The following is a 54,943-nucleotide window of genomic DNA, read 5'->3' as shown; positions in this document are numbered from 1 at the left end:
ATCGCCGCGGTGACGCGTGATGCCGACGGCAATGTCGTCGCCGGCTCGACCAGCGATGCGGTGCAGACGCACGATGTCTGGACCTTCGTCCGCACCGTGCGCGCCTCGGACCCGAACTGGATCCTCGCCGACACCGACGAAGCCTGAGTTTGATTAAAGTAGAGGGGTAGGGGTGCGGAGCAAAGCGACGCTCGGAGTGGCGGGCGCCCTGCTGATGGCCGGCTGCGTCGGACCGGGCGGACGATCGGCGCCACCGGCGCGGTCCTCGCGGCCGGTCGCTGCGACGCCGCAGCCGTCGTCGCTGCCGACGCGACCGGGCGTGGTGCGTCAGCCGGTGGCGTCGGCGCCGCTCCCGGCCTTTGCCGCCGCCGTCGTTCCCGGTGCGACGAGCGCCGCGGTGGCGGGCCTCACCCCGGCGATCGATCTGGCGACCGTGCCGCTCGACCCCGCGCAGGCGCGTGCGGCGCTGGCGGCGTTCCGAATCTCCTGTCCCAGCCTGATCCGCCGCACCGACACCTCGGGGATGACGATCGGCAGCGACTGGCAGGCAGCGTGCACCGAGGCGGCGCGCACCGATCCGGCCGCCGCGACATCCTTCTTCCAGCGCTGGTTCGAGGCGGTGCAGGTCGGTGACGGCCGCGCCTTCGCGACCGGCTATTACATCCCCGAAATCGCCGGCTCACGCCGCCCGCGCGCGGGCTATGTGCCGATCTACGGGCGGCCGACCGATCTGATCGAGGTCGATCTCGGCGCCTTTTCGCCGACCTGGACCGGGAAGAAGATCCGCGGGCGCGTGCAGGGCATGAGCCTGATCCCGTACTTCGATCGCACCGCGATCGAGGAGGGCGTGCTCAACGGCCGCGCGCCGATCCTCGGCTATGCCGCCGATCCCGTCGAGCTGTTCTTCCTGCAGGTGCAGGGCTCGGGCTTCATCCGCCTCGACGAGGGTGGGGTGCTCCGCATCGGCTATGACACGCAGAACGGGCGCGACTACACCGGCATCGGCGCGTTGATGAAGAGCCGCGGGCTGCTCGGCCCCGGCCAGTCGTCGATGCAGGGGATCGTCGCCTGGCTGCACGCGCATCCCGACGAAGGCCGCGCGATCATGCGCGAGAACAAGAGCTACGTCTTTTTCCGCGAGTTGACCGGCGCGCCGCAAGGCGCGCTCGGCCTCCCGGTCAGCGGCGGCGCGACCGTCGCCGCCGATCCGAAGTTCGTGCCGCTCGGCGCGCCGGTGCTGCTGTCGATGGATCGCACCGACGCCAACGGCATCTGGATCGCGCAGGACACCGGCGGCGCGATCAAGGGCAGCAACCGCTTCGACACCTTCTGGGGGGCGGGCGAGGAAGCGCGCGCGATCGCCGGCGGGATGAGCGCACGCGGCACCGCCTTCGTGCTGTTGCCGCGCGGCAGCTATGCGCGCTGGCGGGCAGGGCAGGCGGCGAGTGGCGGCACGACGCCTCGGCCCTGACGAGGAGGCGCTGTGGGCGCGGGTGCGCGCGACCGTGCGCGCGATGCCCGGGCGCAAGGCCGCCGCGCCGTCGCCCGAACGGCTGCCGCTGCCTGCGCCCGCCACGGGCATGACCGTTGCCGGCGTTCCGACCCCGCCGCCATCGCACGCGCGTCGTGAGCCCGGCCATACGCTCGACGGCGGCTGGGACCGGCGGCTGGCGAGCGGCGTGGTCGCGCCCGATCGCACGATCGACCTGCACGGCCATACGCTGGCGAGCGCGCATGCCGCGCTTGAAATGGGGCTGGGTCAGGCGTTGATGCACGGTGATCGCGTCATCCTGCTCATCACCGGAAAGCCGCCGCGCCCCGAGAGCCAGCGTCCGCACGCCCGCGGTGCGATCCGCGCCGCGATCCCCGACTGGCTGCGGCTCTCTGCGTTCTCGGGCGCGATCGCCGCGGTGCGCAACGCCCATCCCCGCCATGGCGGGGCGGGAGCCCTGTACGTGGTGCTACGCCGCCGGCGTTGAAAACGCGCGCTGGATGATCCGCGCGTAGATATCGCGCAGTTGTTCGAGATCGGCGATCGCCACCGCCTCGTCGGCCTTGTGCATCGTCGCATTGAGCAGCCCGAACTCGACGACCGGACACAGCGCCCGCAGAAAGCGCGCGTCCGAGGTGCCGCCGGTGGTCGACAGCTCCGGCGTCCGCCCGGTCACCTCCAGCACCGCTGCCGACACCAGCGCCGACAACGGCCCCGGCGCGGTCAGGAACGCCTCGCCGGAGATGCGCGGCGTGACGATCGCCTCCGGCGCATGGCGGTGCACGATCGCCGCGATCCGCTCGGCCAGATCTTGCCCGCGCTGGAGATCGTTGAAGCGGATGCTGATCCGCGCCGTCGCGCGCGCCGGGATGACGTTGGTGGCCGGATTGCCGACCGTCACGTCGGTAATTTCAAGGTTCGACGGCTGGAACCAGTCGCTCCCCTGATCGAGCACCAGCGCGTCCAGCTCGGCGAGGATCGCGACCAGCCGCGGGATCGGATTGTCGGCGAGTTGCGGATAAGCGACATGCCCCTGCCGCCCGGGTACGTCGATCCAGATGTTGACCGAACCGCGCCGCCCGATCTTCACCATGTCGCCCAGCGCAGCGACCGACGTCGGCTCGCCGACCACGCACAGCTCGGGCAGGACGCCACGCTCGCGCATGCGCTCGATCAGCGAAACGGTGCCGAACGTTGCCGGCCCTTCCTCGTCGCCGGTGATGATGAGCGTCAACCGCCCCGCATCGGCGGGCACGCGCGCCGCAGCAGCGATGAACGCCGCGACCGCGCCCTTCATGTCGACCGCACCGCGCCCGACCAGCAAGCCGTCACGCTGCTGGGGCGCGAACGCATCGGCGCTCCACCCGTCGCCGGGCGGCACGACATCGACATGCCCGGCGAACGCGAGATGCGGTCCGCTCGTCCCGCGCGTGGCGAGCAGATTCTCCACCGGACCATCCGGCGCCTCGCCATGAACCAGCCGCTCGACCGCGAAGCCGATCGGCACCAGCGCCGCCTCCAGCACGTCGAACACCGGTCCACGCGCCGGGGTGACGCTCTCGGCAGCGATCAATAGACTGGCGAGTTGAACGACATCGATCAACAGAAGGGCTCCCTATGCCGAAACTGGACATTGCCGCCGTGCCGCCGGTTCAGGGCAGCGACTATCCGCCGCCGTTCGCCGCCGCGGCCTCGGGCCGGCTGGTGCGCGATCTGGCCGCGGCGGGGGGACTGGAGGATTTCGTCGCGACGCACGTCACGATCCCACCCGGCGGCTGGTCGTCGCAGCGGCATTGGCATGAGGGCGAGGACGAGATCGTCGTCGTGCTCTCCGGCACCGCGACGCTGGTCGACGACGGTGGGGCGCACCCGATGCGCGCCGGCGAGATCGCGATATTCCCGAAGGGCGACGCCAACGCCCACCATCTTCGCAACGACGGCGATGTGCCCTGCGTGCTGTTCGCGGTCAGCCTGCCGGAGCGCTCGACGGTCCATTATCCCGATATCGCAATGCGCTGGTCGCCCGACACCGGCTACGAACGCGACTGACATCAGGTGACGGGCTGTTCGAACTTCTCGATCACCCATTCCTCTTCCTGCGCGCCCGCGATCCAGTCCTGCATGAACGGGTGCTGGAGCACCGCCAGCACATAAGCGGCGGCGAAGCGTGGGGTCGGCAGCGAATAGGTCGCGATGCGCGTGCAGACCGGTGCGAACATGATGTCGGCCGCGCCGAACTCGCCGAACAGAAAATCGCCGCCGCTGCCGAACCGCGCACGCGCCTGCGCCCAGAGTTCGAAGATTCGCGTCAGGTCCGCGCGCACGTCGTCATCGGGAGCGACGGGCGGATAGACCTGCCGGACGTTCATCGTGTGCTTGCGGCGCAGCGCGGCGAAACTGGAATGCATCTCGGCCGCCATCGAGCGCGCCATTGCCCGCGCCGCCTCGTCCGCCGGCCAGAACGGCTCGCGCCCGACCTTGTCGGCGAGATAGTCGACGATCGCGAGGCTGTCCCAGACGACCGCGTCGCCATCCCACAGGATCGGCACCTTGCCCGACGACGGTGCGAATTCGTCGCCCTCGCGGCGGCGGTCCCATGCGTCGTCGTACAGCGGGACGACCACTTCCTCGAACGGGAGACCCGATTGCCGGCACGCGAGCCAGCCGCGCAGCGACCAGGAGGAATAGGCCTTGTTGCCGATGATGAGCTTCATGGCTCCGGAGTAGGGAGCATTGGCGCACAGGGCAACGTCGCACGCGCAATTGGCGAGCGATCCGTTAACCGCAGCCGTACATCGACTGGCAGGCAAGCGCCGTTACGCAGGGGAAACGAGAAGGATCGCGACGAAGGAGCATTGTCATGGCGAGTTTCCCCCCGAACAAGGCAGCGCTGGGCGCGACGACCCCGGCGTTCGTTCAGGCGCCCACGTTCATCTTTTCGCCCGGTGCGCCCGCACCGAGCCGGTCCGAACTGCTGCGTCAGCAGATCGCCGCCGCCCGCAGCGCGCGTCGCGCCACGATCTGGTAAGCGTTTCAGCATCGCCCCGGACCTGATCCGGGGCCGTCCCGTCGCTCCCGCCGGTGAAGCGGCGAGCGTCACGTCAGCGTCGCGAGCCCGCGGCGTTCAGCCGATCGCCTCGACCACCGCCGCCCGTAATTCGGCGATTCCCATCCCGCCCTCGCTGGAGGTGACGATGATCTCGGGATGCGCCGCCGCCCGCTTGCGCGCCTCGGCCTCGGTCGCGGCGACGGTGACCGCGAGATCGCTGGCCTTCACCTTGTCGGCCTTGGTCATCACCAGCCGGTAGCTCACCGCGGCGCGGTCGAGCATCTCGAGGATCTCGCGGTCGACGTCCTTGATCCCGTGACGGCTGTCGATCAGCACCAGCGCGCGCTTGAGCGCCTGTCGCCCGCGCAGATAGTCGTTCACCAGGAACCGCCATTTCTTGACGATGTCCTTGGGTGCCTTGGCGAATCCGTACCCGGGCATGTCGACCAGCCGGAAGGCGAGCGGATCGCCGACGTCGAAGAAGTTCAGCTCCTGCGTCCGCCCCGGCGTTACCGAGGTGCGCGCCAGCGCCTTGCGCCCGGTCAGCGCGTTGAGCAGCGACGACTTGCCGACGTTCGAGCGCCCCGCGAACGCCACCTCCGGCACGTCGTCCGGTGGCAGAAAGTTCAGCGCGGGTGCCGACTTCAGGAACTCGATCGGCCCGGCGAAGCGCTTGCGTGCCGCCTCGATCGCGTCCGCGTCAAAGCTGGGATTGATGTCGCTCACTTGGCCGGCGCGTTCTTCAACTGCGGATGGCGGCTGTAGAGCCACTTCTGCTGCAGGATCGAGATGCAGTTGGTGGTGATCCAGTAGATCTGCAGCCCGACCGCGAACGGCGCCATCACGAACATCAGCACCCATGGCAGGATCGCGAACACCTGCTGCTGCGCCGGGTCCATCTGCGTCGGGTTGAGGCGGAACTGGAAGAACATCGAAATGCCAAGCAGCACCGGCACCACGCCGATCGCGAGGAAGTGCGGCAGCGTGATCGGGATATAGCCGAACAGGTTAAGGATCGTCGCGGGATCGGGCGCGGACAGGTCCTTGATCCACAAGGCGAACGGCTGGTGACGCATTTCGATCGTCAGCATCAGCGCCTTGTACAGCGCGTAGAAGATCGGGATCTGGATCAGCGACGGGACGCAGCCGGCGAGCGGATTGACCTTCTCCGACTTGTAGAGCGCCATGATCTCCTGCTGCTGGCGCTGCTTGTCGTCCTTGAAGCGCTCCTGGATCGCCTTCATCTTCGGCTGGAGCGCGCGCATCGCCGCCATGCTCGCGAACTGGCGCTGCGCGATCGGGAAGACCAGCAGGCGGATCGTCAGCGTCAGGATGATGATCGCGACGCCGAAATTGCCGACGATGCGGAACAGCCAGTCGAGATAATAGAAGATCGGCTTCTCGACCAACCGGAACCAGCCCCAGTCGATCGCGTAATCCAGCTTCGTCACCGCACCGGTATCGGTGTAGCGGTCGAGCAGCTTCACCTCCTTGGCGCCCGCGAACAGCTTGGCGGTCTGCGTCAGCTGACGACCCGGCGGCAGCATCTGCGGCGCGGTGGTAAAGTCGGCCTGATAGGCGCTGTTCGCCCCGGCACGGAACTGCCCGTCGAACGCGCGCCCCTGATCGGGGACAAGCGCCGCCAGCCAGTATTTGTCGGTGAAGCCCAGCCAGCCGCCGGTCGTCGTGAAGCGGGTCGGCTCCTTGTCGACGTCCTTGAAATTGGGATTGTAGTGCGCCGCGCCGTTGTTGACCGACATCGGCCCGGTGTGGATCGTCCAGCTGTCCGGGTCCTTCGACACGCCGACCCGGCTGACGAGACCATAAGCGGCGACCGGCACTGCCGCACCACCGCCATTGGCGACGGTCTGCTTGACGGTGAACAGATAGTCGTTGTCGATCGCGATCTCGATCGCGAACCGCTGTCCCTGCGGGTTGCTGGCGGTGAGAGTCACCGGCTTGTTCGGGGTCAGCACCGGAGCGGAGGCGGTCCAGACGGCGTCCGCCGCGGGCGGGGTCAGCCCGTCCGCGCGCCAGCCGAAGCCCGCGAAATAGGCGTCGGTGGTCCCGGCCGGCGAGAACAGCCGGATCGGCGGCGAGTCCTTCGCGATCGATTCCTTGTAGCGGGTCAGCACCAGATCATCGATCCGCGCGCCCTTCAGGTTGATCGAGCCCTTCAGCGCGGGCGTGTCGATCCGCACGCGCGGGCTTTCGGCCAGTACGACGGCGCGGTCGCGGATCGCCGCTGGCGAGTCGGCGGTCGGGTCCGCGGCGGAATTGGGCAGCGGCTTGTTCTTGCCGTCGACCATCCTGGTCGCGGGCGGGTTCGCCGTCGGGAAGACGCGGCTCTGGATCAGCGGCCATCCGAACAGGATCAGCGCCGCGATCACCGCGAACAGCACGAAGTTCTTGCTCTCGTCCTTCACCAGCGTCCCACGCTTTCCTTATGGCACCGGATCATGCCCGTGCCCGCCCCAGGGATGGCACCGCGCAATCCGGCGTATTGCCAGCCAACTACCTTTGCCCGCGCCATAGCGGCGAAGCGCCTCGATTGCATAGGCGGAACATGACGGCTGAAACCGGCACGAGGGCGGCAGCAGGACCGACGGCCCCAGCTGCCACCCGCGGGCGAGCAGGATCAGCACGCGCGCGATCACCGTCTCGGCCGTGACCGGTTGCCCCCCGGCGCGACGCTGCGGCTCTTCGCCAGCGCCTTGGCCAGATGCGCGCGCAGGTCCGCATAATCGGAGGTGAGCGCCGCCTCGCGCCCGATCAGCACGTGATCGGCGCCGGGCCAGCCATGTTCGGGCAAAATCTCGCGCGCCAGCGCTCGGAAGCGCCGCTTGATGCGGTTGCGCACCACCGCATTGCCGACCTTCTTGGTGACGGTGATGCCGATCCGCATCGTCGTGTCACTATCGTCACGCGGTTGCACCAGAAGCACGAAGCCGGGCATCGGCACCCGACGCCCGGCGTTCGCGGCCAGATAGTCCGGCCGTCTGGTCATCCGCCCGACCGCGGCCGAAGCCACGGGCGGGCGGGGATCGGTCGTGCTTACGCCGACAGCTTCTTGCGACCGCGTGCGCGACGCGCCCGGATCACCGCCCGGCCGCCGACCGTGGCCATCCGCGCGCGGAAGCCGTGACGGCGGGCGCGCACCAGATTGCTCGGCTGAAAGGTCCGCTTCATCGTTCATGTCCCGAAATCGAATGTCGAAGGGCCGCCCAAGCGGACGGCCCGAAAGAAGGACGCCGTTAGGGGAGGCCGCCGCCAAAGTCAACGCGCCGCCGCACGATCGCGCGCGCGCCGCCGCAGTGCGCTGCGTCGCCGCAGCGCGACGTCGACGATGTCGCCGAGTCGCGGCCAGCGCCGCTTGCCGCGTGCGAACCAGCTGCGCGCGCGCGCCGAATTGCGCAGGATCAGCACCAGCCCCGCCGCCATTGGGAACACCCCGCCAGGACCCGGGAGGGGCGCGATCACCGCAGCGAGTAACAGCAACAGGCCGCCGAGCAGCAATTGCGCATATCGCAGGGCCGGATGGCGGCGGGTCATGTCGGCCATGTGGCGGTAGTGTATTGCAGTTGCAAGTCACCATTGGTCCGTTTCCCGCCTCCACAAGGCCGCACCGGGCGGCCCGGACGGGGGAATATGGTAGCGATCGTAACGACGGTAGCCTATCTCGGGCTGGAGGCGCGCAGCGTCGAGGTACAGGTGCAGCTGATCCCCGGCGTCCCGGCGTTCAACGTCGTCGGGCTGGCGGACAAGGCGGTCGGCGAAAGCCGCGAGCGCGTCCGCGGTGCGGTCGCGGCGATGGGGCTGTCGCTTCCGCCCAAGCGGATCGCGGTGAACCTGTCGCCGGCCGATCTGCCCAAGGAGGGCTCGCACTTCGATCTGCCGATCGCACTCGGGCTGCTCGCGGCGATGGGGGTGGTGGATGCCGAGGCGCTGGCCGACTATGTGATCGTCGGCGAGCTGGGGCTCGACGGGCGGCTGGCGCCGTCGCCGGGCGTGCTGCTCGCCGCGCTCCACGCCGCGGAGACGGGGCGGGGGCTGATCTGCCCCGCCGCGCAGGGCAGCGAGGCGGCGTGGAGCGGCAGCATCGAGGTGATCGCCGCGCCCGACCTGCTCGCGCTGCTCAACCATCTGAAAGGCCATGGCCTTCTCGCGCTACCCCGCCCCGGCGAGGTGGTCGAGGTGCGTACCGGTCCCGATCTGCGGCAGGTCAAGGGGCAGGAGGTTGCCAAGCGCGCGCTCGAGGTCGCCGCGGCGGGCGCGCACAATCTGCTGTTCGTCGGGCCGCCGGGCGCGGGCAAGTCGCTGATGGCGGCGTGCCTGCCCGGCATCCTGCCGCCGCTCGACCCGGCCGAGGCGCTGGAGGTGTCGATGGTCCAGTCGGTGGCGGGCACCTTGCCCGGCGGCACGCTGACCCGCACGCGCCCGTTCCGCGCCCCGCACCACTCGGCGAGCATGGCGGCGCTGACCGGCGGCGGGCTGAGGGTGAAGCCCGGCGAGGTCAGCCTCGCGCACCACGGCGTGCTGTTCCTCGACGAGCTGCCCGAATTCCAGCGCGCGGTGCTCGATTCGCTCCGCCAGCCGCTGGAAAGCGGTACCGTCAGTGTCGCACGCGCCAATGCGCACGTCACCTATCCGGCGCGGGTCCAGTTGATCGCCGCGATGAACCCGTGCCGCTGCGGGCACCTCGGCGATGCGTCGCTGGCGTGCGCGCGGGCGCCGAAATGCGCGGCGGACTATCAGGCGAAGGTTTCCGGTCCGCTGCTCGACCGCATCGACCTGCACGTCGAGGTCGCGGCGGTCAGCGCGGTCGACCTGACCTTGCCGCCCCCGGCGGAGGGCTCGGCAGAGGTGGCGGCGCGGGTGGCTGCCGCGCGAGGAGTGCAGGCGGCGCGACTGGCGGATAGCGGATTGCGGACGAATGCCGAACTCGACGGCGACACGCTCGAACGCTTCGCCTCACCCGATGCCGCGGGGCGCGAGTTGCTGGCGCAGGCGGCGGTGGCGATGAAGCTGTCGGCGCGCGGCTATACCCGCATTCTCCGTGTTTCACGCACCATCGCCGACCTCGCCGGGGCTGACACGGTGGGTCGCATTCATATCGCCGAGGCGCTGAGCTACCGGCGGCAACCACCACGGAATTGACGTGCAGATTGCCGCAAACCAATGCCGTCATTCCCGCGAAGGCGGGAATCCAGAGTGGCCGCGGGCGGGCAGCCAAACCCTCAAACCTCCCGGAAACTCTCCACCTCGCGCGCCGGCCCGTCGCCTGACGGCGCCGCTGCGCCGGCGATCACCGGCGACTCGCGCGGGTCTAGTCCGCCCTCCCATTTCGCGATCACCGCGCTCGCCACCGCATTGCCGATCACGTTGGTCGCGGTGCGCCCCATGTCGAGGAAATGGTCGATCGCCAGCACCAGCAGCAATCCCGCCTCGGGCAGGTTGAACATCGGCAGCGTCGCCGCGATCACGACGAGGCTCGCGCGCGGCACGCCCGCGATACCCTTCGACGTGACCATCAGCACCAGCAGCATCGTCACCATCTGCCCCAGCGACATGTCGATGCCATAGGCCTGCGCGATGAAGATCGAGGCGAAGGTCATGTAGATCATCGACCCGTCGAGGTTGAACGAATAGCCGAGCGGCAGCACGAAGCTCGCGATCCGCGGCGGCACCCCGAAGCGGTCGAGCGCCTCCAGCATCCGCGGATAGGCCGCCTCCGACGAGGCAGTCGAGAAGGCCACCAGCAACGGTTCGCGGACGTAGCGGATCAGGTCGCGGATTCGGGAACCGATGAACAGGAACCCGATCCCGAGCAGCACCGCCCACAGCGTCAACAGCGTCAGGTAGAAGCTGCCCATGAAATAGGCGAGCTGCCCGATCACCGCCGGCCCGCGCTCGGTCAGCGTTCCCGCCACTGCCGCGAACACCGCGACGGGCGCGACGCGCATGACGTAATCGGTGACCTGCAACATCACATGGACCAGCGCGTCGATCGCCTTGACCAGCGGCGCGGCCTTTTCGCCGACCGCGGTGATCGCGACGCCGACGAACACCGACATGACGACGATCTGCAGGATCTCGTTCTTCGCCATCGCATCGACCATCGAGGCGGGGACGATATGCGTGAAGAAGTCCTTGAGGTTGAACGCTGCGGTTTCCAGTCCGCTCGATTGACCCGCCGGCGGCAGCGCCAGCCCGATCCCGACCCCCGGCTGGAGCAGATTGACCATCACCAGCCCCAGCGTCAGCGACAACAGGCTGGCGGAGATGAACCACGCGAGGCTCCGCGCGCCGATCCGGCCGAGCGCAGCGGTGTCGCCCATCTGCGCGATCCCTGACACCAGGGTCGCGAAGACCAGCGGCGCGATGATCATCTTGATAAGCCGCAGGAAGATCGAGGTCAGGATCGAGAAATAGCCGGCGATCTCCGTCAGACGCAGCTGCGCCGCCGGGCTGCCGTCGTCGAGCCAGGTGTTGAGCACCAGTCCGACGATCAACCCGAGCACCAGCCCGCCAAGAATATAAAGGGTCAGCCGCTTGGCCATTCATCGCTCCCGTATGCGCGTATAGGGAAGGGGATTGCGGTCGCGCGGTCAAGCACCGTATCGTCCGCAACCATGTTCCCCACCGCCTTCCGCCCGTCCCGGCGCGCGCTGCTCGGCGGCGGCGCCGCCCTGCTCACCGCCGCGATCGTCCGCGCCGCCGAGCCCGATCTCGCCGGCCTGTCCGACATGACCGCCGGCGCGATCCCGATCGGGGTGGCAGAGCGACAGGCGCGGCTGGCGCGCGCGCAGGCGCTGATGCGCGCCAGCGGGATCGGCGCGGTACTGATCGAACCGGGATCGAGCCTAATCTATTTCACCGGCGTCCGCTGGGGGCGCAGCGAGCGGCTGACCGCGGCGGTGCTCCCGGTCGACGGCGATCCGTGCATCGTCACGCCGTTCTTTGAGGAGCCCTCGGTCCGACAGACGCTGGCGGTGCCCGCCGAGGTCCGCGTCTGGCAGGAGGATGAAGACCCGCTCAAGATCGTCGCCGGCTTCCTGCGCGACCGCAAGCTGGCGGCGCACACGATCGGCATCGAGGAAAGCGCGCGCTTCTTCGCGTTCGACGGACTCGCACGGGCGGTGCCCGGTGCGACGCTGGTCAGCGCCAATCCGGTCGTGCGCGGCTGCCGGATGATCAAGACGCCGGCCGAGATCGCCTTGATGCAGCTCGCCACCGACGTCACGATCGCCGCCTATCGCTGGACCTTTCCGCGCGTCGTGGCCGGGATGACGGGGACGGAGATCGGCGCACTGATGAACGCCGCGACGCGCCGGCTGGGCGGCGATCCCGAATTCGCGCTCGCGCTGATCGGCCCGGCCGCGGCGCTGCCGCACGGCAGCCGCGAGGTGATCCGCGTCGCCGACGGACAGGTCGTCCTCATGGACTGCGGGTGCACGGTGCAGGGCTATCAGTCGGACGTGTCGCGGACCTGGGTGCATGGGCGTGCGAGCGCCGAGCAGCGCAGGGTCTGGGAGCAGGTCAGGGCGGCGCAGGCGCTGGCGTTCCGCACCGCGCGGATCGGCGTCGCCGCGGGCGCGGTCGACGATGCGGTTCGCGCGCATTACGAGCGGCTCGGCTACGGACCGGGCTACCGGCTGCCGGGGCTCTCGCATCGCACCGGGCACGGCATCGGCATGGACGGGCACGAGCCGGTCAACCTCGTCCACGGCGAGCCGACGACGCTCGCCCCCGGCATGTGCTTCTCGGACGAGCCCGGGCTGTATCTTCCGGGCAAGTTCGGGGTGCGGCTCGAGGATTGCTTCCACATGAACCCGAGCGGTCCGGCGTGGTTCAGCACCCCGCCGGAGTCGCTCGAGCGCCCGGTCTGATCGTCAGGCGGTCACCACCGCTTTGTGACGCCGGCGCAGCGAAGCGCCGGTGATCGCGAAGCCGGCGATCATCATCGCCCATGTCCCCGGCTCGGGCACGGCGGGGGTGTAGTCATAGGTCAGCGTATAATCGGCGACGCCGCAGAGATCCTCGCCGGGCGCGATCGGATTGCCGCCGAGCACGATGCAGCCGCCCTGCAGCTGGCTGACCGCTCCGCCCATCGGAACGCCGCTGAAGCTGGTGTCGCCGGAGCCGACGGTCTGGCCATAGTCATAGCCGTTGAAGGTCACCCGGCGGTTCAGGAACGCGGCTGGATCGAAGGTGAAGGTGGCCGCACCGCTCGCCCGCACCGTGAAGAAACCGAAGTTCCGCCCGTCGCTTTGCTGGTCGAGCGGGACGACGCTGGTGCCTGCGCCCGTCAGCGAAACGAACGGCATGTCCAGCGCGGCATTGTCCGACCGCAGCTGCCACTGGCCGTCGATCGTCCACGCCAGACTGGCGGTGGTCGCGCCACCGCTCGGCACCGACACCACCCAGCCGCGCGACTTGTTGAGCGCGACCGTCAACGTCACCTTGTCAAGCGTGCCGAGCCGCGTATCGAAACCGCTGAAGCCGGTCAGGGCGACCTGTTCGCTGTCGGTCTGGATCAACGTCGCCGCCGACGCGACATGCGCCGTCGAGGCCGCGACGACCGCGGCCAGCCCGAGCAGAACCTTCATGTATCTTCCCCCGAATCTTCGCTCAACGGCTTCGCATACATAGTTAATTCAGACAACAGGCGCTGCGGCGAGTCGTGAGGGCTACCGAGGCTCTAGGCACGGGGCCGTTCGCGGATTAAGTCGAGCACCATGACCGCTACCAACGACATCCGCCGCTCGTTCCTCGACTATTTCGGTTCGGCCGGGCACCAGATCGTGCCCTCGGCGCCGCTGGTGCCGCAGAACGATCCGACGCTGATGTTCGTCAACGCCGGCATGGTGCCGTTCAAGAACGTCTTCACCGGGCTGGAGACGCGGCCGTACCGCACCGCGACCTCGTCGCAGAAATGCGTCCGCGCCGGCGGCAAGCACAACGATCTCGACAATGTCGGCTATACCGCGCGTCACCATACCTTCTTCGAGATGCTGGGGAATTTCAGCTTCGGCGACTATTTCAAGGAACAGGCGATCACCCACGCCTGGACCTTGCTGACCAGGGAATGGGGGCTGCCCGCCGACCGGCTGACCGCCACCGTCTTTCACACCGACGATCAGGCGTTCGAGCTGTGGAAGAAGATCGCCGGACTCCCCGATCACCGCATCATCCGCATCGCGACCAAGGACAATTTCTGGGCGATGGGCTCGGACGGGCCGTGCGGTCCGTGCTCGGAGATTTTCTACGATCATGGCGAGCACATCCCCGGTGGCCCGCCGGGCAGCCCCGACGAGGACGGTGACCGCTTCGTCGAGATCTGGAACCTCGTGTTCATGCAGCATGTGCAGGAGGCCGATGCGATCGTCGGCGATCTGCCGCGCCCGTCGATCGACACCGGCATGGGGCTGGAGCGTGTCGCCGCGGTGATGCAGGGCGTCACCGACAATTACGACACCGACACGTTCAAGGCGCTGATCGCCGCCTCCGGCGCGCTGACCCACACGCACACGACCGGCGACAATCAGGCGAGCCATCGCGTGATCGCCGACCACCTGCGCTGCTCGGGCTTCCTCGTCGCCGACGGCGTGCTGCCAGCGAACGAGGGGCGCGGTTACGTCCTGCGCCGGATCATGCGCCGCGCGATGCGCCACGCGCATCTGCTGGGCGCGAAGGAGCCGTTGATGCACCGGCTCGTCCCGGCGCTCGTCGCCGAGATGGGCGCGGCCTACCCGGAACTGATCCGCGCGCAGCCGCTGATCGAGGCGACGCTGCGGCAGGAGGAGACGCGCTTCCGTCAGACGCTCGACAAGGGGCTGCGACTGCTCGACGACGCGACGACGGGGATGAAGCCCGGCGACACGCTGTCCGGCGACACCGCCTTCCGCCTCTACGACACCTATGGCTTCCCGTATGACCTGACCGAGGACGCGTTGCGCGCGCAGGACTTCAAGGTCGACCGCGCCGGCTTCGATGCCGCAATGGCCGAGCAGAAGCGCGCCGCGCGCGCCGCATGGAAGGGCTCGGGCGCCAAGGCGTCCGACGACCTGTGGTTCGATCTGGTCGAGGAAGTCGGCGCGACCGAATTCACCGGCTACAGCAGCGACGTCGGCGAGGGCGTCGTGCTCGCGCTGGTCAAGGACGGTGCGCGCGTCGACCAGGCCGCCAGCGGCGACAGGGTCGACGTGATCGTCAACCAGACCCCCTTCTACGGCGAGAGCGGCGGGCAGGTCGGCGACGCCGGCGTCATCAGCAGCGACAATGGGTTGCGCGCCGACGTTGCCGAAACGTCGAAGCAGCTCGGCAAATTGTTCGTCCACCATGCGACGATCGCCGCGGGCGCGCTGAAGGTCGGCGACACCGTCAAGCTGGCGATCGACGTCGCGCGCCGCGCCGCGATCCGCGCCAACCACTCGGCGACGCACCTGCTCCACGAGGCGCTGCGCCAGAAGATCGGCACGCATGTCGCGCAAAAGGGCTCGCTGGTCGCGCCAGAGCGGCTGCGCTTCGATGTCTCGCACAACAGCGCGATGACCGCCGACGAACTCGCCGAGGCCGAGCGCGCGGTCAACGCGCAGATCCGCCGCAACGGCAGCGTCGAGACGCGGCTGATGACCCCCGACGAGGCGATCGCCGAGGGCGCGATGGCGCTGTTCGGGGAGAAATACGGCGACGAGGTCCGCGTCGTCTCGATGGGCAGCGAGGACGACGGCAAGACCTATTCGATCGAATTGTGCGGCGGCACCCACGTCCGCGCGCTCGGCGACATCGGCGTGTTCAAGATCGTCGGCGAGAGCGCGGTGTCGTCTGGCGTGCGGCGCGTCGAGGCGTTGACCGGCGAGGCGGCGCGGCAATGGCTCAATGCGCGCGACGAGAAGCTGCGCGAGGCGGCGGCGACGCTCAAGGCGTCCCCCGACGAGGTGCCCGCGCGCGTCGCGGCGCTGGTCGAGGATCGCCGCCGGCTCGAGCGCGAACTCGCCGAGGCGAAGAAGGCGCTGGCGCTCGGCGGCGGCAGCGGCGGTGCGCCCGCTGGACCCGAGACGGTCGGCGGTGTCGGCTTCGTCGGGCAGGTGCTCGACGGCTTCGAGGCCAAGGGGCTGCGCGGCGCGGTCGACGATGCCAAGGCGCGCGTCGGCTCGGGGGTCGCGGCGCTGGTCGCGGTTAACGACGGCCGCGCCTCGGTCGCGGTCGGCGTGACCGCCGATCTTGCCGGCGAAATCAGCGCGGTCGAGCTGCTGCGTCAGGCCGTGGCGGTGCTCGGCGGGCAGGGCGGTGGCGGCCGCCCCGACATGGCGCAGGGCGGTGGTCCGGACGGCGACAAGGCCGCCGAGGCAATCGCCGCGATCCGCGGTGCGCTGGAAGCGCGCACGGTCACCGCTTAGCAGGACGTCGCCGCGGACCTGAACCGGCGCCCGCTTTGTCCGTCATTGCGGGTATAGCGAGGCAATCCAGAGCTGGATCAGAGCGCCCTGGATTGCTTCGCCGCGCTCGCGATGACGATTGGCCAGGTCAAACCGCGCATCCGGACGGGGGACCGAGGGACCGGCTTCGGCGCTTCCCCTGCACTCAGATAAACAAAACGCCGCCCGTGCCTGACCGCACGGACGGCGCTCTGCCGATCGGGCGGCGGGGCCGAAGCCCCGCCCACCTTCGATCAACGCGTCTTGCGCTTGGCCTTGGCCGGGGCGGCGCTCTGCGTCGTCGCCGTGGTGTCGGCCGTCGCGGTCGTCGCATCGGCGGTGGTGCCCGCCGCTGCGGTTGCGCCGCCCGACGGCGCCGCCCCCGCCATCGCGGCCTTGAGCTGCGCCGCGGTCATGCCGAGCAGGATACCCTGCGGTCCCGGACCGAAGCCGGTGACCGGCAGCACGGCATCGCCGTCGGCGGTGGTCAGCGTCACGCCGCTGGCATCGACCGACTTGATCGTGCCGAGCTGCGCGCCGCCCGTGCCATAGACGGTCGCGCCCGGGACCAGCTTGGCCTTGAAGTCGGCCGAGGCCTGTGCCTGCTGCTGACCGGCAGCGGCCTCGAGCTGCGCCTTGGTCATCGCCAGCACCGGACCCTGTGCACCCGCGCCGAGCGACGTCAGCGGAATCGCCGCCTTGACGGTGCCGGTGTTGACCACGGCGTTGGTACCGTCGGTCGACTCGACCGTGCCGACCACGCCGCCCGACGTGTCGTACACGGTCGCGCCGGTGGTGACGGCGGCGCCCGCCGCCGGGGCGGCCTGTCCGGCCGCTGGCGCCTGCGCCGGGGCCTGTGCCTGCGCCAGGGCGGCGCCCGGGATCAATGCGGCAGAAGCCAAGGCGAGGATGGCGAAATGCTTCACGAGGAACTCCTTTACTCGTTGGCAAGAAACTGGGTCGGGTCCAAACGGTCGTTCCCGAGCAGGGTTCCGAATCTGTAACAATCCGCCTTGCCCTGCGATGAACGTCTTGTTCACCTTATCGATGTTCCCTGATCGTTCCTGATGCGCTAGGCGTGAACAATGGCGAAGGTTCAGAAGAGATTTGTCTGCCAGTCGTGCGGCTCGGTCCATCATCGCTGGCAGGGGCAATGCGTCGATTGTTCGGAATGGAACACCTTGGTCGAGGAAGCGCCGCTCAACGCGACGCCGTTTCAGGCCAAGCACAATCTGCAGGGCGGCGGACGGATGATCGCGATGACCGCGCTCGACGCCCAATCGGCGCTTCCGGACCGGCTGCCGTTCGGGATTGCCGAGTTCGATCGCGCGCTGGGCGGCGGGCTGGTGGCGGGATCGGCGACGCTGATCGGCGGCGATCCGGGGATCGGCAAGTCGACCCTGCTGTTGCAGGCCGCCGCGGCGCTGGCGCGCGCCGGACATGATGTCGCCTATGTCTCGGGCGAAGAGGCCGCGGATCAGGTGCGGCTTCGCGCGCAGCGACTCGGGCTCGGCGATGCACCGGTGCGGCTCGCGGCGGCAACATCGACGCGCGACATCCTGACCACGCTCTCGCAGGGAACGCCGCCGCGGCTGCTGGTGATCGACTCGATCCAGACGATGCATTCCGACCTGATCGAGGGCGCGCCGGGCACCGTCAGCCAGGTGCGCGCGACCGCGCAGGAGCTGATCCGCTTCGCCAAGGAGCGCGGCACCGCGGTGGTGCTGGTCGGGCACGTCACCAAGGATGGATCGATCGCCGGGCCGCGCGTGCTCGAACATATGGTCGATACGGTGCTCAGCTTCGAGGGCGAGCGCAGCCATCAATATCGCATCCTGCGCAGCCTCAAGAACCGTTTCGGCGGCACCGACGAAATCGGTGTGTTCGCGATGGCCGGGGATGGATTGGTCGAGGTATCAAACCCTTCCGCGCTGTTCCTGACGCAGCGTGAGGAGGGCGTGACCGGCGCGACGGTGTTCCCGGCGCTGGAGGGCACGCGCCCGGTGCTGGTCGAGATCCAGGCGCTGGTCGTGCGTGTCGCGAGCGGGGCGACCCCACGCCGTTCGGTGGTCGGCTGGGACTCGGCGCGGCTGGCGATGATCCTCGCGGTGCTGGAGGCGCGCTGCGGGCTCAGCTTCTCGACCTGCGAAGTCTATCTCAACGTTGCGGGCGGCTATCGCATCCAGGACCCCGCCGCCGATCTTGCGGTTGCCGCGGCCTTGGTTTCCGCGCTCAGCGAACGGCCGGTGCCCGCCGACGCGGTTGCGTTCGGTGAGATTGCCTTGTCGGGCGAACTGCGCCCGGTCGCGCACGCGCCGCTGCGCCTGAAGGAAGCCGCCAAGCTCGGGTTCGAGCGTGCGCTGCTGCCCGCCGCGGTCGAACGCGCGACGATGCGCCAATCGGCGTTCCGGACGCTGGGGCAATTCGTCGACCATCTGCTCGGGCGCGGCTGAGCGGGGCTGTCCTACAGCGTCCAACATCGGGCAGGCTGGCAGTCCCGGGACGGCGGCGCTCGCAGCGGCCGGGTGCGCGAGCACCGATTTGCGCCACCTTCGCCAACATCCGGCCCTAGCCGATCGCGGGATCGCGCCATAAGGAGGGGGGCATGAACCTCGAGCCGCTCGACATCGCCGTCCTCGTGCTCGTCGCGCTGACCGCACTCGGCGGGGCGCGGCGTGGCTTCGTCGGCGAGGTGCTGGCGCTGTTCGCCTGGGTGGCGATGATCTTCGCGCTCAAGATCTTCCATCTGCCGCTGTCGAAAATGCTGGCCGGCTCGATCGCCAGCGTCTCGGGCGCAGCGGTGCTGGCGTTCGTGCTGCTGACCGGCGGCACCTATCTGCTGAGCCGCCTCCTCATCAACGCCATTTCCGCGCGGACCCGCACCTCGGTGCTGGGGCCGATCGACCGTGCACTCGGCTTCGGCTTCGGCGCGCTCAAGGGGCTGATCCTCGCGAGCCTCGCCTTCCTCTTCCTCGTCTTGCTGCTCGACCTGACCGGTGGTGGGCCGACGCATCGTCCGGCGTGGCTGAAGAATGCGCGGACCTTCCCGCTGCTGGTGGCGACCAGCGGCGCGGTCGCCGACTTCGTCGACCGCCGGCGCAAGGGGCAGCCGGTGTTCGGCCCGCGCACTCCCTCCCGCTCCAGCGACGGACGTTCATGAGCCTCGACCTCTACACCCCCGATATCAGCGCATTGGCGATCGGCAATCCGTATCCGGAGCGGCTGTCCGACGCGCATGGCTCGGCCGAGCGCCGCTCGCCGATCTGCGGCAGCCGCGTGACCGTCGATGTCCGGCTGGGGGAGGACGGGCGAGTCGCCGCACTGGGCACGCAGGTGCGCGCCTGCCTGCTCGGTCAGGCGTCCTCGACGCTGCTGGCGCGGCACGCCATCGGCCGCTCGGTGGAGGAACTCGCCGCCACGCGTGACGCGCTGACGCAATGGCTCGCGGGCGCGGGCGAGGTCCCGTCCTGGCCCGGGATCGACATTTTCACGCCGGGGCTGAAGCTGACCGCCCGCCATCCCTCGATCCGCCTCGCCTTTGAGGCGGCGGTCGAGGCCGCCGAACAGGCGCGCGCTGCGAGGACCGGCTGATGGAACATGCCGATCTCTCGATGATTCGCGACGGTACGATCCTGCTCGGCTCCGGGCTGATGTTCGTGCTGCTGTTCCGGCGGCTCGGCCTCGGTGCGACGCTGGGCTTCCTCGTCGCGGGGGCGGTGGTCGGGCCGCATCTGCTCGGGCTGGTCGGCGATGCCGAGGCGAAGCTGGGCTTTGCCGAGCTCGGGATCACGCTGCTGCTGTTCATCGTCGGGCTGGAGCTGAGCCCGCAGCGCTTGTGGCGGTTGAAAGAGGATATTTTCGGGCTCGGGCTGATCCAGGTCGTCGCCTGCGGTATCGCGCTGGCGGCGATCCTGGCGCTGGCGGCGCATTTCTCGCTCGCCGCCGCGCTGGCGGTCGGGATGCCGCTGGCGCTGTCGTCGACCGCACAGGTTCTGCCGATGCTGCAATCCTCGGGGCGGCTGCGCACTCCGTTCGGAGAACGCGCCTTTTCGATCCTGTTGTTCCAGGATCTCTCGATCATCCCGATGATCACGATCATCGCGGCGATGAGCCGCAACCCGGCCGCGACCAGCGGTCCGGAGGGCTGGGTGCTCGGCGTCTACACGGTCCTGGCGGTCGGCGGGCTGGTCGCCGCCGGGCGCTTCGTGATGCGGCCGTTGTTCCGGCTGATCGGGCATCTGGGCGAGCGCGAGATGTTCGTGTTCGCAGCATTGTTCACGGTGATCGCCGCCGCCGCGGTGATGGAGCGGCTCGGCCTGTCGACCGCGCTCGGCGCGTTCGTGGCGGGCGTGATGCTTGCCGACAGCCCGTACCGGCATGAACTCGAAGCGGATGTCGAGCCGTTCCGCGCGATCCTGCTCGGGCTGTTCTTCCTGGCGGTTGGGATGATGCTCAATCTCGAGGCGATCGCCGAGCGGCCTGCCTTCGTCATCGCGATGGCGGCGGCGCTGATCGCGACCAAGGCGGGGATCATCACCGTGCTCGGGCTGGCGTTCCGCATGGGCTGGCGGCAGGCGCTCGCGCTCGGGTTGCTGCTCAGCCAGGGTGGCGAGTTCGGGTTCGTGCTGCTCGCGCAGGCGCAACAGGCGCTACTGATCGCGCCCGACGCCGCGAGCCTCTTCGGCGCGATCATCACGCTGTCGATGGCGACGACGCCGTTCCTGATGATGTTCACGCGCCGCTTCCGCGAGCAGCCGATCGCCGCGCAGACCGACCGCGACGGTCCGCGCGCGGACGGCGCGAACGCGATCATCGTCGGCTACGGCCGTTTCGGGCAGACGGTCGGCCAGATGCTGATGGCGCAGGATATTCCCGTAACGCTGATCGACACCGACATCGAGATGATCGACATCGCGGGCGAACTGGGCTCGAAGGTCTATTATGGCGATGGCACCCGGCTCGATCTGTTGCGACAGGCGGGCGCCGCGGAGGCCGAGGTGATCCTGTTCTGCATGGACGGCGATCAATTGTCGCTCGAGCAGCTGGAAGCGGTCCATGAGGCCTTTCCGAACGCGGCGCTCTACGTCCGTGCCTATGATCGTCGTGCGCTGGTGCGCCTGAAGAACGGCCCGGCGCGGGCGGTGGTGCGCGAGGTGCTGGAATCGGCGGTGAAGATGGCGCGACTCGCGATGGGCGGGCTCGGGGTCGCCCCGGGGGAGATCGAGCGCGCCGAGCAGATGTACCGCGCCAGCGACAAGGAGCGGCTGCGCATCCAGATCGAGGCGAGCGATCCGCAGGCGGCCCGGGCGATGATCGCCGAGCAGCATCCTTGGGGCGGGGGAGAGCGGTCATGAACCTGATCGTGATGCTGGCGGCGCTGTCGGGCGCGATCGCGGTCGCGGCGGGGGCGTTCGGCGCGCATGGCGCGAGCGGCGCGGCGGTGGAGTGGCTGAAGACCGGCGCGCATTATCAGCTCGTTCATGCGCTCGCGGCGCTGGTCGCGATGCGGCTCGACGCGCGCGGTCCGGCGTGGCTGTTCCTTGCCGGTGGCGCGGTGTTCGCCGGCACCTTGTACCTGATGGCGCTCGGTCTGCCGCGGTGGCTCGGCGCGGTGACGCCGATCGGCGGCGCGTTGCTGATCGCCGCCTGGCTGTGGCTGGCCTGGATGGGCGCGCGCGGCTGAGCGCTCAGCGGACCGCATTGGCCGGGAGCACCTCGTCGCTTTCGCCTCGCTCGGGATTGCGGATCGACGGACGCAAGCGCGCGAGGCTGCAGATCCCTGCGACCACCGCCAGTCCGGCGGCGACCAGCGCTGGGGTCGGCCCCGCACCGACGCCGAGCGCGAGCAGCGCCGCGACCAGAGTCGCCCCGGTGGTCTGCCCGACGAGCCGGACGGTACTGACCAATCCGCCCGCCGCCGCGGCCCGCTCGCGTGGCGCGGAGCCGATGATGAGGCGGGCATTCGGGGGTAGAAACGTCCCGAAGCCGGCACCGCACAGCGACATGCGCCATGCGATGTCGAACCACGATGGATCGGCGGGCATGAACGCCAGCAGCAGCAGTGCGGTGGTCGAGATCGCCATGCCGACGCCGCCCAGCAGCCCTGCCGGCACACGGTCCGACAACCACCCCATCAGCGGCGCCACGATCATGTTCGTCAGCGGCCATGGCGCGATGACCGCGCCGACGGCAGCGGCGGTCATCCCGTAGCTGTGCGTCAACCGGAACGGCGTCGACAGCAGCAGCGTCATCGAAGCGGTGAAGGCGGTGAACCCGCCCAGCGTCGACAAGGCGATCACCGGACGCGACAGCAGGTCGACCGGCAGGATCGGTTGCGCCGACGACCGCTCCCGACGAACGTAGAAGCGCCCGATCACCATCCCTGCCGCCACGATCGCGAGCGAGACCACCGGGCTGTCGCCATGCACCGCGCTTTCCGCGCCGCCGATGATGAGCCCGAACATCGCCGCGCACATCACTGCGCCGGTCACGTCGAACGGCCGGTCGCGCGGGGCAGGATCGGGGAGCGCGCGGCCGAGCAGCAGCGAGGCGATCGCGAACGGGATGGCGCTGGCGAACACCCACGGCCACGGAGCAATCGACAGCACCAGGCCGCCGAGCGTCGGCGCAGCTGCCGCCGAGGAGGCGACGACCACCGAGTTGATCCCCAGCCCGCGCCCGAGCTGTGCCGCCGGATAGGTCTGGCGGATCAGCGCCGACGCGACCGCAAGCGCCCCCGCCGCGCCGACCGCCTGCACCGCGCGCACCACCAGCAGGAAGGGCAGGCTCTTGGCGAAAAAGCACAGCAGCGTCGCGACGGTGAACACCAGCTGCCCGAGCTGGTACATGCGCTTCAACCCGATCCGGTCGCCCAGCCCGGCAAAGGGCAGCATCAGCATGACCAGCATCAACTGGTAGACGGTGACGATCGCGACCACCGACGACGATCCGACGTTGAGATCGCGCGCGATCGTCGGCAAGGCGACGTTGGCGACGCCGCCGTCGATGATCACCAGCGCGGTGCCGAATGACAAAGCGCCGATCGCCGCGTAGCGACGGGGAAGGGGAAGGCCGTCGCCGGCCGGTCGCAACTCGGTCATGGTGCGGGCGATGACGCGTCGGTGGCGGGGTTGTTCCCCGCGATGTGGTAACGCACAAGACGATCATGAATGATGGAGCGGGCGGCATGGCGCGAAAACGGATTGCTTGGTGGCTGGCCGGTGCGGCGTTGGCGGTGGCTGCGGGCGCGGCATGGGCACAGCGTGCATCGGGCGCCGATCCCTATATTTGGCTCGAGGACAAGGACGGCGCGCGCGCGCAGGCCTGGGTCGCTGCCGAGAATGCGCGCACGCTGCCGCGCTTGCAGAACGACCCGCGCTATCCGCAATTCCATGCCGAGGCGTTGGCGATCGCAGCGGCGAAGGACCGCATCCCGATGCCGCAGCAGCTGATGGGGCAAATCGTCAATTTCTGGCGGGACGCCGATCATCCGCAGGGCATCCTGCGCTGGACCACGCTGGAGGACTATGCCGCGCCGCAGCCCGGCTGGCGCACGTTGCTCGACGTCGATGCGCTCAGCAAGGCCGAGGGGCGCAAATGGGTCTACAAGGGCCTGACCTGCCTTGCGCCGGAGGAAAGGTTCTGCCTCGTTGCCTTGTCCGAGGGCGGCGAGGACGCCGTGACCTATCGTGAATTCGATCTGGCGGCCGGGGCGTTCGTCGCGAACGGCTTCACGCTCCCGACCTCGAAGCAGGGCGTGGCGTGGCTTGACAAGGATCATCTGCTGGTCAGTCGCGATTGGGGTGCGGGCACGATGACCGCATCGAGCTATCCGTTCGTCGTCAAGAAGGTGGCGCGAGGCGCGCCGCTGGCTGAGGCGACCGAGATATACCGCGGTGCGCCCGGCGATCAGCTCGGCACCTATGCCAGCGTCATGACCGACGGTGACGGCAACCGCGCGGTGTTCATCGAGCGGCAGAAGACCTTCTTCGGTGCGGATCGATTGTTGTGGACGCCAGCCGGCGTGACGAAGTTGGATCTGCCAGCGCGCACGGCGCCTGCGGCGATGGTCGATGGCCAGGTGGTGTTCACGACCAGCGAGCCCTGGGGAGCGATCCCGACCGGCGCGGTCGCGTCGGTAACGCTGAAGGCGCTGGAAGCCGGCCGGATCGCGCCGACGCTGATCTTCGCGCCGACGTCGCGACAGGCGGTGAGCGGCGTCGATGCGACCCGTCATCATCTGATCATCGACTATACCGACAACGTTCGCGGGCGGATCAGCGTCTATACGCCTTCCGCAAACGGCTGGACGGCGCGGCCGATGACGCTGCCCGACAACGCCAGCTTCGGTATCGCGGGCACGTCGGACCGGAACGATACCGCGTTTCTGGCGACCACCGGCTTCCTGACGCCGACCACGTTGGCGCGCTTCACCGCCGGGAGCGACGCTGAGCCGCGCCAGGTGAAGGCGCTCCCCGCCAAGTTCGACGCGCGCGGGCTGGTGGCCGATCAATTCGAGGCGACGTCGACCGACGGCACCAGGGTGCCCTACTTCATCGTCCACCGCCGCGACGCGCCGCGCGACGGCAGCACGCCGACCATCATGACCGCTTATGGCGGCTTCGAGTTGCCGATGTTGCCGAGTTACTCGGCGATCACCGGCAAGTTGTGGCTGGAGCGTGGCGGCGCCTATGTTTTGGCCAACATCCGTGGTGGCGGCGAGTTTGGCCCGGCGTGGCACGATGCCGGGCGCAAGACCAAGCGGCAGGTGATCTACGACGATTTTGCCGCCGTCGCCAAAGACCTGATCGCGCGGCGGTTCACCAGCGCGAAGAAGCTCGGCATCTATGGCGGATCGAACGGCGGCCTGCTGATGGGGGTCGAGTTCAACCAGCACCCCGAGCTGTGGAAAGCGGTGACGATCCAGGTGCCGCTGCTCGACATGCTGCGCTACGAGCAGATCGCCGCCGGTGCGTCGTGGGTCGACGAATATGGATCGGTGTCGGTGCCCGAGGAGCGCACGTTCCTCCGCCGCATCTCACCCTATCATAACATCCGGCGTGGGGCGGCCTATCCTGAGCCATACATCTGGACCACGACCAAGGACGACCGGGTCGGCCCGCAACATGCGCGCAAGTTCGCCGCACGGCTCAAGGAATATGGGCTGCCCTATCTGTTCTACGAGGATACCGCGGGCGGCCATTCGGGCGATGCCGACATCGAGCAGGGCGCGCGATTGCAGGCGTTGCAAATGACCTATTTCGCGCAGAAGTTGCTCGGTCCCCGCTGAACGGCTTGGTCGCGAACGAAGCGTTTCCGGATGTCGATCTTGCTGCGGTGCGGCACGATCGGCTATGGCGCGCGCGATGAACGCCGAAACCGAGAGCCGGCCAGCGCCGGTGGTGCCCGATACCGTTCCCGTCGTCTTCGAGGCGATCGTCAAGTTACAGGCGATCGCCGCGATGTACAATCGCGGCAGCGTCACGTTGGCGCCGCACATCCTCTACACGAAGCATGGCGAGATCTATCTCGACGCCGTAACGCTCGAACGTGACGGGCAGCCGCCCAAGGAGCCCAAGATCGGTGCTTTCAAGCTAGCCGGGCTGAGCGCGCTGCGGATCACCCCGCGACGCTTCAAGCCCAGTGAGCTTTTCGTGCCGGGGGAAGAGCGGTACGTCGGGTCGACCTTGCTGTCGGTCGAGAGCTGAGACGATGTTGAAGCGGTGCGCAGTCAATGCTGCGTCCGCTTACAATCCCGCGGTCTGGACGATCGTCAGCAACAGCCAGTAGAGCCCTCCGGCCAGCAGCATCGCCACCGGCAAGGTCATCAGCCAGGCGGCGGCAAGCTGGAGCAGCGTGCGGCGTTGCAGTCCGTGGCCGCTTGCCACGGACGCCCCTGCAACCCCGGACGACAGGATGTGGGTCGTCGATACCGGAAGTCCGAAGCGATCCGCGGCAAGGATCGTACCCGCCGCCACCAGCTCCGCTGACGCACCCATGCCATAGGTCATGTGCTGCTTGCCGATCCGCTCGCCGACGGTGACGACGATCCGCTTCCAGCCGACCATCGTCCCAAGCCCAAGCGCCAGCGCAACCGCCACCTTGACCCACAGCGGAATAAAGCGCGTACCGCGTTCCAGCCGGGTCCGATAATCGGCAAGGGTCGCCTTCTCGCGGTCATCAAGGCCGCTCTTCTCCGCGGTCGCGATCATCCTGGTCGTATCCATGACCAGGTACATGTCGTTGCGGATGTTGGGGGCGGCACTGGCCGGCACCTGCCCGAGCGAGCCATAGCTCGCGACGCGGCGGGCGAGATCGTCGGAGACGGCGATGACCGCACCATAGGTCCGCCGGTTTACGACGTCGCGCTTCTTCAACGACCCGCGCAACATATCTCGTGCGCGCGGCGCATTCACCGGCGCGGCGCCATGCGCGATTAGTGTCGCGCTGGCGGCTGCGGCGCTCTGGACGAAGGCGGGGGTCTCGCTCGCCGGCAGGGTGCGGTTTAACGCATAGGCCGTCGGCGCACAGCCGATCAGGATGAGCATGATCAGCCCCATCCCCTTCTGCCCGTCGTTCGAGCCATGGCTGAACGACACCGCGGTACAGGTGAAGATCAGCAGCGCCCGAATGCCGCGTGGCGGTGGCGTGTCGCCTTCCGGCGGAGTCATGAGCTGTGGATTGCGGGCGAGGTGACGGATGACGAGCAGCAACAGCGCGGCGGCGCCGAACCCGATCAGCGGCGCCATCCACAGCCCCGTCAGCACCTTCGTCGCCTGTGACCAGTCGACCCCCGAAGTGCCCCCGGCGTCGCTGGTCAGCAACTGGTTGGCAAGCCCGACCCCGAGCACCGAACCGATCAGCGTGTGGCTCGAGCTGTTGGGTAGACCGACGTACCAGGTGGCAAGGTTCCATAGTACCGCGGCGAACAGCAGTGCGAAGATCATCGCGAAGCCGGCACCCGATCCGACGTTCAGGATCAGGTCGACCGGGAGCAGCGTGATGATCGAATAAGCCACGGCGCCCGACGAGAGCATCACGCCGAGAAAGTTGAAGAAGCCGGACCAGACCACGGCGAATCGTGCGGGAAGGGCATTGGTGTAGATAACGGTGGCCACCGCATTGGCGGTGTCGTGGAAGCCGTTGACGAACTCGAACCCGAGCGCGATCAGCAGCGCGAGGCCAAGAAAGGCGAATACGCCGAGCGCCAGCTGCTCTCCGACCTGGTGCGTGTCGATCAACACGCTTACCCCTGCATAACCGAAGCCGGCAAGCACGATCGCCAGAAACGCGAACCTGGCCAAGGGGTGGGCCGGGCCATCGAACGAGCGCGTCGCCGCGAGCGGTGACGAGGACGACGCCTCAAGGACAGTGGATGCCATGACGAGTCGTGCTGTCGGCGGTTAGCGTGACAGTTTGATGACCGATGGCCGATCCCGGTCAGCACTCGTCGAATAAGGAAATCAGCCCATGCCGGGATAAGTGGCAAAAGCGGGAAGCGCGTCGATCCGGTCGAGCCAGGCCAGCGGCTCCTTGCACATGATCTGCGCGCCGGGCGCATCGCCCTCCGGTGAGTCGAGCGTGCCGGTCTGAATGTCGGCGAGTCCCGGCAAGACGACAGGATTGCGCTAGAATAGCCCGGTGCCACACGCACCGCAGAACGCCCGCACGCCGTGTCGTGCGAGGCATAGCCGCGAACAGTGCCGCTTACCGTGCCCCATCGTCGTGGAACGCGATCCAGCCGACCATCTCGGCGTGCCGGACCACCGTCTACAATCGGGGCAGTGACACAGCGCATGGTGCTCGGCTGCCCCGCCTGCGGTGTAGCGGATCGCTCCGCAATGGCATCGCGGGGTGACCGTCACTATGCCGTCTTATGTATTCGTTATGTTCCTTATTTCACGTTTGATGATCGCCCGCAATCGACTGGGCGAGCAAGGGGACGTCCGATGCCGCGCCTCGCTTCACCGCGGCGCCACAGCCGCCATCTCGGTCTCGCGTGGGTGCGACAATGCCGCGAGCCGCACTTGCGCCTCCTTGCGCATCTCGGCCTGACAGCGAAGCACGTCCAGCCGATCGCGAATGTTCGCAGCCGTACCGCAGGCCATCGCGGCGGCGCGGCGGGCACGCTGACGAAAGTGCTGCTGACCAGCGCTGGTGGCGAGGTCGAGGTCGCGTACCACGATCCGCGCAATGCGTGCGACACGGTCCGGTTCGGCGGTAACAGTCGCAGGCGCAAGAGTGAGCATCAGCGTGGCGGCAAGCGCGGCGCGATCAAGGCGGGTCATCCACGTAACTCCATCGTGATGTCGGCGACCGCATCGGCGTCGAGTGCTGGCGACTCCCGACGCGGCATGCTGCCGGCGCGGCGCGCCTAACGCGTTCGTTTTACCGTGGCGCGACCACCTCGTGACGCCTTGATGACCATTTCCACAGCGCCTTTCGCTTGCCCGTAGCCGGCGCGTTCCCTACCTGTTCGGGGTGACCGATCTTTCCACTGCCACGCAGGACCCGCCGTATCTGGCTGGGCTCAATCCGCCGCAACGTGAGGCGGTGCTGACCATCGACGGGCCGGTGCTGGTGCTCGCCGGCGCGGGAACGGGCAAGACCGCGGCCCTGACCGCGCGACTGGCGCATCTGTTGTGGACGCGGCGTGCTTACCCGTCGGAGATTTTGTCGGTGACCTTCACCAACAAGGCCGCACGCGAGATGCGGGAGCGGGTCGGACGGCTGGTCGGCGACGCGGTCGAGGGGATGCCGTGGCTCGGCACTTTTCATGCGATCGGCGCGAAGATGCTGCGCCGTCATGCCGAGCTGGTCGGGCTGCAGAGCAATTTCACGATCCTCGACACTGACGATCAATTGCGGCTGCTCAAGCAATTGATTGTCGCGGCCGACATCGACGAAAAACGATTTCCGGCGCGCTCGCTGGCCGGGTTGATCGACGAATGGAAGAACAAGGGCCTCATCCCCGCCGACGTCGATGCCGGCGAGAGCGAGCGCTATGCCAACGGACGTGGGGGCGACCTGTATCAGCAATATCAGGACCGGCTGAAGGCGGTGAACGCCTGCGACTTCGGCGACCTGCTGCTTCACGTCCTGACGATCCTGAAGCGCGACCGCGGCGTGCTGGAACACTATCAGCAACGCTTCCGCTACATCATGGTCGACGAATATCAGGATACCAATTCCGTCCAGTATCTGTGGCTGCGGCTGCTCGCACAGGAACGGCGCAACATCTGCTGCGTCGGCGACGACGACCAGTCGATCTATTCGTGGCGCGGCGCGCAGGTCGAGAACATCCTGAAGTTCGAGAAGGACTTTCCCGGCGCGAAGATCATCCGGCTCGAACAGAATTACCGTTCCACCCCGCACATCCTCGCGGCGGCGTCCGGCGTGATCGCCAATAATGGCGGACGGTTGGGCAAAGAATTGTGGACCGAGCTTGACGCCGGGGAGAAGGTCCGGGTGCTCGGCGTGTGGGACGGACCCGAGGAGGCACGACGCGTCGGCGACGAGATCGAGGCGACCCAGCGCAGCGGCAAGAGCCTCGACGACGTCGCAATCCTCGTTCGCGCGCAGCACCAGACGCGTGAGTTCGAGGATCGCTTCATCGCGATCGGCCTGCCGTACCGGATCGTCGGCGGGTTCCGCTTCTATGAGCGCGCCGAGATCCGCGATGCGCTCGCGTATCTGCGCGTCGTCAATCAGCCGGCGGACGATCTGGCGTTCGAGCGGATCGTCAACACCCCCAAGCGCGGGCTCGGCGACAAGGCGATCGCCAAGCTACACCAGCTCGCGCGCGCCGAGGGGCTGCCGCTGTCGATCGCGGCGGCGCGCATCCTCGATACCGACGAGCTGACCCCGCAGGCGCGCAAGGCGCTCGGGCGGTTTGTGGGCGACGTGGCGCGGTGGCGCGACATGGCGCGCGATCTACCGCACCCCGAGCTGGCGCGGCAGATCCTCGACGAAAGCGGCTATACCGCGATGTACCAGGCGGAGAAGTCGACGGAGGCGGCCGGGCGGCTGGAGAATCTTACCGAGCTGGTCCGCGCGATGGAGGAATATGAGAACCTCGGCGCGTTCCTCGAACATGTCAGCCTCGTTATGGACAATGAGGCGACGCGTGAGGACCCGAAGGTCACGATCATGACGATCCATGCCGCCAAGGGGCTGGAGTTCGACACCGTGTTCCTCGCCGGCTGGGAGGAGGGGCTGTTTCCCTCCCAGCGCGCGCTCGACGAGGGCGGGACGCGGTCGCTCGAGGAGGAGCGGCGGCTCGCCTATGTGGCGATCACGCGCGCGCGGCGGCTGGCCACGATCCTCCACGCCGCCAATCGTCGCATCTATGGGCAATGGACCAGTTCGATCCCGTCGCGGTTCGTCGGCGAATTGCCGCCGCAGCATGTCGACAGCGAGACGAGCATGTCGGGGGGCGAGAGCCTGTGGCGTGCGAACTGGTCGGAGCGTGCTGATCCGTTTGCCGACGTTGCGCGCGGCACCGGGCGCGGGCCGGGCTGGCAACGCGCGGCGGGTACGCTGGGCAGCAAGCCCGGCGGCGAATGGTCGAGCCGGACCTTCACGCGCGAACCGGCGCGGGTCGTGGAGAGCCGCGCCTCCGCGGTGAGCCTCGGCAACAAGGGGCGCGGCGACCTGAGCGTCGGGCAACGCGTCTTTCACCAGAAGTTCGGCTACGGGGCGATCGCAGAGATCGAGGGCAACAAGCTCGAGATCGACTTCGAGCAGGCCGGGCGCAAGCGCGTGATGGACAGCTTCGTCTCCGTTAGCTGAAGTGCGACTTTCCGCCGGCGTACGGGTTGGGCGGGCAGGAGATGCGCCATGTCCGAAACCGCCGAGAAGTCCGATCCTGCCTTATGGGAGAAGGTAAAGAACGAGGTCACCGCCGGGGCGAAGGGCGGCAAAAAGGGGCAATGGTCGGCGCGGAAGGCGCATCTGGCGGTTGCTGAATATAAGAAACGTGGCGGCGGCTATGAGGGCGGCAAGGACGCAGACAACTCGCTCCACCAGTGGACCGAGGAGGAGTGGGATACCAAGTCGGGCAAGCGGAGCGGGGAGAGCGGTGAGCGTTATTTGCCCCGGGAGGCGCGCGATGCGCTCTCCAAGAAGGATTATGCCCGCACCACGGCCAGGAAGCGCGCCGATACGAAGAAGGGCAAGCAGTTCTCCGCGCAGCCGGACGATATTGCCAGGAAGACGGCGGCGGCCCGCGACCATCGCACGCGCGACGAACTTTATGTCGAGGCGCAGAAGCGCGGGATAGTGGGGCGGTCGAAGATGAACAAGGCGCAGCTGCGCGAGGCGTTGGCGCACTGACCCGAAAAATCGGGGCGGCCTCGATAGACCGCCCCGTAGTTCAGGGAATGGCCGGGCGAGGGGGGATTGCCCGGCGATATGCGACGCACACCGAAGGTGTCGCCGCACCAGCTTCCTCTAACCCGTCAACATTGCTGCCATGTGTCTTCGAAACCCGATTTCGTGACTGCAATGACATATTTTTGCCCGTTGACGAGCGGCAGTGGCTGCGCGGAGAGGGAGCATGGCCGCTTCCACATCGTCCGCCCCGACGCCGGGCGCTTCGCACCGCCGGATCCTGCTCGCCAGCCTCGTCGGCACGTCGGTGGAATTTTACGACTTCTACATCTATGCGACCGCCGCCTCGCTGGTGTTCGGCCCGCTGTTCTTTCCGGCCGGCGATCCGTCGGCGCAACTGCTCGCCGCTTATGCCAGTCTTGCTGTGGCTTTCTTCGCGCGCCCGGTCGGTGCTTGGGCGTTCGGGCATTATGGCGACCGGATCGGGCGCAAGTCGACATTGGTCGTCAGTCTAATGCTGATGGGCGGGTCGACGCTCGCGATCGCTTTCCTGCCGACCTATGCGCAGGCCGGATATCTCGCACCCGTGCTGCTGTGTCTCCTGCGCTTCGGGCAGGGCTTCGGCCTGGGTGGCGAGTGGGGCGGAGCGGCGTTGCTGGCGGTGGAGAACGCCCCGCCGGGCTGGCGCGGCCGCTACGGTATGGTGCCGCAGCTCGGCGCGCCGGTCGGGTTCATCGCCGCCAACGGCCTTTTCCTGCTGCTGGGGCTGGTGATGAGCGCCGAGGATTTCGTCGCCTGGGGATGGCGCATTCCCTTCGTCCTCTCGATCGTGTTGGTCGGACTCGGGCTGTGGGTGCGATTGAAGATCACCGAAACGCCGGCGTTCGCGCAGGTGCTCGAGGAGGGCCCACCGCCGTCGGTGCCGATGGGAGAGTTGCTTCGCGATCACTGGCGCGCGGCGCTGGGCGGCACGGCCGGCGCGATCGCCTGCTTCGCGGTCTATTATATCGCGACCGCCTTCGCGCTGGGCTATGCGACCACCCGGCTCGGGATCGCGCGGCCGACGATCCTGTCGATGCAGCTCGGCGCGATCCTGTTCATGGCGGCAGGGATCGTGCTGTCCGGGATCTGGGCGGATCATCGTGATGCGCGACATGTGCTGACCCGCGGCTGCGTCTTCGCGGTAATCGCGGGGTTCGTGCTGGCGCCAGGGCTGGGATCGGGGTCGCCGCCGCTGATGTTCGCGAGTCTGGCGGTGGCGCTCTTCGCGATGGGGTTCGTTTATGGGCCGCTTGGTGCATGGTTGCCCGGGCTGTTTCCCGCGCGGGTGCGCTACACCGGTGTCAGCCTCGCCTTCAACATGGCCGGGATCATCGGCGGCGGGCTGACCCCGGTGGCTGCCGAGACGCTCGCGCGTTACGGCGGCTTGTCGCTGGTCGGCGGCTATCTGGCGGCGATGTCGCTGGTGAGCCTCGTCGCACTTATGATGATGCGACCGCGAACTTCCATGTGAGAATCACCCGAGCCGCAGCAGCATCAAGCGCGCGCGGCCATGCGTCCGGTCGGCGTCGACGACGAAGCCGGCCGGCACCTCGCCTTCGCCCTTAGCGGTTTCGATCGATACCCAGGTCGCCGGGCCGATCCAGCCGAGTCGGGCCAGCTTGTCGGCGGCGACCGCGCCCGCACCGGTGGCATAGGGGGGGTCCATCATGACGATGTCGAGCGGTGCGCGCGCCGGGCCGATCGCCATGACCGAGGCAGGGCGAATGTCCGCGCCGGTCGCGCCCAGTTTGGCGACATTGGCACGCAGCGCATCAAGCGCGAGCTTGTCCTGTTCGACGAACAGGCAGGTGGCAGCGCCGCGCGAGAGCGCTTCCAGTCCGAGCGCCCCCGAGCCGGCGAAGAGATCGGCGCAGGCCAACCCCTCGAAACTCCCGACCCGGCTGGCAAGCATCGAGAACAAGGCCTCGCGCGTCCGATCCGCGGTCGGACGGGTGGCGTCGCCTTTCGGTGCGACAAGGGGGCGACCGCGCCACTGACCGGCGATGATCCTCATTTGCGCCCCCGCGGACGGGCACCGGGCTTAGGCTTCGGTTTGGCCCAACCGGGCTGGCGCTTGATCCGCGCGGGACGCTGCGGGGTGAGGGGCCGTTCCTCTGCTGCGCGCGCTGCCGGCTTTGCCGCAGGGCGTGGGGAAAGCGGCGCATTGCCCGGAGCTTTCGCAGACGCGCCTGCCGCGGCGCGGGACGGCTGCGATGCGCCACCCGGGCGGGGCGGCGGCGCGGACCGCAGCTGAGCGCCTGACCGGACGCCACCGGCGGCGCGCGACCCGCCGGCGGTCGGACGAGCCGTGGTCGACACGCGGGACGCAGGCGCACGCCGGCTCCCCGGCACCGCGACGTCGGCCACCGGTGGACGCTGTCGTGCGGCGGCCTTCAAGGTCTGCCGGAAGGCAATCAGGTCGGCGACGCGGACTTCACCGATGTCACCGACCGGCAGATCGCCGAGCACGAACGGCCCGTAACGGGTGCGGATCAGGCGGCTGACGCGCAGGCCGAGATGTTCGAGCACGCGGCGCACCTCCCGGTTCTTGCCCTCGCGCAGCGTCATTTCGATCCAGACGTTCGCACCGGTCCGGCGTTCGAGGTTGGCATCGATCGCGCCATAGCGGATCCCCTCGATTTCGATGCCGTGGATCAATTCCTCGAGCTGCGCCTGGCTGATCTGGCCATAGGCACGCGCGCGATAGCTGCGCTCGACGCCTGTCGCCGGCAGTTCGAGCTGCCGCTTCAACTCGCCATCGGTGGTGAGCAGCAGCAGTCCCTCGGTGTTCAAATCGAGCCGTCCGACCGGAACGAGCCGCGGCAGGTCCTTGGGCAGGCGATCATAGATCGTCGCGCGTCCGGCCGGATCGCGCTCGGCGGTGAGCACGCCGGTCGGCTTGTGGAAGAGGAAAAGCCGTGTCGGTTCGGCGGCTGCGACCGGCTGGTCATCCACCGTGACCCCGTCGAGCGACGCCAGCACGGTCGCGGGGGTGTCGATCACCACCCCGTCCTTGGCAACGCGGCCCTCGGCTATCATCCGCTCGACCTCGCGGCGCGAGGCGACACCCGCGCGGGCGAGCAGCTTGGCAATGCGGTGCGGGGAACGTTCGTCGGCCATCCCGGTCGCTTACGGTCTGCGGCCGTCGGCAACAAGGACCGTGATCACCGGACGATCGGTGGGGACATAAATCCGTTCAGCGGGGTTGTGGGAGGAAGACGATACCGGGGCGAAACAAGTGATGTTGTTCGGGCGGAAACAGCGATCCATCGATAAGCTGCTGGTCGTGGAGGACGAGCCGCTGGTGGCGTTCGATACCGAGCATCTGCTGAGTGAACAGGGCTTTACCGTGGTCGCGACCGTCGACCGTGTTGCGGATGCCGTGCGGCTGATCGAGGGCGGGGTGGCGCTGGATCTGGTGCTGGTCGACGTCAACCTGGCCGACGGCAGCGGGATCGATGTCGCGCGCGCGGCATCGCAGCGTGCCATCCCCGTGCTGTTCGTGACCGGCGCATGCCCCGTTGATGCGGAAGGAGTAGCGGTCGGCTGCCTCGCAAAACCCTATACTTCCCGTGACTTGCTCGCGTCGATCGATGCGATCGAGTCGTGGGTCGAAGGCAGGAAGCCAGCGCGGATGCCTGGTGGATTGCGGTTGTTCGGCGGTGGATCGTCGATGACCGGGCTTACCTGACCGTCATTTCGCGCTAAGCCGGACGCCAGGCTTATCGAAGGCGATGTGGATGGCGGCGCGGACGGACGGACGGACCTGGGTGGATGGTGTCCGCCCGTATCTGGAGCGCGGGCCGGTGGCCGCGTTCGCGCTGGGAGTGTCCTCGGGGTTTCCCTATGCGATGATCGCCGCGACCCTGACCACGCGGCTGGCGCAGAGCGGGATCGACAAGAAGACGGTGACGGCGTTCAGCCTCGCGTTCCTCGTCTACAATATCAAGTTCTTGTGGGCGTGGGTCGTGGATGGCGTGCGGCTGCCGCTGCTCGGGGCGTTGGGCCAGCGGGTGTCGTGGCTGCTGGTCGCGGGGGTGCTGGTGATCGCCGCGGTCGCCAATCTCGCGCTGGTCGATCCGCGCGCCAGCATCGGCGCGACCGTTACCGCCGCGATCCTCGTCGCGGTGGCAGGATCGACGTTCGACGTGGTGATCGACGCCTACCGCATTGAAATACTGGAGCCGCGCCAATTGGGCGTCGGCTCCGGGATGAGCCAATATGGCTGGCGGATCGGGTCGGCAGGGGCGGCGTCGCTGGCGCTGTTCGTCGCCGCGCGGCACGGCTGGACCGCCGCCTATCTGGTGACCGCAGTGCTCGCATTGCCCGCCATATTGGCGGGGTTGATCGTCGGGGAGCCGCGGCGGCACCGCGATGTCGAGCCACGGCGCGGGGTCGGTCCCACGCTGGCGGCGATCTGGCGACCGTTCGTGCAGTTTTTTGCGCGTCCCGGTGCGTTCGTGGTGCTATTGTTCATCCTCATCCACAAGATCGGTGACACGCTGGGACAATTGGTGCTGCGGCTGTTGCTCAACGACACCGGATTTACCAACGACGAAATCGCTTTGTACGACGTCGGGGTCGGTTTCTGGGCGTATCTGATCGGTATTTTCGCGGGCGGGGTCATGTATGCACGGCTCGGTCTGAAGCGGTCGGTGCTCATCAGCCTCGTGCTGATGGCGGTGTCCAACGCCAGCTTCGCGGCGCTCGCGGCCGCCGGGCACAGCAACCCCGGGCTCGCGGGGGCGATGACGTTCGAGAATATCGCGTCGGGGATCGGCGGGGTGACGGTGGTCGCCTATTTCTCGGCGCTGTGCGACCTGCGCTTCACCGCCGCGCAATATGCGCTGATCTCCGCGGCAGCGAGCGTGGTCGGGCGGATCGTCACCGGAGCGAGCGCGGGCGCACTGGTCGAGCGGGTCGGCTATGTCAATTTCTACCTGTTGACGGTCGTGCTGGCGGTGCCGGGCGTGGCATTGTTCTGGTGGATGAGTCGCTCGGGGCTGGTCGACCGATCGGTCGGCAGCGCGGGCACCGAAGGGCCGGGCGACGCGCGCGACGGCGCCGCCGCCTGAATCAAAGGCAGACCGGTCGTCCCTCGTCGGCGAAGGCGGCGGCCAGCGCAGCGGCGCTGGCCAGGGCGCCGTCGACATGCCGCTGCCCGAGCAGGTCCTCCATCAGCAGCCGCGCGCCTTCGGTACGCGTCTCGACGCGCGCGAGGATCGCGAGCAGCACCTGCTCCGAGGCGGTCATCCGCGCACAGCAGCAGGGCGCGATCGCGATCGGCACCGTCGCATTGCCGGCAAGATCCGCCATCAGCGCGCGCATCAGCAGCAGCGGGCGGCGGAACGCCTCGCCGAAGCCGGTGAAGAAGCCATGTGCAGCGCGTGCATCCGAAAGCCCGTGTGCCCCCATGCGGCGCATCGCGAACAGGATGACGCGGGCGTTGGGACAATCGGGCAGCGCGTGCGGCAAGGCGTTGGTGGTCAGGACAGGGGCGGGAAGCTGGGTCATGGGACAGGCGACTCCTCTTGCCCGCACAAGGTCGCCCGTCCGCTATTGCAAGTCAATCGCAGATTTTACGTCAGTCCGGCGCTTCGTCGTTCGCGCTCAACACTTCACCGGCGAGATAGAGCGATCCGGCGATCAGCAACGTCCGCGATCGCGCCGACGCGGCCGCGACCCGTGCGAGCGCATCCGCAATGTTGCGGCCCGTCAGGCGGTTGGGAATTCCCAGTCCGGCAGCGACGGTCAGCAGATCGGCTGGCGAATGGCACGCATGTCCGGGGACCGGCACCGCGACGAGCGTGTCGATCGCGTCGGCGAAGGGCGCGAGGAACCCGGCGGCGTCCTTGTTGGCGAGCATGCCGAGCACAAGGGTCAGCGGCCGCGCATCGCGGTCGCCGACCAGATGCGGAAGCGCGGCCGCGACGGCGGCGCCGGCCGAGGCATTGTGCCCGCCGTCGAGCCACACCGGCATGTCGGCAAGCGGAGCGATCAACGGCCCCGGCGACAGGCGCTGCAGCCGCGCGGGCCAGCGGGTTCCTTCAGCCGCGGCGGCGAGTGCGGCGGTCGGCACCGCGACGCGCGACTGGTGACGGATCATCGCCGTCGCCAGCGCGAGATTGGCGTCCTGATGCGCGCCCGGCATTGCCGGTAGCGGCAGGTCGAGCGATCCCGCTGCATCCTCGTACCGCAGCCGGTCGCGCGCGGTGTAGCGCCACGTCGTGCCCCGCGGGAACCACGGCGCGCCGGACGCCTGCGCGGCGCGCGCCACCGGCGCGGCGACCGGCGGCGGGTAGTCCATCGTCACCAGCGGCACGCCGCGCTTGGCGATGCCAGCCTTTTCCGCCGCGATCTGTTCGAGCGAGTCGCCAAGGAACGCCTGATGGTCGACCCCCAGCGCGGCGATTCCACATGCGGCGGGCGCGCGCAGCACATTGGTCGCATCGAGCCGTCCGCCGAGCCCGACCTCGATCACGCAGGCGTCCGCCGGCGTGCGCGCAAAGGCGAGAAAGGCGGCGGCGGTGGTGATCTCGAAGAAGCTGGCGCCGATACCGTCGGCCTGATCCAGCACCTCCGCCAGCAACGCTGCGAGCGCCGCATCGTCGATCAGCCGCCCCGCCAGCCGGATGCGCTCGTTGAACCGGACCAGGTGCGGGCTGGTGTAGACATGGACACGATGCCCAGCCGCTTCCAGCGCCCCGCGCAGGAAGGCGCAGGTCGAACCCTTGCCGTTGGTGCCGGCGACATGGAAGACCGGCGGCAGCGCGTGGTGCGGATCGCCGAGCCGCGCGAGCAGTCGCGTGATGCGGTCGAGCCCGAGCACGTCCGCGCCCGGCGACAGCGACCACAGCCGGTCGAGCTGCGCCTGTACCGCGGCATCGGTGGAGACGGCGTGGTCGGCCGTCACCCGGGGTTGGGTCGGGGCGTGATCCATCCAGCTTGCGCTACCTGCTGTCGTCACTTGGCATTTCTGACCGGTCCTTTCCCCTCGTTCGTCGTCCCTGACTTGCTCCGGGACCCGCTTCCGATCGGCGACCGAGGCAAGAAGCGGGATTGCGGATCAAGTCCGGGATGACGAAGAAGGTACGTGATCGGCGATCGTCGATCGGTCGCTGTGGTCCGGCAGTCGGTCAGGCGGCCTTTCGTTCGCCGCACAGATAGCCGATTACGGTGGCGAGCTTCGCGCGCAATTCGCGGCGGTGGACGACCATGTCGATCATGCCGTGCTCCAGATAATATTCGCTGGTCTGGAAGTCCTCGGGCAATTTCTCGCGGATCGTGCTTTCGATCACGCGGCGGCCGGTGAAGGCGAGCGTCGCCTTGGGCTCGGCGATGTGCACGTCGCCGAGCATCGCATAAGCCGCCATCACCCCGCCCGAGGTCGGATCGGTCAGCACGACGATATAGGGCAGCCCGGCATCGTGGAGCATCTGGATCGCGACGGTGCTGCGCGGCATCTGCATCAGGCTGAGGATCCCCTCCTGCATCCGCGCGCCGCCCGAGGCGGTGAAGACGATGAAGGGCGCGCGGTCCTTGATCGCGGTTTCGACGCCCTGGATGAACGCCTCGCCAACCGCCTGGCCCATCGATCCGCCCATGAAGGCGAAGTCCTGCACGCCGATCACGACGCGGTGCCCGTCGATCGTGCCGCGCGCGTTGACGAACGCGTCCTGCTCGCCGGTGCTGGCGCGCGCCGCCTTGAGGCGATCGGCGTAGCGCTTCGAGTCGCGGAACTTGAGCGGATCTTCCGGCGAGCGCGGCGCGGGCAGCACGTCGATGCTGGCCGGGTCGAGCAGATGCTCGAAACGAACGCTCGGGCCGATCCGCTCGTGATGGTCGCAGGTCGGGCAGACGTAGAGGTTTTCCTCCAGCTCCTTGGTGAAGACCATCGTCCCGCACCCCTTGCACTTGTGCCAGAGGTGATCGGCGGTCTGCGCCTTGGCGCCGCCCGGGACGATCCCGGACAAGGCGTTGCGGACGTTGCTGAGCCAGCTCATGCGGAAACCTTTCGTGCGTCGGCGAGCGCGGCCGACAGCGTTTTGATATAGGCGGCGACCGGCGCGGATGCAGCGGGGCCATGTTCGGCGACGATCTCGACGATCGCCGAGCCGACGACGACACCGTCCGCGACGCGACCGATCGCGCGCGCCTGTTCGGGGGTGCGGACGCCGAAGCCGACCGCGACCGGCAGGTCGGTGGCGTGCTTCAGCCGCGCGACCGCATCCTCGATCGACGCCTGTTGTGCCTGCTGCTTGCCGGTGATCCCGGCGACCGAAACATAATAGACGAAGCCGCTGGCACCGTTGAGCACCGCGCCGATCCGCGCGTCGCGGGTGGTGGGGGTGGCGAGGCGAATGAGGTCGATCCCCATCGCGCGCAACGCCGGCCCGAGCGCGTCATCCTCCTCGGGCGGCACGTCGACGCAGATTACGCCGTCGACACCCGCATCGTGCAGCGCGGTGGCAAACCACTCCGGCCCGCGGCGCAGCATCGGATTGGCATAGCCCATCAGCACCAGCGGGGTGAGCGGATGGCGGGCGCGAAACTCCTTCGCAATCCGCAGGATATCGGCGGTCGTCACGCCACCGTCGAGCGCGCGGATGTTTGCGGCCTGGATCGCCGGTCCGTCCGCCATCGGGTCTGTGAACGGCATTCCCAACTCGATCACGTCCGCGCCGCCCTCGACCAGTGCGTCGAGGATCGCGGGCGTCGCCACGACCGACGGGTCGCCGGCGGTGACGAAGCAGATCAGCGCAGGACGGTCGGCGATGAAGGCGTCGGCAAGGCGGGTCAAATCTGCACTCCCAACGCGTCGGCGACGGTGAAGATGTCCTTGTCGCCGCGGCCGCACAGATTGGCGAGGATGATCGCGTCTTGCGGCATGTCCTTGGCAACGCGCGCAACCGCGGCAATGGCGTGCGACGGTTCGAGCGCGGGGATGATGCCTTCGGTGCGGCACAACAGCTGGAAGGCGTCGAGCGCCTCGCGGTCGGTGACCGCAGTATAGTCGACGCGGCCGCTGTCCTTCAGCCACGCATGTTCGGGGCCGATGCCGGGATAATCGAGCCCGGCGGAGATCGAATGCGCCTCGGCGATCTGGCCGTCGTCATCCTGCAACAGATAGGTCTTGTTGCCGTGGAGCACGCCCGGGAAACCACCGGCGAGGCTGGCAGCGTGCTTGGCTTCCAGTCCTTCGCCCGCCGCCTCGACGCCGAGCATCTTCACGTCGGTATCGTCGAGGAACGGGTGGAACAGCCCGATCGCATTCGATCCACCGCCGATCGCCGCGACGAGCAGGTCGGGCAGGCGGCCGGTGCGGTCGAGCAATTGCGCGCGCGCCTCGCGACCGATCACGCTCTGAAAGTCGCGCACCAGCTCCGGATAAGGATGCGGGCCGGCGGCGGTCCCGATGATGTAGAAGGTGTCGTGGACGTTCGCGACCCAGTCGCGCAGCGCCTCGTTCATCGCATCCTTGAGCGTGCGCGCGCCGCTTTCGACCGCGCGCACCTCGGCGCCGAGCAGCTTCATGCGGAAGACGTTCGGCTGCTGCCGCTCGACGTCCTTGGCGCCCATGTAGATCACGCACGGCAGCCCGAAGCGCGCGCAGACCGTCGCGGTGGCGACGCCGTGCTGACCCGCGCCGGTCTCGGCGATGATCCGCGTCTTGCCCATGCGGATCGCCAGCAGGATCTGCCCGATGCAATTGTTGATCTTGTGCGCGCCGGTGTGGTTCAGCTCGTCGCGCTTGAACCAGACCTGTGCGCCCATCCCCTCGGGCGCACTGTCGCGCAGCGTGTCGGTGAGCCGCTCGGCATAATAAAGCGGCGAGGGGCGACCGACATAATGTTCGAGCAGGTCGTCGAACTGCGCGGCGAAGGCCGGATCCTGCTTGGCGGCGCGGTACTCGCGCTCGAGGTCAAGGATCAGCGGCATCAGCGTTTCGGAGACATAGCGGCCGCCATAGGGGCCGAAATGCCCGCGCTCGTCCGGCTGCGCGCGGAAGGAATTGGGTGCGTTCATGATGCGGAAACCCGTTGCAGGAAGGCGGTGATCTTGTCCACGTCCTTGACGCCGGGCGCGGACTCGACGCCCGACGAAACGTCGACCAGCGGCGCGCGGGTCCGTGCGATCGCCTCGGCGACGTTGGCGGGGTCGAGCCCGCCCGACAGCGCCCAGGGAAGCGGGTGGCGGAAGCCGTCGAGCAATTGCCAGTCGAAGCGGATGCCCATCCCGCCGGGGAGCGTCGCGCCATCGGGCGTCTTGGCGTCGTAGAGCAGGCGGTCGGCGGCATCGGTGTATGCAGAGGCGGCGGCGAGGTCGGCGCGGGTTTTCACCGCGATCGCCGCCCATGTCTCGCGCGCCGACAGGCGGCGCAGCGTGGCGACGCGTGCCGGCGTGGTCTTGTGGAGCTGGATCGCGTCGAGCTTGCCGGCGGCGACCGTCGCGGCGAGCAAGTCGTCGTCGGGGTCGACGAACACGCCGACCTTGCGGACGTGCGCGGGGACCTGTGCGGCGAGGCCCGCGAGGCGGTCGAGCGTCAGGTGGCGCGGCGAGGGCGGGAAGACGACGAAGCCGACATGGCTCGCGCCGCCCTTCAGCGCGGCGTCGAGCGTGGCGGGCGTGGACAGGCCGCAGATCTTGGCAGTGACGGGCATCCCGCGGCTTTAGGCGCTTGCCCGCACCCTGCCAATATCGCGTTAGAGCGTGGCGGCGATCGCGCGGGCGGCGGCGTCCGGGTTCTCGGCCCGCGTGATCGGGCGGCCGATCACCAGCATCGACGCACCATGGTCGGCCGCCATCCGCGGGGTGACGACGCGCTTCTGGTCGCCGAGCTCGCCGTCCGCCGGGCGGACGCCGGGGACGACGAAATAGCCCTTCGGCCAGGCGGCGTGCGCGGCCTTCACCTCCGCGCCGGAGCAGACGATGCCGTCGAGCCCCGCTTCGCGCGCCAGATCGGCGAGGCGCAGGACGTGGTCATGCGCGCTGCCGGCGACGCCGGTCGCGGCGAGATCGTCCTCGTCGAGGCTGGTGAGCATCGTCACCGCGACCACCTTGGTCGAAGGGTGGGCGGCGGCCTTGGCGTCCTCCAGCATCGCGCGCCCGCCGCTGGCGTGGACGGTCAGCACCGCCGGGGCGAGCCCGGCGAGCGACTGCACCGCCTTGGCGACGGTGTTGGGGATGTCGTGCAGCTTGAGATCGAGGAAGACGGGCAGGCCGATCTCTTCTATCGCGCGGATACCGGACGGACCGTGCGCGCAGAAGAACTCCAGCCCCAGCTTGATGCCGCCGACGTGGTGGCGGACCTTCTGCGCCAGCGCGCGGGCACGATCGAGATCGGGCGTGTCGAGGGCGACGAAGATGCGATTGGCCATCACTCGGCTCCGCTGGTGAGGTCTACGGGCGGCGCGGACGCCACCGGCGGCAGCGTCGGCTGCGCCTCGACGCCGCGCACCGCGGCGAGCGCGCTCTCCGTCGCACGCTCCGCCGCGGTCAGTCGCTGGCGAAGGCGGAAACGCACCCAATGCTGGTAGATCAGCGTCGGCATGAAGCCGAGCAGGAAGGTGACCAGCAGCAGCAGCGGCAAATTCACCTCCGCGACCAGCCCGCCGAACAGCTGGATGGTGACATTGGTCCAGTTGCCGAACGTGAACACCGCGGCGACGAACGCCAGCAGCGACCAGAACAGGATCTTGAGGAACTGCATCGGTGATACGCTAGCAGGGTCGGCGGTATTTTCCAGTGCGACGGGTCACCGCGGGAGTGTCGCCTTGGGAAAGCCGCGCCAGACGTCGTCGTAATCGAGCTGCATCGTTGGCGAAGTCTGCGCCCAGGCGGTGGTGCGTACGACATGGCGGGTCTCGAACATGAACGCCATCGTTCCGTCGATTTTCACCGGTTTCAAGTCGCTTGCGACGGCTTTCTCATAGCTCGCCTGATCGGGACCGTGGCCGTTCATCTGGTTGTGGAGGCTCGCGCCGCCGGGGACGAAGCCACCGCCTTCCTTGGCGTCATAGGCCCCGGCGATCAGCCCCATGAACTCGCTCATGACGTTGCGGTGGAACCACGGCGGGCGGAACGTGCCCTCCGCGACCATCCAGCGTGGCGGGAAGATCACGAAGTCGCAATTGGCAGTGCCGGGCGTGTCGCTCGGGGACGTCAGCACCGTGAAGATCGACGGATCGGGGTGGTCGAACGACACGGTGTTGATCGTATTAAACCGCGCTAGCTGATAGCGATACGGGGCGAGATTGCCGTGCCATGCCACCACGTCGAACGGCGAATGGTCGAGCGTCGTCTGCCACAACCCGCCCTGAAATTTCTGGATGACGGTGCAGGGTTCGTCGCGATCCTCGAACCATGCAGCGGGCGTCTCGAAGTCGCGCGGGTTGGCGAGGCCGTTGGCGCCGATCGGGCCGAGATCGGGGAGACGGAACGGCGCGCCGTAGTTTTCGAGAACATAGCCGCGTCCGCGCCCATTGTTGTCGAGCCGGACGCGGAAGCGGACGCCGCGCGGGATCACCGCGATCTGGAGCGGGGCGACATCGAGCCGACCCATTTCGGTGTCAATCGTCAGCGCGCCCTCCTGCGGCACGATCAGCAGCTCGCCGTCCGCGGAAAAGAAGGCGCGGCCCATGTCGGCGGTCGCGGCGTAGAGGTGGATCGCAACGCCGGTCTGCTCGGCGACGTTGCCGGTGCCGCCGTAGGTGACGAGTCCGTCGAGCCAGTCGGTTGTGGCGTCCGGCCACGGGAGCGGGTCCCAGCGCATCCGGTTGGGCGAGGGGGGCGTGTCGAAGGGCGCGGCGCGGAGGTGCGGTGCGCCATCGTAGCGGGAGAAGGCGGGGTGCTGCGCAGTCGGGCGGAGGCGGTAGAGCCACGTGCGGCGATTCTCATGGCGCGGCGCGGTGAAGGCGGTGCCGGAGAGTTGCTCGGTATAGAGGCCGAAGGGAACGTGCTGCGGCGAGTTGCGGCCGATCGGGAGCGCGCCGGGGACGGCCTCCGTTGAGACGTGGTTGCCGAAGCCGGGGTGGTAGCGGGGCGTCTCGGTCATGGCTGTCTCCTATTAACGCCGGCTGGCTCGCGGATCGGCTGCTTCTTACCGTCATCCCGGACTTGATCCAGGATCCCGCTTCTTCTTTCTCGGCGGCCGTGGAAGAAGAAGCGGGGCCCCGGATCAAGTCAGGGGCGACGGGTGGAGGCGTCAGGCCTCGACCTTGACCACGCCGCGCCGAATCTGGTCCAGCTCGATGCTCTCGAACAATGCCTGGAAATTGCCGTTGCCGAAGCCCTGATTGCCCTTGCGCTGGATGATCTCGAAGAAGATCGGGCCGACCATATTCTCGGTGAAGATCTGGAGCAGGATGCCCTCGTCGCCGACATTGCCGTCGATCAGGATCCGGTTGCGCTTCAGCCGTTCAAGGTCCTCGCCGTGGCCGGGAACGCGCTTGTCGACCAGCTCGTAATAGGTCTCGATCGTGTCTTGCAGCCGGACGCCGCGCGCGCGGAGCTTCTCGACCGTCTCGAAGATGTCGTCGGTGGTCAGCGCGAGGTGCTGGATACCCTCGCCGTTATATTCGCGGATGAATTCCTCGATCTGCGACGTCTCGTCCTTGCTCTCGTTGAGCGGGATGCGGATCGCGAGATCGGGGGCGATCATCGCCTGACTGAACAGCCCGGTGGCCTTGCCCTTGATGTCGAAGAACTTCTGTTCCTCGAACCCGAACAGCCGGCCATAGAAGCTCGACCATGTCCGCATCTCGCCGCGGCGGACGTTGTGGGTGAGGTGATCGAGAATATCGAGCCCGACGTTGTTCTGCTCGGCGGCTTCGCGCCAGCCGGGGACTTCCTCCCAATCGGCGTAGAGGTCCGCGCCGGCCTTGACGAGATAGAGGTAGCTGCCGCCGATGCCCTCGATCGGGAAGCTGCCCTCGCCAAGCGTCCCCGCCGCGGCGTCGACCGCGGTCGCGCCCTCGGCGAGCGCATGGTCATAGGCGGACTGCGGGTCGGCGACGCGGAACGCCATGCCGCTGGCCGAGGGGCCGTGGAGCGCACGGAAGTCGGCAGCCTGTCCGGTCGGCTCGCGGTTGAGCAGCAGGTTGATGCGGCCCTGTACGTAGCGCGTCACCTGCTTGGTCGGGTGACGGTGCGCGGCGACGAAGCCCATCTGCTCGAACTGGCTGGCAAGCGTGTCGGGATCGGGCGAGGTGAATTCGCAAAACGCGAAGCCGGCGAGGCCGAGCGGATTGGCGGGATCGGTCATGGTCGGGCCTTTCAGGTGAAGGGGTTAGCGGCGGGCGTGCGCTTGGGTGCCGCGCGCGTAGACGCGGTCATCGGGCAGGATCGTCTCCGGGTCGTGATCCGGCTGGCCTTCCAGCTCGGCGTAAAGCGGGGCGAAATCGGTGTTGAGCGTCTGGTCGAGCAGCTCCTCGAAGCTGTCGATGACAAAGTAGCTCTGCTGGAAGTCGTCGATCCGGTAGCGGGTGCGCATGACGCGCTTCAGGTCGAAACCGATCCGGTTGGGCGAGGCGTCGTCGAGCGCGAAGACCGACTCGGATCGCGAGGACACGATGCCGGCGCCGTAGAGCGCGAGCCCATCGCCGGCGCGCACCAGCCCGAACTCGACCGTGTACCAGTAGAGCCGCGAGAGGCGATCGATTGCGCCCATCGCCGCGGCGCGCTGCCCGCCCTGTCCGTAAGCCTGCATGTAGTCGGCGAACACCGGGTTCGCGAGCAGCGGGACGTGGCCGAAAACGTCGTGGAAGACGTCGGGCTCCTGGAGATAGTCGAGCTGATCCGGGCGGCGGATGAAATTGCCCGAAACGAAGCGGCGGTTGGCGAGATGGTCGAAGAAGACGTCGTCGGGGACGAGACCGGGAACCGCGACGACCTGCCAGCCGGTCGCCTTCATCAGCCGTTCGGAGAGTTCGTCGAAGTCGGGGATGCCGGGCTTCGACAGGCGGAGCACGTCGAGACCGTCCATGAACTCGGGGGTGACGCGGCCGGGCAGCATCGCGATCTGGCGCGCGAACAGCGTGTCCCAGGTGGCGTGTTCCTCGGCCGTGTACGCGTCCCAGCCCTGCGGGATCGTCCAGTCGGCGGCGGCCCCCTCGGGCCGGATCAGCGCGGTGTCTGCCATGATGGCACGATCGCATATGGCGGCGATCAATGCTTATCAGAATGGCGCCATAAGCGGCTTTCGATGAAACGATCGACGCGTTATTACTGCGCTCCATGAACCAGATCGATCAACTCGACGCCATCGACCGCCGGATCGTTTCGGCGTTGCAGGAGGACGGGACGCTCAGCAACGCCGATCTGGCGCAGCGTGTCGGCGCGTCGTCGGCATCGTGCTGGCGACGGGTCAAGGCGCTGGAGGCGGCAGGCGTGCTGACGCGCACGGTGCGGCTGGTCGATCCGGCGGCGGTCGGGCGCGGGGTCAACGTGCTGTGCAACGTGCGGATGCGCAGCCATGCGATCGAGGCGCGGCAGGCGTTCGAGGCCTTCGTCGACGGGCGGCCGGAGATCGTCGAGAGCTTCTCGATGTCGGGCGAGTGGGACTATCTGCTGCGGATCGTCGTCGCGGATGTCAGCGACTATAATCACTTTCTGATGCAGGTGATGCTGGGGCATCCGTCGGTGGCGGGGGCGTCATCGCATTTCGCGCTGTCGATGACGAAATATACGACGGCGATTCCGGTCTAGGTTGACAGACCGACGCGCAGGTTAACGGTTTCACCCACCCGTTCGCCCTGAGGAGCCGTTGAGCTTGTCGAAACGGCGTCTCGAAGGGCAGTGCTTCGAGACGAGGCTTCGACAGGCTCAGCCTCTCCTCAGCACGAACGGAAGTGGCTCACGGTGGGGTGACCTACGCCGCCAGCCATTCCGCCAGCGCCGAACGCGCGCGGTCGGTGTACATCTTCTTGCGATCGGCCTTCTTCGTCCGGCCGGGGATCGGCGGGAAGAGACCGAAGTTGACGTTCATCGGCTGATAGCTGTCCGCCTCCGCGCCGCCGGTGATGTGCGACAGGAGCGCGCCGAGCGCGGTTTCCACCGGGGGCGGGGCAAGCGTCTCGCCGCGCAGCTCGGCGATTGCGAAGCGGCCGGCGAGCAGGCCGATCGACGCGCTCTCGATATAGCCCTCGCAGCCGGTAATCTGGCCGGCGAAGCGGATGTTCGGGCGAGAGCGGAGCCGCAGCGTCGCGTCGAGCAGTTCGGGCGAGCGCAGGAAGGTGTTGCGGTGCAGCCCGCCGAGCCGCGCGAACTCAGCATTCTGAAGGCCGGGAATGGTGCGGAACAGCCGGACCTGCTCGGCGTGCTTGAGCTTGGTCTGAAAGCCGACGATGTTCCACAGCGTGCCGAGCGCATTGTCCTGGCGGAGCTGGACGCAGGCATAGGGCCAGCGGCCGGTGCGCGGATCGTCGAGGCCGACGCCCTTCATCGGGCCGAAGCGCAAGGTTTCGGGGCCGCGCTCCGCCATCACCTCGATCGGCATACAGCCTTCGAAATAGGGGACGTTCTCCCATTCACGATATTCGGTCTTCTCGCCGTCGATCAGCGCGGCGACGAAGGCGTGATACTGGTCCTTGTCGAGTGGGCAGTTGATGTAATCGGTGCCAACATCGGGTGAAGACAGCCCCAGGCTGTCTTCAGTCTGCCCGGGGGGCAGACGGCCCGATGTTCCCTTGTTCCAGCGCGACTGGAACCATGCGGTCTCCATGTCGATCGAGTCGCGGTGGACGATCGGCGCGATCGCGTCGAAGAAGGCGAGCGAGTCGCGGCCGGTTTCGGCGGCGATCCGCTCCGACAGGCCCGGCGCGGTGAGCGGGCCGGTGGCGATGATCGCCGGCGTGTGGGGGAGCGTGTCGATCCGCTCGCGCACGACGGTGATGTTCGGGTGCGCCGCCACCGCCGCCGTCACGCCGGCCGAGAAGCCGTCGCGATCGACTGCGAGCGCCGAGCCGGCGGGGACGCGGTGGCGGTCGCCTTCGCGCAGGATCAGCGAGCCGAGTGCGCGCAACTCCTGATGGAGCAGGCCGACCGCGTTGCTGTCGGCATCGTCGCTGCGGAAGCTGTTCGAACATACCAGCTCGGCGAGATCGTCGGTGTGGTGCGCGGGGGTGGTGTCGCCGCCGCCGCGCATTTCGGAGAGGCGGACCTTGAAGCCGGCCTCGGCCAATTGCCACGCGGCCTCGGACCCGGCGAGCCCGCCGCCCACGATATGAATGTCATACGTCATAAGGGGCGGATAGCGGGTGCGGCTTGTCTTGTCAGCGCCGCGCAACCACCTCGGCGGGCATGACGATCTATACCATCGGTTATGAAGGCGCGACGATGGCCGGGTTCATCGCGACGTTGCAGGCGGCGGGGGTGCGGCGGGTGATCGATGTCCGCGCCTTGCCGCTGTCGCGGCGACCGGGGTTCTCCAAGTCGCCGCTGGCGGCGTCGCTGGGGGAGGCGGGGATCGACTATGTGCACCTGAAGGCGCTCGGGACGACGAAGCGCGGGCGCGATGCGGCGAAGAAGGGCGATGTGGCGACGCTGACCGCGGTGTATGAGGTTCAGCTCGACCTGCCCGAAGCGCAGGCGCAGGCGGCGCAGATGCTGGCGCTGGCGGATGAGATGCCGAGCGCGTTGCTCTGCTTCGAGCGCGATCCGTGCCATTGCCACCGGACCTTGTTGTTGCGGGCGGTGGGTGAGGGGCGCGAGGTGGTGAATTTGAACGTGTAGCTGTCGCCCCAGCGAAGGCGGGGCCTATGGCTGTTTCGTCTTGATGCGACGGTGACACATCCGCGATGCGATGTGTGACGACGTTTCGCAACCATTCGACAGACATGGGCCCCTGCCTTCGCAGGGGCGACGGTTAGCCGGTGGTGGGGAGCTTGATCGTGCCGTCGGCGCGGCGGTCGAGCGGGCCGTAGGCGATCACCGTTTCCAGCAGCATCGCGCCGTACAGGTGCGGGAAAAGCTGGCCGCCGCGCGACTCCTCCCACTTCACCTTGTCGCCATGCGCGGCGAGGTCGACGGCGGCGATGTGCAGATCGTCCTGTCCGGCGAAATGCTTGTCGATCGTCGCCGCAAGCTGCTCGGCGGTCGACAGATGGATGTAGCCATCCGCCACGTCGACCGGCGCGCCGCCGAACCGCCCGTCCTGCTCCAGCGTCGCCATCTGTTCGGCAGTCAGGACCTTGTAGGCGGTCAGCGGCGTGTCGGTCATTCACCATCCTCCGGGCCGGCGGCGGCATCGTCGCCGACCGTAGCATCATCGACCGGCGCAACCGACGTGTCGCCGGCCAGTTCCTCGGCGACCAGCGCCTCGGCGGCGTCCTCGGGCTCGGGCTCCTCGTCGATGCGCGCGGCGGAGACGACATGCTCGTCCTTGGCGACGTTGAACAGGCGCACGCCCGCCGAGCCGCGGCCGATGACCCGCAGGCTGCCGAGCGGCATTCGGATCATCTTCGCCTGATCGGTGACCAGCATCAGCTGCTCGGCCTTGGTCGAGGGGAAGCTGGCGACGACCGGCCCGTTGCGCGCGATATTGTCGATGTTGGTGATGCCCTGCCCACCGCGCCCGGTACGGCGATATTCATAGGCCGAGCTGATCTTGCCGTAACCGTTGGCGCAGACAGTGAGCACGAACTGCTCGCGCGCGCGCAGGTCCTCGAAACGGTCGAGCGGCATCGTCAGCTCGCCCTCGCGTTCCTTCCATGGCGCGTTACGGAGATATTCGTCGCGCTCCTCCTGATCGCGGACCCCGACGCGGTGCAGCACCGACAGCGAGATGACCTGATCGTCGCCCTTGAGCGCGATGCCGCGCACGCCGGTCGAGTTGCGGCTCTGGAACTCGCGCACCTCGTCGGCGGCGAAGCGGATCGCCTTGCCGGCGCGCGTGGCGAGCAGCACGTCGTCGCCCTCGTCGAGCAACGCCACGCCGATCAGCCGGTCGTCGGCATCCTCACCCTCGAACTTCATCGCGATCTTGCCGTTCGACGGCACGTTGGTGAACGCGTCCATCGAGTTGCGGCGCACCGAGCCCTTGGCGGTCGCGAACATGACGTGGAGCTTGCCCCATTCCGCCTCGTCCTCGGGCAGCGGCAGCACGGTCGAGATCGTCTCGCCCTGTTCGAGCGGGAGCAGGTTGATCATCGGGCGACCGCGCGTCGCCGGGCCGCCCTCGGGCAGGCGCCAGACCTTCATGCGGTACACGCGCCCGAGCGTTGAGAAGAACAGCACCGGGGTGTGCGTCGAGGTGACGAACAGCTTGGTGACGACGTCCTCGTCCTTGGTCGCCATGCCGGCGCGGCCCTTGCCGCCGCGCGCCTGCGCGCGGAAGGCGTCGAGCGGGGTGCGCTTGATGTAGCCGGCCATGGTGACGGTCACCACCATGTCCTCGCGCTCGATCAGATCCTCGTCGTCGATCCCGTCGGCGGCGGCGGCGATCTCGGTGCGGCGCGGCGTCGCGAACAGCTCGCGCACCTCACGGAATTCATCGCGCATCACCGCGTAAAGCTTCACGCGATCGGAGAGGATCGCGAGCAGTTCGGCGATCGAATCGGCGAGCGTCTTCAGCTCGTCGCCGATCTCGTCGCGGCCCAGCGCCGTGAGGCGGTGGAGCCGCAGGTCGAGGATCGCGCGGACCTGCACTTCGGACAGGCGGTAGCTGTCGCCCGCGACATCGGTTTCGAGCGCCTCGACCAGCCGCAGGTACGGCGCGATCTCGGCGATGGGCCACTCGCGCGACAGCAGCTTGGCGCGCGCCTCCGCCGGGCTCGACGAGCCGCGGATGATCCGCACCACTTCGTCGAGGTTGGTGACGGCGATGACGAGGCCGAGCAAGATGTGCGCGCGCTCGCGGGCCTTGTTCAGCTCGAACTTGGCGCGGCGCGTGATGACCTGTTCGCGGAACTGCACGAACGCGCTGATGATGTCGCGCAGGTTGAGCAGCTCGGGGCGACCGCCGCGGATCGCGAGCATGTTCGCGGGGAACGAGCCCTGCGCGGGCGTGTGCCGCCACAGCTGGTTGAGCACCACCTCGGGCGTCGCATCGCGCTTGAGGTCGATGACGATCCGGACGCCTTCGCGGTTCGATTCGTCGCGAATGTCGCTGACGCCCTCGATGCGCTTGTCCTTGGCGGCCTCGGCGATCTTCTCGACCAGCGCGTTCTTGCCCTGCTGGAACGGGATTTCGGTCAGCACGATCGAGGTGCGGTCGCCACGCCCGGTCTCGATCTTGTGGCGGCTGCGCACGATCACCGAGCCGCGCCCGGTCTCATAGGCGGAGCGCGCGCCGGCACGGCCGAGGATGATCGCACCGGTCGGGAAATCCGGACCGGGGACGATCTCCATCAGCTCTTCGGTGGTGATCGCGCCATTGTCGAGATAGGCGAGACAGGCGTCGACGACTTCGCCGAGATTGTGCGGCGGGATGTTGGTCGCCATGCCGACCGCGATGCCGCCGGCGCCGTTGACCAGCAGGTTCGGGAAGCGCGCCGGCAGCACCTGCGGCTCGCGCTCCGACCCGTCGTAGTTCGGCTGGAAGTCGACCGTGTCCTTGTCGAGGTCATCCATCAGATAATTGGCGGACTTCGCCAGCCGCGCCTCGGTATAACGCATCGCGGCGGCGGGATCGGGGTCCATCGAGCCGAAATTGCCCTGACCGTCGATCAGCGGCAGCCGCATCGACCAGTCCTGCGTCATGCGGACCAGCGCCTCGTAGATCGAGCTGTCGCCGTGCGGGTGATATTTACCGATCACGTCGCCGACGATGCGCGCCGATTTGCGATACGGGCGGTTGTAGAGGAACCCGCTTTCGTTCGCCGAGAACAGGATGCGGCGATGCACCGGCTTCAGCCCGTCGCGCACGTCGGGCAGCGCGCGCGCCACGATGACGCTCATCGCATAGTCGAGGTAGCTGGTCTTCATCTCCTCGACGATGGAGATGGGGGCGATAGCGGAAGGATCGGCGAGGACGGTGTCGTCGGCCAACTGGACGTACTTTCTTTTTACGGATTCGTTTCAGGCGCGTGTCTAGGCCGCACGCGGGGCAAAGTCACGCCCGGGGCGACCGGGATGGGCGAGCGTCAGGCTCGTTTTGTCGGGACGGGGTCAGCCGGTTTCGTCATCGCGAGCGAAGCGACGCAATCCAAAGCCGGATCAGTACGCCCTGGATTGCTTCCTCCGGCCTTCGCCGGGGTCGCAATGACGAAGATCGGCGATCACGGCGCGATCTCGGCACCGTCCCACGCGAACAGCTTGCCGCTGTCGGCGGGCTTCAGCGCGTCGAGCACGTCGAGCAACTGCACCGCGGCGCGATCTGGCTGGAACAGGTCGCGTCCGCTCTGCTGGAACGGCTTGGACAGCCGCGTATCGACGGTGCCGGGGTGGAGCGCGACGACGATGCCACGGTCGTTGCGGCGCTTGTCCTCGATCGCCAGCGTGCGGATCATCTGGTTGAGCGCCGCCTTGCTGGCGCGATAGCCGTACCACCCGCCGAGGCGGTTGTCGGAAATGCTGCCGACGCGCGCCGAGAGGGCGGCGAACACCGAACGCCCGGTGCGGGGCAGGATCGGCAGGAAGTGTTTGGCGACCAGCGCCGGGCCGATCGCGTTCACGGCATATTGCTGCGCCAGCCACGCCGGGTCGAGGTCACGCAGCGCCTTTTCCGGGCCGTGCTCGGCATCGTGGAGCAGCCCGGTGGCGACGACGACCAGATCGGCCTTGCCGACGCGCGCGGCCGCGGCGGCGATCGTCGGCTCGTCGGTCAGGTCCAGTTCGGCGCGGGTGAGGCGGACGACGTCATTCTCCTCCTCCGCCAGCGCAGCGGCGAGCGCCGCGCCGATCCCGCCGCCGGCACCGATGACGACCGCGCGCATTACGCCGCCCGCCGGAAGGTCCAGCGCGCCTCGTCGCTGGCATCGGCGTCGAAGCGATAGCCGGCGGTATCGAACGCCTTCATGCCGTCGAGATCGGCGACATGATGCTCGACCAGATAGCGCGCCATCATCCCGCGCGCCTTCTTGGCGTGGAAGCTGACGAAACGGTCATCGGCCTCGCGGAAATCGACCGCGACGACGCGGAGGTCGGCGGGGAGCTTGCCCGCAACCGCCTCCCAATATTCGTTGCTGGCGAGGTTCAGGACCGTCCCCGACCCCTCGGCTTCGACATCGGCGGCGAGCGCATCGGCGATGCGCGGCCCCCACCAGTCGGTCAGCTTGTCGCGGCGTGGCGCCCAGCGCGTGCCCATCTCCAGCCGGTACGGACGCATCCCGTCGAGCGGACGCAGCAGGCCGTACAGGCCGGAGAGCAGCCGCAGATGCTCCTGCGCAAAACGCACGGCCGGTTCGTCGAGCGTCGCCGCATCGAGCCCGGTGTAGACGTCGCCGGCAAACGTGTAGAGCGCGGGCCGTTCCGCTGCGGTCTCGAAGTCGCGGAAGCGGTCGGCGTTGAGCTTGGCGAGCGCCGGCGAAATCTTCATCAGCCCGGAAAGCCGCTTCTGCGTCAGATGCGCGGCGGCTTTCGCGAGCGTCGCCGCTTCGGTCGCGAAGCGCGCGGGGGTGGCGGGAAAGGGCGGGGGTGTTTCGAGATCCAGCGTCTTGGCCGGCGAGAGAACGGCGATCATCGCCGCGCCGTACTCCCGCGACCAGCCGCGTTCAATCGCGGTTCAGCGGCGGCAATGCATTGCTACGGTACATTCCTTGAACAGGCGCGCGGTGGGCACTAGAGCACCGACCGAGCGTTACGCCCGCGAAATCTGGAGAGACGTGTCGATGAAGACCCTTTCGAACGCCGTGATGGCTGTGCTTCTGGCTGGTGGTGCGACCGTCGCGCTGTCGCAGCCGGCGGTGGCACAGAAGAAGAAGGAAGAGCAGAAGGGCGAACAGCTCAAGCTCAGCAACGAGGTCCGCGGCCCGGCCGCGCAGGCGCAGACCGCGCTGGCCGCCAAGGATGTCGCGACCGCGACCCCGCTGGTCGCCGCCGTCGAGGCCGCTGCCAAGACCGACGACGAAAAGTATATCGCCGCCGCGCTGCGTCTCAATCTCGAGGTGATCCAGCCGGGTGGGCCGAACAACGCCAATCTGGTCGCGCCGCTCGACGCGCTGATCGCCAGCCCGCGCACCGCGCAGGCCGACAAGGCGAAGTACACCTATCAGCGTGGCGTGATCCAGGCGAACGCCAAGGATGCGGCGGGTGCGATGCGCTTCTTCGAGCAGGCGCAGCAGCTCGGCTACAACGATCCGAACCTGCCGCTCCAGCTCGTCAAGCTGAAGATGGACTCGGGCGACATCGCCGGGGGCTCCGCGGCGCTGGCCAAGATGGTCGACGAGCAGATGGCCGCGGGCCAGAAGCCGTCGGAGGACATCTTCCGCTATGCGATCTCGCGCAACAATCAGGCGAAGAACCCGGCCGAGACGCGTGCGTGGATGCGTCGCTACCTCACTGCCTATCCGACCGCCAAGAACTGGCGCGACATGCTGGTGGTGTGGGGCATCCAGCCGCAGTCGATGGTGACGCTCGACAAGGGGCAGAAGGTCGACCTGTATCGCCTGCTGCGCTCGGGCAAGGCGCTTGCCGACCAGTATGATTACGAGATCTACGCGCAGTGGACCTTCG

At 68.2% G+C, this 54,943-nt stretch carries 57 protein-coding genes (2 of these 57 running past the window's edge); 23 read left to right on the top strand and 34 right to left on the bottom strand.

Translation table 11 applies throughout. The features are described from left to right. The 3 genes from FHS97_RS00985 to FHS97_RS00975 all read left to right on the top strand — a co-directional run. Nucleotides 1-147: the 3' portion of a Tim44/TimA family putative adaptor protein gene (locus FHS97_RS00985; protein WP_184032507.1), read on the top strand. 498 nt of this gene lie to the left of the window's left edge; the window shows 147 of its 645 coding nt (coding positions 499-645); its start codon lies beyond the left edge, outside the window; the stop codon is at nt 145-147. Nucleotides 148-214: 67 nt separating this feature from the next. Then, nucleotides 215-1,471, top strand: a complete 1,257-nt coding sequence (mltA, locus tag FHS97_RS00980) for a murein transglycosylase A (protein WP_184033008.1) — start codon at nt 215-217, stop codon at nt 1,469-1,471. Continuing rightward, complete coding sequence (locus FHS97_RS00975) at nt 1,446-1,979, top strand: Smr/MutS family protein (protein WP_343053341.1); 534 nt, start codon at nt 1,446-1,448, stop codon at nt 1,977-1,979. Before mltA ends, FHS97_RS00975 begins: the two co-directional genes overlap by 26 nt. On the opposite strand, the gene dapE is transcribed toward FHS97_RS00975, so the two are convergent. Continuing rightward, on the bottom strand, nt 1,962-3,095 hold the full coding sequence (gene dapE / locus FHS97_RS00970; protein WP_184032505.1) for a succinyl-diaminopimelate desuccinylase: 1,134 nt from the start codon (nt 3,093-3,095) through the stop codon (nt 1,962-1,964). The genes FHS97_RS00975 and dapE overlap by 18 nt on opposite strands. Nucleotides 3,096-3,109: 14 nt before the next feature. Between dapE and FHS97_RS00965 the strand changes: the two genes are divergently transcribed. Further along, nucleotides 3,110-3,541 (top strand): cupin domain-containing protein, encoded by a 432-nt coding sequence (locus tag FHS97_RS00965; protein WP_184032504.1) that lies wholly within the window; start codon nt 3,110-3,112, stop codon nt 3,539-3,541. A gap of 2 nt (nt 3,542-3,543) precedes the next feature. On the opposite strand, the gene FHS97_RS00960 is transcribed toward FHS97_RS00965, so the two are convergent. Continuing rightward, nucleotides 3,544-4,206, bottom strand: a complete 663-nt coding sequence (locus FHS97_RS00960; protein WP_184032502.1) for a glutathione S-transferase family protein — start codon at nt 4,204-4,206, stop codon at nt 3,544-3,546. A gap of 146 nt (nt 4,207-4,352) precedes the next feature. Between FHS97_RS00960 and FHS97_RS00955 the strand changes: the two genes are divergently transcribed. Next, complete coding sequence (locus FHS97_RS00955) at nt 4,353-4,520, top strand: hypothetical protein (RefSeq protein ID WP_184032500.1); 168 nt, start codon at nt 4,353-4,355, stop codon at nt 4,518-4,520. A 96-nt stretch (nt 4,521-4,616) separates the two neighbouring features. Here FHS97_RS00955 and yihA read toward each other — a convergent pair whose 3' ends face one another. From yihA to FHS97_RS00925, 6 genes are all read right to left on the bottom strand, one after another. After that, on the bottom strand, nt 4,617-5,267 hold the full coding sequence (gene yihA / locus FHS97_RS00950; RefSeq protein ID WP_311770349.1) for a ribosome biogenesis GTP-binding protein YihA/YsxC: 651 nt from the start codon (nt 5,265-5,267) through the stop codon (nt 4,617-4,619). Continuing rightward, on the bottom strand, nt 5,264-6,967 hold the full coding sequence (gene yidC, locus FHS97_RS00945; RefSeq protein WP_343053340.1) for a membrane protein insertase YidC: 1,704 nt from the start codon (nt 6,965-6,967) through the stop codon (nt 5,264-5,266). The genes yihA and yidC overlap by 4 nt, the downstream gene beginning before the upstream one ends. A gap of 18 nt (nt 6,968-6,985) precedes the next feature. Beyond that, nucleotides 6,986-7,198 (bottom strand): membrane protein insertion efficiency factor YidD, encoded by a 213-nt coding sequence (yidD, locus tag FHS97_RS00940; RefSeq protein ID WP_184032497.1) that lies wholly within the window; start codon nt 7,196-7,198, stop codon nt 6,986-6,988. After that, the gene (gene rnpA, locus FHS97_RS00935; protein WP_184032495.1) at nt 7,195-7,548 is read right to left on the bottom strand and encodes a ribonuclease P protein component; all 354 of its coding nucleotides are present in this window, start codon (nt 7,546-7,548) and stop codon (nt 7,195-7,197) included. Before rnpA ends, yidD begins: the two co-directional genes overlap by 4 nt. Nucleotides 7,549-7,595: 47 nt before the next feature. Next, nucleotides 7,596-7,730, bottom strand: a complete 135-nt coding sequence (gene rpmH, locus FHS97_RS00930) for a 50S ribosomal protein L34 (protein WP_028056723.1) — start codon at nt 7,728-7,730, stop codon at nt 7,596-7,598. A gap of 87 nt (nt 7,731-7,817) precedes the next feature. Beyond that, nucleotides 7,818-8,102, bottom strand: a complete 285-nt coding sequence (locus FHS97_RS00925) for a hypothetical protein (protein WP_246346357.1) — start codon at nt 8,100-8,102, stop codon at nt 7,818-7,820. A gap of 87 nt (nt 8,103-8,189) precedes the next feature. Between FHS97_RS00925 and FHS97_RS00920 the strand changes: the two genes are divergently transcribed. After that, the gene (locus FHS97_RS00920; protein ID WP_184032493.1) at nt 8,190-9,698 is read left to right on the top strand and encodes a YifB family Mg chelatase-like AAA ATPase; all 1,509 of its coding nucleotides are present in this window, start codon (nt 8,190-8,192) and stop codon (nt 9,696-9,698) included. A gap of 80 nt (nt 9,699-9,778) precedes the next feature. Here FHS97_RS00920 and FHS97_RS00915 read toward each other — a convergent pair whose 3' ends face one another. Then, the gene (locus FHS97_RS00915; protein ID WP_184032491.1) at nt 9,779-11,101 is read right to left on the bottom strand and encodes a dicarboxylate/amino acid:cation symporter; all 1,323 of its coding nucleotides are present in this window, start codon (nt 11,099-11,101) and stop codon (nt 9,779-9,781) included. Between the two features lie 72 nt (nt 11,102-11,173). Between FHS97_RS00915 and FHS97_RS00910 the strand changes: the two genes are divergently transcribed. After that, nucleotides 11,174-12,430 (top strand): M24 family metallopeptidase, encoded by a 1,257-nt coding sequence (locus tag FHS97_RS00910; protein WP_184032489.1) that lies wholly within the window; start codon nt 11,174-11,176, stop codon nt 12,428-12,430. A gap of 3 nt (nt 12,431-12,433) precedes the next feature. Here FHS97_RS00910 and FHS97_RS17325 read toward each other — a convergent pair whose 3' ends face one another. Next, the gene (locus FHS97_RS17325) at nt 12,434-13,150 is read right to left on the bottom strand and encodes a choice-of-anchor E domain-containing protein (RefSeq protein ID WP_246346356.1); all 717 of its coding nucleotides are present in this window, start codon (nt 13,148-13,150) and stop codon (nt 12,434-12,436) included. Between the two features lie 129 nt (nt 13,151-13,279). On the opposite strand from FHS97_RS17325, the gene alaS reads away from it, so the two are divergent. Continuing rightward, nucleotides 13,280-15,943: an alanine--tRNA ligase gene (gene alaS / locus FHS97_RS00900; protein ID WP_184032487.1), complete on the top strand. Its 2,664-nt coding sequence runs from the start codon at nt 13,280-13,282 to the stop codon at nt 15,941-15,943. Nucleotides 15,944-16,215: 272 nt separating this feature from the next. On the opposite strand, the gene FHS97_RS00895 is transcribed toward alaS, so the two are convergent. Next, complete coding sequence (locus tag FHS97_RS00895; RefSeq protein ID WP_184032485.1) at nt 16,216-16,887, bottom strand: hypothetical protein; 672 nt, start codon at nt 16,885-16,887, stop codon at nt 16,216-16,218. A gap of 159 nt (nt 16,888-17,046) precedes the next feature. Between FHS97_RS00895 and radA the strand changes: the two genes are divergently transcribed. From radA to FHS97_RS00870, 5 genes are all read left to right on the top strand, one after another. Beyond that, complete coding sequence (radA, locus tag FHS97_RS00890; protein ID WP_184032484.1) at nt 17,047-18,414, top strand: DNA repair protein RadA; 1,368 nt, start codon at nt 17,047-17,049, stop codon at nt 18,412-18,414. A 152-nt stretch (nt 18,415-18,566) separates the two neighbouring features. Continuing rightward, on the top strand, nt 18,567-19,121 hold the full coding sequence (locus FHS97_RS00885) for a CvpA family protein (protein WP_184032483.1): 555 nt from the start codon (nt 18,567-18,569) through the stop codon (nt 19,119-19,121). Next, entirely contained in the window at nt 19,118-19,552 is a 435-nt protein-coding gene (locus tag FHS97_RS00880) for an iron-sulfur cluster assembly scaffold protein (RefSeq protein ID WP_184032482.1), read from the top strand. Before FHS97_RS00885 ends, FHS97_RS00880 begins: the two co-directional genes overlap by 4 nt. Then, nucleotides 19,552-21,315 carry a cation:proton antiporter domain-containing protein gene (locus FHS97_RS00875; protein WP_184032481.1) on the top strand — a complete coding sequence of 588 codons (1,764 nt, stop codon included), beginning with the start codon at nt 19,552-19,554 and terminating at the stop codon, nt 21,313-21,315. The genes FHS97_RS00880 and FHS97_RS00875 overlap by 1 nt, the downstream gene beginning before the upstream one ends. Next, a complete protein-coding gene (locus FHS97_RS00870) occupies nt 21,312-21,644 on the top strand; it encodes a DUF423 domain-containing protein (protein WP_184032480.1) in 333 nt (110 codons plus the stop codon). Before FHS97_RS00875 ends, FHS97_RS00870 begins: the two co-directional genes overlap by 4 nt. Nucleotides 21,645-21,648: 4 nt before the next feature. On the opposite strand, the gene FHS97_RS00865 is transcribed toward FHS97_RS00870, so the two are convergent. After that, entirely contained in the window at nt 21,649-23,061 is a 1,413-nt protein-coding gene (locus FHS97_RS00865; RefSeq protein ID WP_184032479.1) for an MFS transporter, read from the bottom strand. 86 nt (nt 23,062-23,147) lie between these two features. On the opposite strand from FHS97_RS00865, the gene FHS97_RS00860 reads away from it, so the two are divergent. Together FHS97_RS00860 and FHS97_RS00855 are read left to right on the top strand one after the other, a co-directional pair. Beyond that, complete coding sequence (locus FHS97_RS00860; protein ID WP_184032478.1) at nt 23,148-25,250, top strand: prolyl oligopeptidase family serine peptidase; 2,103 nt, start codon at nt 23,148-23,150, stop codon at nt 25,248-25,250. A 76-nt stretch (nt 25,251-25,326) separates the two neighbouring features. Continuing rightward, nucleotides 25,327-25,668, top strand: a complete 342-nt coding sequence (locus FHS97_RS00855) for a hypothetical protein (RefSeq protein ID WP_184032476.1) — start codon at nt 25,327-25,329, stop codon at nt 25,666-25,668. Between the two features lie 39 nt (nt 25,669-25,707). Here the strand turns inward: FHS97_RS00855 and FHS97_RS00850 are convergent, their stop codons facing one another. The 4 genes from FHS97_RS00850 to FHS97_RS00840 form a co-directional block, all read right to left on the bottom strand. Continuing rightward, the gene (locus FHS97_RS00850; RefSeq protein WP_184032474.1) at nt 25,708-27,342 is read right to left on the bottom strand and encodes an inorganic phosphate transporter; all 1,635 of its coding nucleotides are present in this window, start codon (nt 27,340-27,342) and stop codon (nt 25,708-25,710) included. 81 nt (nt 27,343-27,423) lie between these two features. After that, nucleotides 27,424-27,573 (bottom strand): hypothetical protein, encoded by a 150-nt coding sequence (locus tag FHS97_RS17195; RefSeq protein ID WP_184506723.1) that lies wholly within the window; start codon nt 27,571-27,573, stop codon nt 27,424-27,426. A 15-nt stretch (nt 27,574-27,588) separates the two neighbouring features. Continuing rightward, nucleotides 27,589-27,825 carry a GFA family protein gene (locus FHS97_RS17820; protein WP_484592882.1) on the bottom strand — a complete coding sequence of 79 codons (237 nt, stop codon included), beginning with the start codon at nt 27,823-27,825 and terminating at the stop codon, nt 27,589-27,591. 99 nt (nt 27,826-27,924) lie between these two features. Continuing rightward, nucleotides 27,925-28,248, bottom strand: a complete 324-nt coding sequence (locus FHS97_RS00840; RefSeq protein WP_184032472.1) for a UrcA family protein — start codon at nt 28,246-28,248, stop codon at nt 27,925-27,927. A gap of 193 nt (nt 28,249-28,441) precedes the next feature. Here FHS97_RS00840 and FHS97_RS00835 point away from each other — a divergent pair, with 193 nt between their 5' ends. From FHS97_RS00835 to FHS97_RS00825, 3 genes are all read left to right on the top strand, one after another. Continuing rightward, complete coding sequence (locus tag FHS97_RS00835; RefSeq protein ID WP_184032470.1) at nt 28,442-30,751, top strand: UvrD-helicase domain-containing protein; 2,310 nt, start codon at nt 28,442-28,444, stop codon at nt 30,749-30,751. Nucleotides 30,752-30,799: 48 nt separating this feature from the next. After that, nucleotides 30,800-31,294, top strand: coding sequence for a DUF5872 domain-containing protein (locus FHS97_RS00830; protein ID WP_184032468.1), 495 nt, complete (start codon nt 30,800-30,802; stop codon nt 31,292-31,294). Between the two features lie 223 nt (nt 31,295-31,517). Further along, nucleotides 31,518-32,804 carry an MFS transporter gene (locus tag FHS97_RS00825; RefSeq protein WP_184032466.1) on the top strand — a complete coding sequence of 429 codons (1,287 nt, stop codon included), beginning with the start codon at nt 31,518-31,520 and terminating at the stop codon, nt 32,802-32,804. Between the two features lie 3 nt (nt 32,805-32,807). On the opposite strand, the gene rsmD is transcribed toward FHS97_RS00825, so the two are convergent. Further along, on the bottom strand, nt 32,808-33,347 hold the full coding sequence (gene rsmD / locus FHS97_RS00820; protein WP_184032464.1) for a 16S rRNA (guanine(966)-N(2))-methyltransferase RsmD: 540 nt from the start codon (nt 33,345-33,347) through the stop codon (nt 32,808-32,810). Next, nucleotides 33,344-34,453 carry a pseudouridine synthase gene (locus FHS97_RS00815; RefSeq protein ID WP_184032462.1) on the bottom strand — a complete coding sequence of 370 codons (1,110 nt, stop codon included), beginning with the start codon at nt 34,451-34,453 and terminating at the stop codon, nt 33,344-33,346. Before FHS97_RS00815 ends, rsmD begins: the two co-directional genes overlap by 4 nt. 121 nt (nt 34,454-34,574) lie before the next feature. Here FHS97_RS00815 and FHS97_RS00810 point away from each other — a divergent pair, with 121 nt between their 5' ends. After that, nucleotides 34,575-35,024 carry a response regulator gene (locus tag FHS97_RS00810; protein ID WP_184033003.1) on the top strand — a complete coding sequence of 150 codons (450 nt, stop codon included), beginning with the start codon at nt 34,575-34,577 and terminating at the stop codon, nt 35,022-35,024. A 49-nt stretch (nt 35,025-35,073) separates the two neighbouring features. Then, nucleotides 35,074-36,408 carry an AmpG family muropeptide MFS transporter gene (locus FHS97_RS00805; RefSeq protein ID WP_184032460.1) on the top strand — a complete coding sequence of 445 codons (1,335 nt, stop codon included), beginning with the start codon at nt 35,074-35,076 and terminating at the stop codon, nt 36,406-36,408. Nucleotide 36,409: 1 nt separating this feature from the next. Here FHS97_RS00805 and FHS97_RS00800 read toward each other — a convergent pair whose 3' ends face one another. The 11 genes from FHS97_RS00800 to phhA all read right to left on the bottom strand — a co-directional run bounded on the left by FHS97_RS00800 (nt 36,410) and on the right by phhA (nt 46,472). After that, nucleotides 36,410-36,847, bottom strand: coding sequence for a DUF6628 family protein (locus FHS97_RS00800; protein ID WP_184032458.1), 438 nt, complete (start codon nt 36,845-36,847; stop codon nt 36,410-36,412). A gap of 70 nt (nt 36,848-36,917) precedes the next feature. Continuing rightward, a complete protein-coding gene (locus FHS97_RS00795) occupies nt 36,918-38,273 on the bottom strand; it encodes a bifunctional folylpolyglutamate synthase/dihydrofolate synthase (protein WP_184032457.1) in 1,356 nt (451 codons plus the stop codon). Between the two features lie 196 nt (nt 38,274-38,469). Continuing rightward, nucleotides 38,470-39,336, bottom strand: a complete 867-nt coding sequence (accD, locus tag FHS97_RS00790) for an acetyl-CoA carboxylase, carboxyltransferase subunit beta (RefSeq protein ID WP_184032456.1) — start codon at nt 39,334-39,336, stop codon at nt 38,470-38,472. Further along, nucleotides 39,333-40,133, bottom strand: coding sequence for a tryptophan synthase subunit alpha (trpA, locus tag FHS97_RS00785; RefSeq protein ID WP_184032455.1), 801 nt, complete (start codon nt 40,131-40,133; stop codon nt 39,333-39,335). The genes accD and trpA overlap by 4 nt, the downstream gene beginning before the upstream one ends. Continuing rightward, nucleotides 40,130-41,359 (bottom strand): tryptophan synthase subunit beta, encoded by a 1,230-nt coding sequence (gene trpB, locus FHS97_RS00780; RefSeq protein WP_184032454.1) that lies wholly within the window; start codon nt 41,357-41,359, stop codon nt 40,130-40,132. The genes trpA and trpB overlap by 4 nt, the downstream gene beginning before the upstream one ends. Beyond that, the gene (locus FHS97_RS00775; RefSeq protein ID WP_184032452.1) at nt 41,356-41,994 is read right to left on the bottom strand and encodes a phosphoribosylanthranilate isomerase; all 639 of its coding nucleotides are present in this window, start codon (nt 41,992-41,994) and stop codon (nt 41,356-41,358) included. The genes trpB and FHS97_RS00775 overlap by 4 nt, the downstream gene beginning before the upstream one ends. Before the next feature lie 42 nt (nt 41,995-42,036). Further along, nucleotides 42,037-42,711: an orotidine-5'-phosphate decarboxylase gene (gene pyrF / locus FHS97_RS00770; RefSeq protein WP_184032450.1), complete on the bottom strand. Its 675-nt coding sequence runs from the start codon at nt 42,709-42,711 to the stop codon at nt 42,037-42,039. After that, the gene (locus tag FHS97_RS00765) at nt 42,711-43,043 is read right to left on the bottom strand and encodes a lipopolysaccharide assembly protein LapA domain-containing protein (protein ID WP_184032448.1); all 333 of its coding nucleotides are present in this window, start codon (nt 43,041-43,043) and stop codon (nt 42,711-42,713) included. The genes pyrF and FHS97_RS00765 overlap by 1 nt, the downstream gene beginning before the upstream one ends. A gap of 45 nt (nt 43,044-43,088) precedes the next feature. Next, the gene (gene hmgA, locus FHS97_RS00760) at nt 43,089-44,387 is read right to left on the bottom strand and encodes a homogentisate 1,2-dioxygenase (RefSeq protein WP_184032446.1); all 1,299 of its coding nucleotides are present in this window, start codon (nt 44,385-44,387) and stop codon (nt 43,089-43,091) included. Nucleotides 44,388-44,537: 150 nt separating this feature from the next. Then, nucleotides 44,538-45,596 carry a 4-hydroxyphenylpyruvate dioxygenase gene (hppD, locus tag FHS97_RS00755; protein ID WP_184032445.1) on the bottom strand — a complete coding sequence of 353 codons (1,059 nt, stop codon included), beginning with the start codon at nt 45,594-45,596 and terminating at the stop codon, nt 44,538-44,540. 24 nt (nt 45,597-45,620) lie between these two features. Continuing rightward, nucleotides 45,621-46,472 (bottom strand): phenylalanine 4-monooxygenase, encoded by an 852-nt coding sequence (phhA, locus tag FHS97_RS00750; protein WP_184032444.1) that lies wholly within the window; start codon nt 46,470-46,472, stop codon nt 45,621-45,623. Between the two features lie 95 nt (nt 46,473-46,567). Between phhA and FHS97_RS00745 the strand changes: the two genes are divergently transcribed. Then, nucleotides 46,568-47,038: an Lrp/AsnC family transcriptional regulator gene (locus tag FHS97_RS00745; protein ID WP_184032443.1), complete on the top strand. Its 471-nt coding sequence runs from the start codon at nt 46,568-46,570 to the stop codon at nt 47,036-47,038. Nucleotides 47,039-47,201: 163 nt separating this feature from the next. Here FHS97_RS00745 and trmFO read toward each other — a convergent pair whose 3' ends face one another. Continuing rightward, nucleotides 47,202-48,572, bottom strand: coding sequence for a methylenetetrahydrofolate--tRNA-(uracil(54)-C(5))-methyltransferase (FADH(2)-oxidizing) TrmFO (gene trmFO / locus FHS97_RS00740; RefSeq protein ID WP_184032442.1), 1,371 nt, complete (start codon nt 48,570-48,572; stop codon nt 47,202-47,204). Nucleotides 48,573-48,631: 59 nt separating this feature from the next. Here trmFO and FHS97_RS00735 point away from each other — a divergent pair, with 59 nt between their 5' ends. Beyond that, nucleotides 48,632-49,063 (top strand): DUF488 domain-containing protein, encoded by a 432-nt coding sequence (locus FHS97_RS00735; protein WP_184032441.1) that lies wholly within the window; start codon nt 48,632-48,634, stop codon nt 49,061-49,063. 133 nt (nt 49,064-49,196) lie between these two features. Here the strand turns inward: FHS97_RS00735 and FHS97_RS00730 are convergent, their stop codons facing one another. From FHS97_RS00730 to yaaA, 4 genes are all read right to left on the bottom strand, one after another. Further along, complete coding sequence (locus FHS97_RS00730) at nt 49,197-49,550, bottom strand: DUF952 domain-containing protein (protein ID WP_184032440.1); 354 nt, start codon at nt 49,548-49,550, stop codon at nt 49,197-49,199. Further along, nucleotides 49,547-52,318 (bottom strand): DNA gyrase subunit A, encoded by a 2,772-nt coding sequence (gyrA, locus tag FHS97_RS00725; RefSeq protein ID WP_184032438.1) that lies wholly within the window; start codon nt 52,316-52,318, stop codon nt 49,547-49,549. Before gyrA ends, FHS97_RS00730 begins: the two co-directional genes overlap by 4 nt. A 230-nt stretch (nt 52,319-52,548) precedes the next feature. Beyond that, nucleotides 52,549-53,205, bottom strand: a complete 657-nt coding sequence (locus tag FHS97_RS00720) for an SDR family NAD(P)-dependent oxidoreductase (protein WP_184032436.1) — start codon at nt 53,203-53,205, stop codon at nt 52,549-52,551. Then, nucleotides 53,205-53,951, bottom strand: a complete 747-nt coding sequence (gene yaaA / locus FHS97_RS00715) for a peroxide stress protein YaaA (RefSeq protein ID WP_184032434.1) — start codon at nt 53,949-53,951, stop codon at nt 53,205-53,207. Before yaaA ends, FHS97_RS00720 begins: the two co-directional genes overlap by 1 nt. A 172-nt stretch (nt 53,952-54,123) precedes the next feature. On the opposite strand from yaaA, the gene FHS97_RS00710 reads away from it, so the two are divergent. Beyond that, nucleotides 54,124-54,943, top strand: partial view of a hypothetical protein gene (locus FHS97_RS00710; protein ID WP_246346355.1) — the 5' portion only. The gene runs 425 nt beyond the window's last position; 820 of the gene's 1,245 nt are visible here — the first part of the coding sequence; the start codon lies at nt 54,124-54,126; its stop codon lies off the right edge, out of view.

This window comes from Sphingomonas endophytica, assembly GCF_014199415.1.
Lineage (GTDB): Bacteria > Pseudomonadota > Alphaproteobacteria > Sphingomonadales > Sphingomonadaceae > Sphingomonas > Sphingomonas endophytica.
Note: the sequence above shows the minus strand (reverse complement) of the source record. Positions and strands in the feature narration are given on the sequence as shown.

Excerpts from the sequence above, each read along its gene's own strand:
- rsmD (WP_184032464.1), bottom strand. The coding sequence starts at position 33,347 with ATGAGGATCATCGCCGGTCAGTGGCGCGGTCGCCCCCTTGTCGCACCG.
- FHS97_RS00815 (WP_184032462.1), bottom strand. The coding sequence starts at position 34,453 with ATGGCCGACGAACGTTCCCCGCACCGCATTGCCAAGCTGCTCGCCCGC.
- FHS97_RS00880 (WP_184032482.1), top strand. The coding sequence starts at position 19,118 with ATGAGCCTCGACCTCTACACCCCCGATATCAGCGCATTGGCGATCGGC.
- alaS (WP_184032487.1), top strand. The coding sequence starts at position 13,280 with ATGACCGCTACCAACGACATCCGCCGCTCGTTCCTCGACTATTTCGGT.
- FHS97_RS00825 (WP_184032466.1), top strand. The coding sequence starts at position 31,518 with ATGGCCGCTTCCACATCGTCCGCCCCGACGCCGGGCGCTTCGCACCGC.
- FHS97_RS00765 (WP_184032448.1), bottom strand. The coding sequence starts at position 43,043 with ATGCAGTTCCTCAAGATCCTGTTCTGGTCGCTGCTGGCGTTCGTCGCC.
- FHS97_RS00720 (WP_184032436.1), bottom strand. The coding sequence starts at position 53,205 with ATGCGCGCGGTCGTCATCGGTGCCGGCGGCGGGATCGGCGCGGCGCTC.
- FHS97_RS00805 (WP_184032460.1), top strand. The coding sequence starts at position 35,074 with ATGGCGGCGCGGACGGACGGACGGACCTGGGTGGATGGTGTCCGCCCG.
- hppD (WP_184032445.1), bottom strand. The coding sequence starts at position 45,596 with ATGACCGATCCCGCCAATCCGCTCGGCCTCGCCGGCTTCGCGTTTTGC.
- FHS97_RS00875 (WP_184032481.1), top strand. The coding sequence starts at position 19,552 with ATGGAACATGCCGATCTCTCGATGATTCGCGACGGTACGATCCTGCTC.
- radA (WP_184032484.1), top strand. The coding sequence starts at position 17,047 with ATGGCGAAGGTTCAGAAGAGATTTGTCTGCCAGTCGTGCGGCTCGGTC.
- FHS97_RS00925 (WP_246346357.1), bottom strand. The coding sequence starts at position 8,102 with ATGGCCGACATGACCCGCCGCCATCCGGCCCTGCGATATGCGCAATTG.
- trpB (WP_184032454.1), bottom strand. The coding sequence starts at position 41,359 with ATGAACGCACCCAATTCCTTCCGCGCGCAGCCGGACGAGCGCGGGCAT.
- FHS97_RS00730 (WP_184032440.1), bottom strand. The coding sequence starts at position 49,550 with ATGACCGACACGCCGCTGACCGCCTACAAGGTCCTGACTGCCGAACAG.
- trmFO (WP_184032442.1), bottom strand. The coding sequence starts at position 48,572 with ATGACGTATGACATTCATATCGTGGGCGGCGGGCTCGCCGGGTCCGAG.
- FHS97_RS00860 (WP_184032478.1), top strand. The coding sequence starts at position 23,148 with ATGGCGCGAAAACGGATTGCTTGGTGGCTGGCCGGTGCGGCGTTGGCG.
- rnpA (WP_184032495.1), bottom strand. The coding sequence starts at position 7,548 with ATGACCAGACGGCCGGACTATCTGGCCGCGAACGCCGGGCGTCGGGTG.
- FHS97_RS00800 (WP_184032458.1), bottom strand. The coding sequence starts at position 36,847 with ATGACCCAGCTTCCCGCCCCTGTCCTGACCACCAACGCCTTGCCGCAC.
- FHS97_RS00735 (WP_184032441.1), top strand. The coding sequence starts at position 48,632 with ATGACGATCTATACCATCGGTTATGAAGGCGCGACGATGGCCGGGTTC.
- FHS97_RS00745 (WP_184032443.1), top strand. The coding sequence starts at position 46,568 with ATGAACCAGATCGATCAACTCGACGCCATCGACCGCCGGATCGTTTCG.
- rpmH (WP_028056723.1), bottom strand. The coding sequence starts at position 7,730 with ATGAAGCGGACCTTTCAGCCGAGCAATCTGGTGCGCGCCCGCCGTCAC.
- FHS97_RS00955 (WP_184032500.1), top strand. The coding sequence starts at position 4,353 with ATGGCGAGTTTCCCCCCGAACAAGGCAGCGCTGGGCGCGACGACCCCG.
- mltA (WP_184033008.1), top strand. The coding sequence starts at position 215 with ATGGCCGGCTGCGTCGGACCGGGCGGACGATCGGCGCCACCGGCGCGG.
- accD (WP_184032456.1), bottom strand. The coding sequence starts at position 39,336 with ATGAGCTGGCTCAGCAACGTCCGCAACGCCTTGTCCGGGATCGTCCCG.
- FHS97_RS00810 (WP_184033003.1), top strand. The coding sequence starts at position 34,575 with ATGTTGTTCGGGCGGAAACAGCGATCCATCGATAAGCTGCTGGTCGTG.
- FHS97_RS00965 (WP_184032504.1), top strand. The coding sequence starts at position 3,110 with ATGCCGAAACTGGACATTGCCGCCGTGCCGCCGGTTCAGGGCAGCGAC.
- hmgA (WP_184032446.1), bottom strand. The coding sequence starts at position 44,387 with ATGACCGAGACGCCCCGCTACCACCCCGGCTTCGGCAACCACGTCTCA.
- FHS97_RS00915 (WP_184032491.1), bottom strand. The coding sequence starts at position 11,101 with ATGGCCAAGCGGCTGACCCTTTATATTCTTGGCGGGCTGGTGCTCGGG.
- FHS97_RS00830 (WP_184032468.1), top strand. The coding sequence starts at position 30,800 with ATGTCCGAAACCGCCGAGAAGTCCGATCCTGCCTTATGGGAGAAGGTA.
- FHS97_RS00850 (WP_184032474.1), bottom strand. The coding sequence starts at position 27,342 with ATGGCATCCACTGTCCTTGAGGCGTCGTCCTCGTCACCGCTCGCGGCG.
- FHS97_RS00840 (WP_184032472.1), bottom strand. The coding sequence starts at position 28,248 with ATGACCCGCCTTGATCGCGCCGCGCTTGCCGCCACGCTGATGCTCACT.
- yaaA (WP_184032434.1), bottom strand. The coding sequence starts at position 53,951 with ATGATCGCCGTTCTCTCGCCGGCCAAGACGCTGGATCTCGAAACACCC.
- FHS97_RS00960 (WP_184032502.1), bottom strand. The coding sequence starts at position 4,206 with ATGAAGCTCATCATCGGCAACAAGGCCTATTCCTCCTGGTCGCTGCGC.
- FHS97_RS00920 (WP_184032493.1), top strand. The coding sequence starts at position 8,190 with ATGGTAGCGATCGTAACGACGGTAGCCTATCTCGGGCTGGAGGCGCGC.
- FHS97_RS00885 (WP_184032483.1), top strand. The coding sequence starts at position 18,567 with ATGAACCTCGAGCCGCTCGACATCGCCGTCCTCGTGCTCGTCGCGCTG.
- FHS97_RS00855 (WP_184032476.1), top strand. The coding sequence starts at position 25,327 with ATGAACGCCGAAACCGAGAGCCGGCCAGCGCCGGTGGTGCCCGATACC.
- pyrF (WP_184032450.1), bottom strand. The coding sequence starts at position 42,711 with ATGGCCAATCGCATCTTCGTCGCCCTCGACACGCCCGATCTCGATCGT.
- phhA (WP_184032444.1), bottom strand. The coding sequence starts at position 46,472 with ATGGCAGACACCGCGCTGATCCGGCCCGAGGGGGCCGCCGCCGACTGG.
- FHS97_RS00775 (WP_184032452.1), bottom strand. The coding sequence starts at position 41,994 with ATGCCCGTCACTGCCAAGATCTGCGGCCTGTCCACGCCCGCCACGCTC.
- FHS97_RS00910 (WP_184032489.1), top strand. The coding sequence starts at position 11,174 with ATGTTCCCCACCGCCTTCCGCCCGTCCCGGCGCGCGCTGCTCGGCGGC.
- FHS97_RS00870 (WP_184032480.1), top strand. The coding sequence starts at position 21,312 with ATGAACCTGATCGTGATGCTGGCGGCGCTGTCGGGCGCGATCGCGGTC.
- FHS97_RS00795 (WP_184032457.1), bottom strand. The coding sequence starts at position 38,273 with ATGGATCACGCCCCGACCCAACCCCGGGTGACGGCCGACCACGCCGTC.
- FHS97_RS00865 (WP_184032479.1), bottom strand. The coding sequence starts at position 23,061 with ATGACCGAGTTGCGACCGGCCGGCGACGGCCTTCCCCTTCCCCGTCGC.
- FHS97_RS17325 (WP_246346356.1), bottom strand. The coding sequence starts at position 13,150 with ATGAAGGTTCTGCTCGGGCTGGCCGCGGTCGTCGCGGCCTCGACGGCG.